Below are 56,746 nucleotides of genomic sequence, written 5' to 3'. Positions count from 1 at the left end.
ACCTGCAAACGCTTCTTTCACCGGGGACGGCCCCATTGTTCTGGAGCCTGATATGTCCTGGATCGTTTTATTAATTGCAGGTTTGCTCGAAGTCGTTTGGGCGATTGGCCTGAAATATACCCACGGTTTTACGCGTCTTACGCCAAGCATTATCACTATTGCGGCGATGATCGTCAGTGTTGCCATGCTCTCCTGGGCAATGCGCACATTACCTGTAGGAACCGCTTATGCGGTCTGGACCGGCATTGGCGCCGTCGGGGCGGCCATTACAGGGATTTTGCTGCTGGGTGAATCTGCCAGCCCGGCACGTTTGCTGAGCCTTGGGCTGATCGTTGCTGGCATTATTGGTCTGAAGCTGAGCACTCACTAAGCGCCAGGTTGTTTCACCCAAATCAGCTTATTCACCTCAAACCCCTCCCGGGTCGCGATGGCTAACATTTGCTGTTTCATTTCATCTGAAATAGTTGGGGTCCGTGAAAGGATCCACAGGTAGTCGCGATCCGGACCGCAAACCAGCGCGTGACGATATTCCCGGTCGAGTGCAATTACGTTATACCCACCATAGAAGGGGCCGAAGAATGATACTTTAAGCGCGGCCGTGCTTGGGTCGCCGGTGAAATAGGCTTTCCCTTCCGTTTTCTGCCACATCTCCCTGTCAGGGTTATAGCCCTTGTTAATAACGTTGATGCCGCCGTCGTCGCGCAAGCTGTACGTTGCGGTCACTTTATCCAACCCGCGCTCGAAACGATGGTCGAAGCGCGCAATTTCATACCATGTTCCCAGATAGCGTTTGGCATCAAAGTTATTCACCACGGTAACGCCTTTCGGCGGTGTTGGGGAGCTGCAAGCGACAACCAGGAATGCAGCCGTAACTGCAGCAACGACGGGCAGAATGCGCATAGTGTTTTCCTTACTGTTTTTTGTTAAGTGTAGATGACAGCAGGAAAAAAAGAGCAAGAAAGGAGGTCCGATTTACCGGACCCCTCTGTCAGTTATTGCAGTTTTTCAAGAATGCGCCAGGCCGCCTCGACGCGGACAGGGTTAGGATAGCTTTTGTTTGCCAGCATCACTATGCCAAGGTTTTTTTCTGGAACGAAGGCAACGTAGCTGCCAAATCCACCTGTGGATCCCGTTTTATGCACCCATGAGGCTTTCACGGCAGGTACTGGCGGGTTTACCTCAACGGCGGGAAGCGCTGCCAATGCCACTTTGCTGTCGCTGCCGTTGATGATCGAATCAGCTTTCAGCGGCCAGTTCAGCATCTCCCAGCCTAATCCCTGGTACATATCACCAATACGCCAGTAGCGAGACTGCGCAAGCTCAATGCCCTGCTGGAGCGTTTTCTCCTGAACGTGGCTGGCGTCCATGTTGGCCTGAACCCAGCGGGCCATATCGATAACGCTGGATTTCACGCCATAGGCTTCGGCGTCAAGTTGTCCCGGAGAAACGTGCACAGGCTTCCCTTCGCGATAGCCCCAGGCATAGTTTTTTTGTTCGCTTTGCGGAACCGTAATCCAGGTATGCGCCAGTTTTAATGGTTGCAGGACGCGTCTGGTCATTGCCTCTTCGTAGCTCATACCTGAAGGTTTCACCGCCAGCGCACCAAACAGACCAATGCTGGAGTTAGCGTAAAGACGCTTAGCGCCCGGAGTCCATTGTGGTTGCCAGTTTTGATAAAAGCGCAGTAATGCGGCTTTATCCGTAATGTCATCGGGGATCTGCAGCGGCAGGCCACCCGCTGTATAGGTGGCTAAGTGCAGCAGGCTGATACCCCGCCACTGTTTGCCTGTCAGTTCTGGCCAGTATTTCGTGACCGGATCGCTGAGCTTAATTTCGCCGCGGGCGATAGCGTCGCCGCCCAACACGCCGTTAAACGTCTTACTGACCGACCCTAGCTCAAACAGCGTTTGCTGCGTGACTGGGTGGTTATTGGCGATATCGGCTTTACCCCAGGTAAAGTAATAAGGTTTCCCCTCGTAGATAATCGCCACGGCCATACCCGGAATAGCCTGCTCCTGCATCAGTGGTGTGATGGTGCGGTTAACGATATCGGCAATTTGTTGTTCTGTTTTTGCGGCAGCAAACGTGGAGAAAGAGGCTGTCAGCAGCAGTGCGCAGCATATCGATTTTTTCATCATGAAATCAGTTCCGTAATTAAAAGCAAAAGGGTGTCCGGGCCCGTCAGACGCAATCAGTGTGTTTGATTTGCACCGTGTTGACAAACGGTTAAATTTAGCAGCAGATATAAGTTTTTCTAACAGGCCGGATGATGACGCGTAGCTATATCCCTCTTAACTCGCTGCGGGCTTTTGAAGCCGCGGCCAGACATCTCAGCTTTACCCGCGCTGCGATTGAGCTCAACGTGACGCATTCTGCCATCAGCCAGCATGTCAAATCGCTGGAGCAGCAGCTGAATTGTCAGCTTTTTGTGCGCGGTTCTCGTGGATTAATGTTGACGACTGAAGGGGAAAGTCTGTTACCTGTACTTAATGACTCCTTCGATCGTATGGCGGGGATGTTGGATCGTTTTGCCACTAAACAGACCCAGGAAAAACTTAAAATTGGCGTAGTGGGAACCTTTGCTATCGGCTGTCTTTTCCCGCTGTTGAGCGATTTTAAGCGCAGTTACCCACATATTGATTTGCATATTTCTACCCATAACAATCGCGTGGATCCCGCCGCCGAAGGGCTGGATTATACCATTCGCTACGGTGGGGGAGCCTGGCACGATACCGATGCGCAATATTTATGTAGCGCGCTGATGTCTCCACTGTGTTCGCCAACATTGGCTTCGCAGATTCAAACGCCTGCGGATATCCTGAAATTTCCGTTATTACGATCGTATCGGCGGGATGAATGGGCGCTTTGGATGCAGGCGGCCGGAGAGGCGCCTCCGTCACCGACGCACAATGTGATGGTGTTTGATTCGTCCGTCACCATGCTGGAAGCCGCTCAGGCGGGGATCGGTGTGGCAATTGCGCCAGTCAGAATGTTCACGCATTTACTCAGCAGTGAACGTATCGTTCAGCCGTTTTTAACGCAGATTGATTTGGGAAGCTACTGGATAACGCGTTTGCAATCTCGCCCGGAGACGCCCGCGATGCGTGAATTTTCCCGTTGGTTGACCGGGGTGCTGCACAAATAAAAAAGGCCCGCCAATGGCGGGCCTGATAATTAACGCATGTACTTAGATGGTCAGAATACCAATCGCCGTTACAACGGTCAGGATAGCTGCCAGTCCGTAGAATACCCATTTGCCAGCAGGCACGTGGATTTTCAGGTCATGCATTGCGTGGTGCATACGGTGTAAACCGCACCACAGCGGCAGAACGATCATCAGGAACAGAAACGCACGTCCGATGAAGCTCTGAGCGAATGCCAGTACGCGTTCATAGCTGAAAGCATCAGGAACAAAGCCCAGCGGCAGCATAATGCCTACCAGCAGGATCATTACCGGCGCAATGATTGCGCTCCACATACCGCCTGCACCAAACAGGCCCCAGAATACGGGTTCGTCAGAGCGTTTTGGATTTGGATTAATCATTCCGGACTCCTTACCAGAACAGGGCAACAAACAGTATGACTACTGTAGCAACCACAGTGACTGCCCAGAGACCTTTGATGATCGGCTCTGGCCCCATTTTTTCGTCTTTTACGATGATGTTGGCTGCTTTTGGTGCCAGCTCAAACCAGGTTTTGGTATGCAGCAGCGCTGCTGCCAGGGCGATAATGTTAAGGATTACCACCACCGGGTTTTGTAAAAAGGCGACAAAGCCCATCCAGGACTCTGCACCATGCTTGAGTGCAAACAGGCCGATAATCAGTTCAATGCTGAACCAGACTGCCGGGACTGCCGTGCCTTCACGCAGCATGTAAAAACGATAAAATGGCAGCTTTTTCCACCAGGTGGACGTCATTGGCCGCACATAGGCTTTACGTTTAGTCGTCATCGTGCACTCCTTAGCGTGGTTTCAGGGTAGCGATAAGAAAGTCTTTTGAACTTTCAACTTTACCCTGCTGAATGGCCGCAGCCGGATCGACGTGTTTCGGGCAGACTTCGGAGCAGTAGCCCACGAAAGTACAGGTCCAGACGCCGTTCGGGCTGTTCAATTGAGCCATACGCTCCTTCTTACCGTGGTCGCGGCTATCTTCGTTGTAACGATGCGCCAGCGTAATCGCAGCCGGTCCAATGAACTCAGGGTTCAGGCCGAACTGCGGGCACGCGGCGTAGCACAGACCACAGTTGATGCAACCAGAGAACTGATGATACTTCGCCATCTGCGCCGGAGTCTGGGTGTTTGGCCCCTGATCCGGTGTACGCGGGTTACCGATGATGTACGGTTTGATCGCTTCCAGGCTTTCGATAAAGTGCGTCATGTCGACGACCAGATCGCGCTCAATCGGGAAGTTACCCAGCGCTTCAACCTTCATGCCGTTTGTGTAATCACGCAGGAAGGTTTTGCACGCCAGTTTCGGTACATTATTGACCATCATGCCGCAGGAGCCGCAGATTGCCATACGGCAGGACCAGCGGTAGCTCAGGTCCGGTGCCAGGTTATCCTTGATGTAGCCCAGCGCATCCAGCAGTGACGTGGTTTCATCATAAGGAACTTCGTAGAAAGCACTGTGCGGCGCGGTATCGGTTTCCGGGTTATAGCGCACCACCTCAACTTTCAGGTTTTTCATCTCAGCCATTCGCCTTCTCCTTCTTATCGGCTGCTTCCGCTTCGCCACCGTAAACACGTTTAGCCGGTGGCAGAGTGGTGATTTTCACGTCGCTGTATTCCAGGCGAGTCGTGCCGTCAGCATCGCGGAAGGCGAGGGTGTGTTTGAGGAAGTTCACGTCGTCACGCTCGGTACAGCCTTCATCCAGACGCTGATGCGCGCCGCGGGATTCTTTACGCGCCAGCGCGGAGTGCGCCATACATTCAGCAACGTTCAGACCGTGACCCAGTTCGATGGTATACAGCAGGTCGGTGTTGAAGACGCTGGAGGTATCAGTGATACGTACGCGCTTGAAGCGTTCCTGCAGTTCAGCCAGCTTATCAACGGTTTTCTGCATCAGTTCCGGCGTACGGTAGATACCGCAACCTTCTTCCATGGAGATACCCATTTCATCACGGATCTTAGACCAGTTTTCGTTACCTTCCTGGTTAACCAGATCTTTCAGACGTTTTTCAACGCCAGCAACCTGTGCATCCAGAGCGGCACTGTTTGCAGCGCCAGCCGTTGCAGCGCGTTCCGCAGCTTGTTCACCGGCCATACGACCGAAGACCACCAGTTCCGCCAGGGAGTTAGAGCCCAGACGGTTAGCGCCATGCAGACCAACAGAGGAACATTCGCCGACAGCGAACAGACCTTTAATGCGGGTTTCACAGTGCTGATCAGTTTCGATACCGCCCATGGTGTAGTGCGCGGTCGGACGTACCGGGATCGGTTCTTTAACCGGATCGACACCCACGTAAGCTTTCGCCAGTTCGCAGATGAACGGTAAACGTTCGAGCAGTTTTTTCTCACCGAGGTGACGCAGGTCGAGGTGAACCACATCGCCACGCGGAGTGGAAATGGTGTTGCCTTTGCGCCATTCGTGCCAGAAAGCCTGAGAAACTTTGTCGCGCGGACCGAGTTCCATGTATTTGTTTTTCGGCTCGCCCAGCGGGGTTTCCGGACCCATGCCGTAGTCTTGCAGATAACGGTAGCCGTTTTTGTTGACCAGGATACCGCCTTCACCACGGCAACCTTCTGTCATCAGGATACCGGAGCCTGGCAGACCCGTCGGGTGATATTGAACGAATTCCATATCACGCAGCGGAACGCCGTGGCTCAGCGCCATGCCCATACCGTCGCCAGTTACGATGCCGCCGTTGGTATTGTAACGGTAAACACGACCAGCGCCGCCCGTTGCCATTACGACTGCGTTAGCACGGATCTGCACCAGCGTGCCTTCCATCATGTTCATGGCAACCAGGCCGCGGGCATGACCCTCGTCCACCAGGATATCCAGAACGAAGTGTTCGTCAAAGCGCTGAATCTGCGGGAACTGCAAAGATGTTTGGAACAGCGTATGCAACATGTGGAAGCCGGTTTTATCTGCGGCAAACCAGGTACGCTCGATTTTCATGCCGCCGAAGCGACGTACGTTGACGCTACCGTCTTCACGACGGCTCCATGGGCAGCCCCATTGTTCCAGTTGCGTCATTTCAGTTGGGCAGTGGTGGACAAAGTAATCCACGACATCCTGCTCACATAGCCAGTCTCCGCCTGCTACCGTATCGTGAAAATGGTAGTCAAAGCTGTCATGATCCTGCGCGACAGCAGCAGAGCCGCCTTCGGCAGCAACGGTATGGCTGCGCATTGGGTACACTTTTGAGATCAGTGCGATTTTAGCGTTGGGATTTGCTTGTGCGGCAGCAATTGCAGCACGTAATCCCGCGCCACCGGCGCCTATAATGGCAAGATCGGCTTGAAAGGTTTGCACGACATTCCTCCAGATTGTTGTTATTTCATCCCCGCCTGAAATCAGATGCTTCATCGGCTTCAAACAGGTTATGAACGCGTTTCCACTGCTCCTTTATAGGTACAATAGTATAGTCTTAGGGATGTGCGGGAAATTTGACGTGTTCGATTTTTTTAGCGTGTCACAGGGGGGAATTATCATTGAATTTGATTAATTTAATTACTAAACCACCCTATGTCGCTTTTTTTATCCAATTGCTGGTGCTGATTACTGCTGCCTGAAATTTGTCTCGTTAACGCGATACGAGTAGACTTCGTGCCCTTGTCTTAAATCGGAGAAACAACCATGAGCGAAACGGCAACCTGGCAGCCGAGCGCGTCCATCCCCAATCTGTTAAAACGTGCAGCAATTATAGCGGAGATTCGCCGCTTTTTTGCCGATCGTGGCGTGCTGGAGGTTGAGACCCCTTGTATGAGTCAGGCAACGGTAACGGACATCCATCTGTTCCCGTTCGAAACACGTTTCGTTGGCCCTGGACACTCTCAGGGGATGAATCTCTATTTAATGACCAGCCCTGAATACCATATGAAGCGCCTGCTGGTGGCAGGGTGCGGCCCGGTGTATCAACTGTGCCGCAGCTTCCGTAATGAAGAGATGGGGCGCCATCATAACCCTGAATTCACCATGCTTGAGTGGTATCGTCCGCACTACGATATGTATCGGCTGATGAATGAGGTGGACGATTTGCTTCAGCAGGTGCTGGACTGTTCGCCTGCGGAAAGCCTCTCTTACCAGCAAGCCTTCCAGCGTCATCTGGAGATAGACCCGCTGTCTGCGGATAAAACCCAACTGCGGGAAGTGGCGGCGAAATTGGATCTCAGCAATATCGCCGATACCGAAGAAGACCGGGACACCTTACTGCAACTGCTGTTTACGATGGGCGTTGAGCCGCATATTGGTAAAGACAAACCGACGTTTGTGTATCATTTCCCGGCCAGCCAGGCATCACTGGCGCAAATCAGTACCGAAGATCACCGAGTGGCTGAACGTTTTGAGGTTTATTACAAAGGTATTGAACTGGCAAATGGTTTCCATGAATTGACCGACGCGCGCGAGCAGCAGCAACGATTTGAACAGGATAACCGCAAACGTGCCGCACGTGGTCTGCCGCAGCAGCCTATCGACACCAACCTGCTTGAAGCGCTGAAAGTAGGCATGCCGGATTGCTCAGGCGTGGCTCTGGGTGTTGACCGTCTGGTGATGCTGGCGCTGGGCGCAGAGAGCCTGGCCGAGGTTATCGCATTTACCGTCGATCGCGCATAACTTACTCTTCCGCAATACAAAGTGGCGGCTTAATCGCCACTTTGTAGCATATTTTTTCATTTCCCCTCTAATAGCCACAATTTACACCTGGATATTTGATATCGTTTAGGTATCAATTCTGTGTTGATTTTTTTATCGCTGAACTCTGCAAAGAGAGCAGTGCCAACCGGTGAGCGGCGTTTGCTAAACGCTTGCCAGAGTAAGGGATGGTTTAATGACCCAAACAATAAAAAAGATGAGCCTGCCAGGTCTCATTCTCATGATATTTACGTCAGTTTTCGGTTTTGCTAATAGCCCCTCCGCATTCTATTTAATGGGGTATAGTGCAATACCGTGGTATATATTTTCTGCATTATTATTCTTTATTCCATTTGCTTTAATGATGGCGGAAATGGGTTCTGCCTATCGGAAAGAAGAGGGTGGAATCTATTCGTGGATGAATAATAGCGTTGGACCGCGCTATGCCTTTATCGGCACGTTTATGTGGTTTTCTTCTTATGTGATATGGATGGTAAGTACTGCGGCGAAAGTCTGGGTACCTTTTTCAACCTTCTTGTTTGGCGCAGACATGACGCAGCACTGGCGTATTGCAGGGCTTGAGCCTACGCAGGTTGTCGGGCTGCTCGCCGTCGGCTGGATGATTCTGGTGACCTGCGTGGCATCCCGGGGTATTAATAAGATTGCGCGTATTACGGCAGTAGGCGGAATTGCCGTAATGTGTCTTAATTTAGTTCTGTTGTTAGTGAGTGTCGCTATTTTGTTATTAACTGGTGGCCACTTTGCACAGGATATTAATTTTATCTCCTCACCTAATCCCGGATATCAGTCCGGGCTGGCAATGTTGTCATTTGTTGTGTTTGCCATTTTTGCTTATGGCGGAATTGAAGCTGTAGGGGGACTGGTTGATAAAACAGAAAAACCAGAAAAGAACTTTGCTAAAGGCATTGTTTTTGCCGCTATTGTCATTTCTGTTGGTTATTCACTGGCCATCTTTTTATGGGGCGTTAGCACCAACTGGCAGCAGGTATTAAGCAATAGCTCGGTCAACCTCGGCAATATTACTTATATCCTGATGAAGAGCCTCGGGATGACGTTGGGTAATGCGCTGCATCTTTCCCCTGAGACCGCGATGGTGATGGGCGTATGGTTTGCACGTATTACCGGGCTTTCCATGTTCCTTGCCTATACCGGCGCTTTTTTCACCCTCAGCTACTCACCGCTGAAAGCGATTATTCAGGGCACGCCGAAAGCGTTGTGGCCCGCGCCGATGACCAAACTGAATGCCGTAGGGATGCCGACGACGGCAATGTGGTTACAGTGCCTGCTGGTGAGCCTGTTTATCCTGTTGGTTTCATTTGGTGGCGATACGGCTTCAGCGTTCTATAACAAACTGACGCTGATGGCGAACGTATCCATGACGTTGCCGTATCTGTTCCTGGCGCTGGCGTTTCCGTTCTTTAAAGCCCGTCCGGGTCTGGAAAGACCGTTTGTTGTCTTTAAAACCCGAGCGGCGACGCTGCTGGCAACGGGTGTGGTCGTTCTGGTGGTGACGTTTGCCAACGTGTTCACCATCATCCAGCCGGTAATTGAAGCCGGGGACTGGAACAGTGCCTTGTGGATGACCGGCGGCCCGATCTTCTTCTCGCTGCTGGCGATGGCGATTTATCAGAACTACAGCCGTCGCGCGGCCAACGAACCTGAGTGGGCGGTGGAATAAACGACCTGCCCAATCCGGCCTACAAAGATGCATCTTAGTAGGCCGGATACAGTGAAGCCTTCCGCTTACAAACTTCCCGCCGGGCGGCTGCCTCTTCCTGCAGAACTTAATGTTCTCCCTGTTTGCTTACCGCCGAGGCTCTCCAGACGCATCTGGAACGGTGGGAATGGCATATCAATACCATGCTCGCGGAAGCCTGCCAGAATCAGCTGGTGGATTTCATGGCGCAGCGGCATGCGATGCCCCATTTCAGCGGCATAAATACGCAGTTCGAAGATTTGAATTCCTTGTTGCAGGTCAACCAGGAAGACTTCTGGCGCCGGGTTATCGATAACCAGCGAGCAACGATGTGCGGCAGTCAGCAGGATCTGCGTAACCTCCTCGCTGTTAGCCTCCGACGGTGCCGGGATGGTTAACACCACACGGGTAACCGAATCGGATAGCGACCAGTTGATAAACTGTTCGGTGATAAAGGCTTTGTTGGGTACGATGATCTCTTTGCGGTCCCAGTCGCTGATAGTGGTGGCACGGGTATTAATTTTCGTCACGCTTCCGGTGAGATCGCGAATTGTAACCGTGTCGCCAATGCGGATTGGCTTTTCAAACAGGATAATCAGGCCGGAAATAAAGTTGGCGAAGATCTCCTGCAAACCAAAGCCCAGACCGACACCGAGAGCCGCCACCAGCCATTGCAGTTTGGACCACTCAATACCGATCATCGAGAAGCCCACCAGGCCGCCAATTAGCATCAGAAGATACTTAGTGATAGTGGTGATGGCGTAACCGGTGCCGGGGGTTAAATCCAGATGTTGCAGTAGCGCCAGCTCCAGCAACGCGGGTAGGTTGCGCACTAGCTGGGTGGTGATGATAAACACCAGAATAGCAATGAGCACCGCGCCCAGCGTTATCGGTTCTAAGCTTTCCACGCCCTGCACCGTGGAGGTGACATCCCACAACGAGATGTTTTCCAGGAAGCCGAAAGCGGAATGAATTTCTGACCACAGCACAATGACCGAGAGCAGGGCGATAAGCATCAGGATAGAACGTACCAGGCGCAGCGATTGCGCGCTGATTGCATCCAGATCCACTTCGCTTTCATCTACATCGATCGTACCTTCAAGGCTGGTTGAATGAAGTGGTTCCTCTTCGCCCCGCGCACGTTGCGCCAGCATTTCGGCGCGTCGATGTTTGGCGCGGTCAAACGCAAGGCGGCGGCGCTGAATTAGCATCCAGCGGCGGATGACGTGATACACCACCAGTAATAAGAACCAAATCGCCACGGATGTTTCCAGACGTGCCAGCAGGGCTTGCGATGTGGCGAGATAACCCACTGCCGCAGCGAGAATGGCAATCAGCGGCGCGCCCATCAGCATATTCCACAGCATACTATTGACCATGTTATCGCTGTTGCCCTCTTTATCGAGGTACAGCGGTATCCCGGCGCGTTTCAGGCTCAGGGTCACGACCGCCAGCGCACCGCAAATCAGAATAAAGCACAGACGTCCCAGTGAGGCGGAGAATTCACGGTCATTGAGATTATCAAACATAATCACCGCCATGATCAGCGGAACAATCAGTCCGATGCTCATCAGGTAGTAGTGCATGGCTTTCGCGACGCGGTTACGTGGCCAGCCAAAGTGGGCAATGAACAGACCGTTGGGACGCGCAAAGGTGGCGCAAATCATTACCGCCCATAGCATAGGCACCGTGGCGGTAACGCCATCGCCGATAGCAACAGCCAGCGGGTAAGGCCAGGCTTCCTGCAACCCGTAACCGAGCGTTGCCCATAACACCGGCAACGGAGAAGCGACGAGTATTGACCAGAATACCGTGCGTATTGTCAGCCAGAAATGGTCCTGGGTGACTTTCCCGACTCGCGCGGACGAGCGTTCAAGGAAACGGGTGAAGTGCTTGCGCGAAGAGAGGCTAAAGCCAACCAGCACCAACGCCGCGAACAGCGGCAATAGTGTTTCTTTGCTGGTCAGCATCATGATGCTGGCTTTACCCAACTGATTAAACGTATCTAATGAGATCAAACGCCGCAGATCCTGAACGATGTCGACAGGCCAGGAGAGCGAGATGGGACTGACGTCTGACGTCCAGAACAGATAGCGGTGCGTTGCTTCGTTGACCTCTTTTAGCGCATCTTCCAGTTGGCTGTTGGAGACTTTGAGCTTGGTCAGCTCAAGGATCAGCGTATCGCCGCCCTGTAACAATGAGTTCAGCAGCTCGCGCTGGGTGCGTAGCTGGGCGTTGAGAATACTGCTCTGTTCAGCGGTCAGCGGTTGTCCATCGGCCTGATGAATCTGACGCAGCTGCGGCTGTTTGTTGAGGAGATCCTCATAGCGCATACGGTGCACGCGAAGCTGCGCCATTTCGGTATCCAACTGCTGGGGCTTGGGCATTTCCGGCAGACGGGATACCTGCGCGCGCAGCGCTTCTCCCAGCATATTTGAAACCCCAAGCCACTGAGACTGCTCTCGCAGCGTATTCAAGGCCTGGCGGACCTGCAGCGTTTGGCTGGCAGCCTGACGCTGCTGCGAGGCGACCAGGTCCATACGTTGCGCCTGTTGGTTCAAGGCCTGAGACAGCTCGCGGTTAACCTTGAACTGATCGACAATACCTTCCGGCAGTCCCGCGCTGTTTTCCGCCAGCAGTTCGGTACTTTCCAGCGCTCGCTCTGCTTCGCGCTGACGCTGACTGTTGAGTTGATTGCGCAAAGCCTGCAGGTAAGTGTCGAGTTGTTGACTCTGCTTTTCTGCCAGTTCGGAGCGCATACGCGCCAGTTCCTGACGGTTATTGGCGGAAAGCTGTGCCAGCTCCAGTTCATCGACCAGGGCTTTAAGTTTGGCGGATTCAGCTTGCATCGCCTGATTCTGCGCGGAATTGCCGTTGGCGGTACCAATGCGCCGCTCAAGCTCATTGAGCTGGCGGCGGGCATCGGTTTGCTGTTGAGGAAGCTGGCTTAACGAGTCGGCGATTTCCCGGGCGCGATCCTGCTCCTGCTGGGCCTGACGACTCTTTTCCAGCAGTTGGCTGCTAACCTGGAGGATCTCCTGGTTTAACGCATCGGTAGAGAGTCCGGTTGGTACATTGCGCGGTTCATCGCGCAGGTTACTAAGCTGTGCGCGTAACGTTGCGGACAGCTTGGGGAAGTTATCAATAACCTGCTGATATTGCTGTGCGCGCTCGAGAGAGCCTTTCCGCTCCTCAAGGGCATTCAGCGCGGACTGGAGCGCCTCGACGGTTTCTGGCTGAGCGGGTTTTGCCGCTTTTGCCTGCTCCAGTTCCTGTGTGAGTTGTTTGGCATCGGGGGCCGTCGCAGCGTACGCCCCCAGGCTGAGGCACCAGGCCATCAGAAAAGTGATAATCAGGCGCACAGCAGCGATTCCTATGTTTAACTTTCGTCTTTTTTGTCGTCAACCAGCGGGCTGGCGTCGTGTTCTGCTTCGATCTCTTCTTTCGCCAGCGGGGCCGGTTCTGTCTCTGGCGTCACGAAAGTCTCGGTCGAGATGGCCATTGGTTGGCCGATTTTGGTCACGGAAAGATCCTGCAACTGCTCAACCAGGTTAACTTTGCCAGGTGCGAACAGGTTGATGACGGTGGAACCGAGCTTAAAGCGGCCCATTTCCTGACCTTTCAACAGCGCCACCGACCCTTCGCTTTCGCCTTCCGGCCAGGTCCAGCGCTTGATGACGCCTTCACGCGGTGGAGTAATGGTGCCAGCCCATGTGGTTTCAATGCTGCCGACGATAGTCGCGCCGACCAGAATCTGCACCATCGGACCAAATTCGGTATCAAACAAACAGATTACGCGTTCGTTGCGGGCAAACAGGTTCGGTACGTTTTGCGCAGTCAGGATGTTTACAGAGAAGAGATCGCCCGGTACATACATCATTTCACGCAGGATACCGTTACACGGCATGTGTACACGGTGGTAATCGCGTGGAGACAAGTAAGTGGTTACAAACGTACCGTTGCGGAATTTGTCCGCCATCTGGTAGTTGCCAGCCAGCAGCGCTTCAAGGGTATAGCTGTGCCCTTTAGCCTGCAGCAATTTGTCTTCTTCGATGTTGCCTAACTGGTTGATCACGCCGTCAGCGGGCATGACCAGTACGTTTGGATCGGTATTAATCGGGCGAGCATCGTCGCGCAGCGGGCGAACAAAGAAGTCGTTAAAGGTGCGATAGCTGGCGGTGTCCGGCTTTTGCGCCTCTTTCATATCGACCTTGTAATATTTCACGAACAGATCGATAACCAATTTGGTCAGCCATCCCGCTCGTTTGCTCGCACCCCAACCCGCCAGGCGAGTGAGCCATAGTTTCGGCAGAATGTATTGTAGCGAAAGCTTAAATGAGTTTAACAAGGTAGCCTCCAGGCCATAATTTGTTCCCGATCCGGCATGTGGACCGGATCCTGAAAAAAGGGGGACGATTCTAGCGATGCTTAGCTTAGTTGTCAGTTGTCTGTATCAGAAAAGTTTTTACGCGTTTTTACCTGCGCCATGCTTTCCAGGATGCGGTGATAATTTTCAAACCGGGTTTCGGCTATGGCCCCTTTTTCTACAGCCTCACGGATAGCGCAGCCTGGATCGGTATCATGCTTGCAGTCGCGGTATTTGCAATGGCCCAGGTAGTCATGAAATTCGACAAAGCCATGCGTGATTTGTTCCGGCTCCAGATGCCACAGTCCGAACTCACGTACGCCAGGGGAGTCGATAACGTCGCCGCCGTGCGGGAAGTGATACAGGCGAGAGGCCGTGGTAGTGTGCTGTCCAAGACCGGAGTTGTCGGAGACATCGTTGGTCAGGATCTCTTCCTGCAGGCCGAGAAGATTATTGAGCAGGCTGGATTTACCTACGCCCGACTGACCGGCAAAAATGCTGATGCGATCGGTTAATGCTTCTTCAAGTGGTTTCAGGCCGTCTTTAGTACGGCTGGATACCATCAACACCCGATAGCCAATGTCGCGATAGATATCCATCTGTTCGTTAACGAAGGCCATGCCTTCATCATCAAGCAGATCGATCTTATTCAGTACGATAATTGGTTCAACATGTAGCGTTTCGCAGGCTACCAGATATCGGTCGATAATATTGAGTGACAGCTCGGGTAAGATGGCTGAGACAATAACGATCTGGTCGATGTTGGCGGCAATAGGTTTTACCCCGTCGTAAAAGTCGGGACGTGTCAGTACCGAGGTACGATCGTGTACCGCTTCAACGATACCTTTGACATTCACGCCTTCAGCCGCCGCTTTACCCGGGCGCCAGACTACGCGATCGCCAGTAACCAGCGAGCGAATTGTACGGCGGATGTTGCAGCGGTGAATTTCACCGTCAGCAGACTCTACGTCGGCATGCATGCCAAAACGGCTGATAACGATGCCTTCAGCGGTTTCGCCAAACAGGTTGTCGTCGTAGTCGGGCTTCTCCGTGGACGTTTTAAGACGACGCTGGTGATTGGCGTTCACACGGCGCTGTTGGCCTTTGGAGAGTTTATTCTTACTCAATCGGACTGGCTCCTGGTCGCCCATGATGGGCAAAACATTTATGATACACACAATTTTAGATCAATGTAGTCACACTGAATGTGACGCTGAAGGGTGGAAAATAGCATGAGTGCCAATGAAAACAACCTGATTTGGATCGATCTGGAGATGACAGGTCTGGATCCCGAGCGCGATCGCATTATTGAGATCGCCACGCTGGTGACGGATGCCAACCTGAATATTCTGGCAGAAGGACCGACAATTGCGGTGCACCAGTCCGACGAACAACTGGCATTAATGGATGACTGGAACGTACGTACGCACACCGGTAGCGGGCTGGTGGAACGCGTGAAGGCGAGCACCATGGGCGATCGTGAAGCAGAACTGGCCACGCTGGCTTTTTTGAAAGAGTGGGTTCCGGAAGGGAAATCACCTATCTGTGGCAACAGCATCGGCCAGGATCGTCGTTTCCTGTTTAAATACATGCCGGAGCTGGAGGCGTATTTCCATTATCGCTATCTTGACGTTAGTACGCTCAAAGAACTGGCGCGTCGTTGGAAGCCGGAGATCCTGACTGGCTTCACCAAGCAGGGAACGCATCAGGCGATGGACGACATTCGTGAATCTGTTGCTGAGCTTGCTTACTATCGCGAACATTTTATTAAGCTTTGATTTTGTTCTCCGGTGGCTTGCGTCACCGGCTTTTTGACGCTAAATTGTTCAGCTTGATTGCAAAGTAATCACTTGAACGAATTTTCGAAAAAAACGTATTCAAGGGGGTTGCAGCTAAACGGATTTCTCGTATAATGCGCCTCCCGTAACGACGCAGAAATGCGAATTACGACAGCAACAAATTTGCGGGAATAGCTCAGTTGGTAGAGCACGACCTTGCCAAGGTCGGGGTCGCGAGTTCGAGTCTCGTTTCCCGCTCCAAAATTTGAAAGTGCTTATTAAGCACAGACGCACCCAAGCGGGAATAGCTCAGTTGGTAGAGCACGACCTTGCCAAGGTCGGGGTCGCGAGTTCGAGTCTCGTTTCCCGCTCCAAAATTTGAAAGTGCTTATAAGCACAGACCACCAATCGCAGGATTTCGAATTGCGACAAGGCGGCAACTGAATGAGTCCTTAGGAGCTTACTGAAGTAAGTGACTCAGGCGAATGAAGGCAGCCAACGCAGTAGCGGTTCGAAAGACGAAGATTATGCGGGAATAGCTCAGTTGGTAGAGCACGACCTTGCCAAGGTCGGGGTCGCGAGTTCGAGTCTCGTTTCCCGCTCCAAATTCTTACCTCAATAAAAATATCCACAACGAATAATCGCGTTGGGGACGTTTTGTTTCGTCATTGACATACTCTTGTAAACAGACTTATCCACAGGTTCGGGTATTATTCCTGGAATGCAAAAAGCTTCGCCGGGTAAATAGTATCATTTTAACTAATTGAAATTATTGACTTAATTATCATTTCAAATTGTTAATGCGATCACTTGACGATTTTTTCCTTCTTGAATATCAATGTGTTTTTATTTTTATACACAAGCTGTGGATGACTTAAGCGTCGCGCGGCAGACCCTTCTCAATGACCCTGACCAAACGTTGTTTCTTCGGTAGCTGCACCTCAACTACGCAGGCATTTCGCTTCTCGATTTGCTGAGCAACCGCCCAGTCTATGTGTTCGTCGAGAAGTGGGTGCTCACCTCTGCGACTTTCCAGCGCGAGAATAACAGCGTCATTCCAGGGAGCATTACCCAATGCAACGGCGATATTTCGCAGCCAGCGCAGGTGGCCAATACGACGAATGGCAGACCCCTCCGTGACTTTTAAAAACCACGCTTCGCTCCAGCTAAACAGCTCTATTAACTCCGGAGCATGAAGCTGCTTGCGCGGGTTGAAGTCATCCTCTGTCGTCAACTGTGAATAGCGGTTCCACGGGCAAATGAGCTGGCAATCATCGCAGCCGTAAATTCGATTCCCCAACAATGGACGAAACTCTTCCGGTATCGGGCCTTCCAGTTCGATAGTGAGATAAGAGATACAGCGGCGCGCATCTACGGTGTAGGGTTCAACGATGGCCCCGGTGGGACAGATTGTCATGCAGGCGACGCATTTCCCGCATCCTTCTTCTGCTGGTTGGTCGACCGGCAAGGGCAAATCGATCAGTAATTCCCCGAGGAAGAAAAATGAACCGGCTTCGCGATTGAGGATTAGTGAGTGCTTACCTGTCCAGCCAAGCCCGGCTTTTTCCGCCAAAGGACGCTCAAGAATGGGCGCAGAATCGACAAAAGGTCTAAAATTCAGCGAAACGCAGTGCTGTTGAATCATCTCTCCCAGCTTTTTTAAGCGGTTACGTAGCAGCTTATGGTAGTCGCGGCCAAGCGCGTAACGGCTGACGTAACCCAGAGAAGGGTTCTTCAACGTGCTGGCAAAGGCCGCTTTGGCAGGAAGATAGTTCATACGTACGCTGATGACACGTAGCGTACCGGGCAATAATTCGTGGGGGCGGGCGCGCATCATGCCGTGACGGGCCATCCAGTCCATCTCGCCGTGGTATTGTTTATCCAGCCAGGCCTGCAGTTTGGGCTCTGCTTCGCTGAGGTCGGTATCGGCAATACCGACCTGCTGAAAGCCAAGCTCCAGCCCCCACTGCTTAATATTTTGCGCTAACTGATTGAGATCGAGGGGCTCTGACATGACGGACCATACAATGAAGAAAAACCCCGCAAGTATACCACACTCCATCTGGCACGCCGATGATATCAGGCGGATGGAGCGAGAGGCGGCAGACAGTTTAGGGCTGACGTTGTATGAGCTGATGCAACGGGCGGGAGAGGCGGCGTTTCAGGTCACCCGTGAGGCCTACCCGAACGCCCAACACTGGCTGGTGCTATGTGGTCACGGCAACAACGGCGGTGATGGTTACGTGGTGGCAAGACTTGCCAAAGCGCAGGGTTTTAATGTTACGTTGCTGGCGCACGAGAGTGATAAACCGCTCCCCGAGGAAGCGCAGCAGGCGCACGACGCCTGGCTTAACGCCGGTGGCGTTATTCATGCTGCTGATATTAACTGGCCAGACAGCGTGGACGTCATTATCGACGCGCTGTCAGGTACTGGCTTAAAAAACGCGCCGCGTGAACCTCTCCCGGCGTTGATCGAACGGGCCAATAGCCACCCAGCCCCTACAATTGCAATCGACATTCCCTCCGGCCTGCTTGCGCAGACGGGGGCGACGCCGGGGGCAGTCATCAACGCTGCGCATACCGTTACCTTTATTGCGCTCAAGCCAGGTCTGCTCACCGGTAAAGCACGCGATGTCACCGGACGTCTGCATGTTAACGCACTCGGGCTGGACGACTGGCTGGCGGTGCAGAACGCGCCGCTGCAACGTTTTGATGCTCAACAGCTTGCGCACTGGCTAACGCCGCGTCGGCCCACCTCACACAAAGGCTCTCACGGTCGGCTGGTGATTATCGGCGGCGACCACGGCACGGCAGGTGCAATACGTATGGCCGGTGAAGCGGCGTTGCGTGCGGGGGCTGGGCTGGTCAAAGTATTGACGCGCAGGGAGAACATTGCGCCTGTTCTGACTGCCAGACCAGAACTGATGGTCGATGCGCTGACGCCGCAGACTCTGGAAGAGAGCCTGGCATGGGCGGATGTTGTGGTGATAGGACCTGGGCTTGGTCAGCAGGAGTGGGGTAAAAAAGCGCTGCAAAAAGTAGAGAATTTTCGCAAACCGATGCTCTGGGATGCGGATGCGCTGAACCTGCTGGCAATCAACCCCGATAAACGTCACAATCGCGTGATCACGCCGCATCCAGGTGAAGCCGCGCGACTGCTGGGCTGTTCCATTGCAGAAATTGAAGACGATCGCTTACTTTGCGCACAACGTCTGGTAAAACGGTACGGAGGCGTGGTAGTGCTGAAAGGCGCGGGTACGGTTGTTGCTGCTGAACAAGCTGAGTTAGGTATTATTGATACAGGCAATGCAGGGATGGCCAGCGGCGGAATGGGAGATGTGCTTTCCGGTATTATTGGCGCATTGCTCGGACAGAAGCTTACCCCGTATGATGCAGCATGTGCGGGATGTGTTGCGCACGGAGCGGCGGCGGATGTGCTGGCGGCGCGTTTTGGTACGCGCGGCATGCTGGCGACAGATCTCTTTACCACGCTACAGCGTATTGTTAACCCTGATATGATTGACGTTTATCATGATGAATCGAGTAATTCCACTACCTGATGAGCAGGCAACTTTAGACCTGGGACTGCGGGTAGCCAAAGCCTGTGACGGCGCGACGGTTATATATTTGTACGGCGACCTGGGGGCGGGTAAAACCACTTTCAGCCGGGGATTTCTGCAGGCGTTAGGTCATAAAGGTAATGTAAAAAGCCCCACCTACACGCTGGTTGAACCCTATTCACTCGATAACTTGATGGTATATCACTTCGATTTATACCGACTTGCGGACCCGGAGGAGCTGGAATTTATGGGGATCCGCGATTATTTTGCCAATGATGCCATCTGCCTGGTGGAATGGCCGCAACAAGGTAAAGGTGTACTGCCAGACCCGGACGTCGAAATACACATTGAATATCAGGCGCAAGGTCGAGAGGCGCGCGTAAGCGCAGTCTCCTCATCGGGTGAATTATTGCTGGCGCGTTTAGCCGAATAACCTTAAGGGTGGCGGGATGATTTATCGCATCAGAAACTGGCTGATGGCAACCCTGGTCCTGCTGTGCGCGCAGGCAGGGGCCGCCAGCCTCTCCGATCTTCAGGTTTCCAATGGCAATCAACAGGCGCGGATTACGCTGAGCTTTATTGGCGAGCCTGAATACGCCGTGAGCCAGGACGGGAAACGCACCGTCGCGCTGGATATAAAACAAACCGGAGTGATTCAGGGATTACCGCTGCTGTTTAGCGGCAATAATCTGGTGAAATCTATCCGCTCCGGCACGCCAAAAGATGCGCAGTCCTTGCGTCTGGTGGTGGATTTAACCGAGAACGGCAAGGCCGAAGCCGTTAAACGCCAGAACGGCGGCAATTATACCGTTGTGTTTACCATCAAAGCGGATGCGCCACCGCCGCCGCCTCCACCTCCAGTGGTTGTTAAGCGTGTTGAAACGCCGGTTGTCGCCCCTCGTCCTGCCGAGCCTGCGCGTAACCCGTTTAAAGCAGAGAACGATCGCACCACGATGGTGACCAACACTAATACCTCCACACGACCTGCGGCGCGCGCCAGCACCGGCAGCGGTGAAAAAGTGGTTATTGCCATTGATGCCGGACACGGCGGGCAGGATCCGGGGGCGATTGGCCCTGGCGGCACGCGTGAGAAAAACGTCACGATTGCCGTGGCGCGTAAACTGCGCAGCTTGCTCAATGATGACCCAATGTTTAAAGGCGTACTCACCCGTGATGGCGATTACTTTATCTCGGTGATGGGGCGTTCAGACGTCGCACGTAAACAAAACGCCAATTTCCTGGTTTCTATTCACGCGGATGCCGCGCCAAACCGTGATGCCACAGGTGCTTCCGTTTGGGTGTTGTCGAACCGTCGGGCGAACAGTGAGATGGCCGGCTGGCTGGAACAGCATGAAAAACAATCGGAGCTGTTGGGCGGCGCGGGCGATGTGCTGGCAAACAGCCAGTCCGATCCTTATCTCAGCCAGGCCGTACTGGATCTGCAATTCGGTCATTCGCAGCGCGTCGGGTATGATGTGGCGACCAGCATGATCGGCCAGTTAGAACGTATTGGTTCGATGCATAAGCGCCGTCCGGAACACGCCAGTCTTGGCGTACTGCGTTCGCCTGATATCCCATCTGTGCTGGTTGAAACCGGCTTTATCAGTAACAACAGCGAAGAACGTCTGTTGGCGAGCGATGATTACCAGCAGCAACTGGCTGAGGCGATATACAAAGGATTGCGTAACTATTTCCAGGCGCACCCGATGCAAACCGGACCGCAGGGCGCGCCGGCGCAAACCGCCAGCGCCATATCGCCGGGTAACACGTTAACAAATTAAGGATTAGCCATGCCGATTCAGGTTCTACCGCCACAGCTGGCGAACCAGATTGCCGCGGGCGAGGTGGTAGAACGGCCTGCGTCAGTGGTGAAAGAGCTGGTGGAAAACAGCATCGATGCCGGTGCGACGCGAATTGATATCGATATTGAGCGCGGCGGTGCGAAGCTTATCCGTATTCGTGACAACGGCTGCGGGATTAAAAAAGACGAGCTGGCGCTGGCGCTGGCGCGTCATGCCACCAGTAAAATAGCCTCGCTTGACGATCTTGAGGCCATCGTGAGCCTCGGATTTCGTGGCGAAGCGCTGGCAAGTATCAGCTCCGTGTCTCGTTTAACCCTGACGTCGCGCACACAAGAGCAGCCTGAGGCCTGGCAAGCCTATGCTGAAGGGCGCGACATGGATGTGACGGTAAAACCTGCTGCGCATCCAGTGGGAACCACACTGGAGGTGTTAGATCTGTTCTACAACACCCCGGCGCGGCGCAAATTTATGCGCACCGAGAAAACTGAATTTAATCATATCGACGAGATTATTCGCCGCATTGCGCTGGCGCGTTTTGATGTGACGATTAATTTGTCTCACAACGGCAAAGTGGTGCGTCAGTACCGGGCAGTGGCCGCGGATGGGCAGAAAGAGCGCCGGCTGGGCGCGATTTGCGGCACGCCGTTTCTGGAGAATGCGCTGGCGATTGAATGGCAGCATGGTGATTTGACGCTGCGCGGCTGGGTGGCCGATCCTAACCACACAACGGCGGCGCTGGCAGAAATACAGTACTGTTATGTGAATGGTCGGATGATGCGAGATCGGCTGATCAACCATGCTATCCGCCAGGCCTGTGAAGATAAGCTGGGAGCCGATCAACAACCCGCTTTTGTGCTGTATCTGGAAATCGATCCGCATCAAGTTGATGTCAACGTACACCCAGCTAAACATGAGGTCCGTTTCCATCAATCCCGCCTGGTGCACGATTTTATTTACCAGGGCGTGTTGAGCGTCCTGCAACAGCAGCTTGAAACGCCGCTGCCGTTGGCTGATGACGACGAACCCGCTCCAAGGCACATCCCGGAAAACCGCGTTGCTGCCGGACGTAACCATTTTGCCGAGCCGGCTCCCGCGCGTGAACCTGCGACACCGCAGTACTCAGCTGTCGCTGGAAACGGCAGTAGTAGCGCAGGCCGTCAGGCGAGGGCCAGTTGGCCTTATGCCCAACCCGGATACCAAAAGCAGCAGGGCGAAATTTATCAGAAACTGATGCAGACACCGGCTCCAACGCGTAAAACGCCGGTCTCTGAAACATCATCGGTACCTCTGAGTGGCAGTAGTCAGGGCTTTGGCCGGGTGCTAACGATTGTCGGTGCAGACTGCGCGTTACTCGAGTGCGATGGCCATATTCGGTTGCTGGCATTACCGGTGGCTGAGCGTTGGCTGCGTCAGGCGCAATTAACGCCGGACCAGGGGACCGTTTGCGCCCAGCCGTTGCTGATCCCTTTACGTTTAAAAGTCAACGCCGATGAAAAAGCGGCGCTGCAAAAAGGACAGAGCCAACTGGCTGAGCTGGGCATTGAATTTCAACTGGATGCGCAGCATGTGACCATCCGGGCGGTGCCTTTACCCTTACGCCAACAAAATTTACAAATCTTGATTCCTGAACTGATAGGCTACCTGGCGCAGCAATCCGTATTCGAGCCGGGTAATATTGCGCAGTGGATCGCACGTAACCTGATTAGCGAGCATCCACAGTGGAGTATGGCACAGGCGATTACGCTGTTAGCGGATGTTGAGCGGCTCTGCCCACAACTCGTGAAGGCACCGCCGGGTGGTCTGTTACAACCTGTTGATTTACATTCGGTAATGAATGCCCTGAAACATGAGTGATACCCGTAAGGCGAGCCTGCCAAAGGCGATTTTTTTGATGGGGCCAACGGCCTCCGGTAAAACGGCACTCGCAATTGAATTGCGTAAAGTTTTGCCCATAGAGTTGATAAGCGTTGATTCCGCCCTTATTTACAAGGGAATGGATATCGGTACAGCAAAGCCCGATGCAGATGAATTACAGGCCGCGCCGCACCGATTACTGGATATTCGCGATCCGTCGCAAGCGTACTCCGCTGCGGATTTTCGTCGCGATGCGTTAGCCGAGATGGCCGACATCACCGCCGCGGGGCGTATCCCGTTGCTGGTGGGCGGCACAATGTTATATTTCAAAGCCTTGCTTGAAGGGCTGTCGCCGTTACCGTCGGCGGACCCGGAAGTCAGGGCCAGAATTGAGCAGCAGGCGGCAGAGCAGGGTTGGGACGCGTTACACCGACAGCTTCAGGACATCGATCCGGTGGCTGCGGCGCGTATTCATCCAAATGATCCGCAAAGACTTTCCCGGGCACTGGAAGTTTTTTTCATTTCGGGTAAAACTTTAACGGAGCTGACACAAACGTCAGGAGATGCTTTGCCGTATCAGGTGCATCAGTTTGCAATCGCCCCGGCGAGCCGTGAACTGCTCCATCAGCGAATTGAGCAGCGTTTTCATCAGATGTTAGCTTCAGGTTTTGAAGCAGAAGTCCGGGCGCTTTTTGCCCGTGGAGATTTGCATACGGATTTGCCTTCCATTCGTTGTGTAGGGTATCGCCAGATGTGGTCATACATTGAAGGTGAAATTTCATACGATGAAATGGTTTATAGAGGTGTTTGCGCCACGAGGCAGTTGGCGAAGCGACAGGTAACCTGGTTGCGTGGTTGGGAAGGGGTGCACTGGCTTGACAGTGAAAAGCCTGACCTAGCGCGAAACGAAGTATTACAGGTTGTTGGTGCTATCGCGAACTGAATGTGTACAATTGAAACGTATCGTGCGCAATTTTTCAGAATCGAAAGGTTCAAAGTACAAATAAGCATATAAGGAAAAGAGAGAATGGCTAAGGGGCAATCTTTACAAGATCCGTTCCTGAACGCATTGCGTCGGGAACGTGTTCCAGTTTCTATTTATTTGGTGAATGGTATTAAGCTGCAAGGTCAAATCGAGTCTTTTGATCAGTTCGTGATCCTGTTGAAAAACACGGTCAGCCAGATGGTTTATAAGCACGCGATTTCTACTGTTGTCCCGTCTCGTCCGGTTTCTCATCACAGCAATAATGCCACCGGCGGCACTGGCAGCAACTACCATCACGGTAGCAACGCGCAAGGTTCATCTGCGCAACAGGACAGCGAAGAAACCGAATAAGGTTATTAGCTGTTTTACATACGGGGAGCCAGCGATCCTGCGTTCCCCGTTGATTTATATTAAGGGGTTGACGCTTGTTTGACCGTTATGATGCCGGTGAGCAGGCGGTACTGGTACACATCTATTTTTCGCAAGACAAAGATATGGAAGACCTCCAGGAGTTTGAATCTCTGGTTTCTTCCGCCGGTGTCGAAGCAATGCAGGTGATTACCGGGAGCCGTAAAGCACCGCACCCGAAGTATTTTGTTGGTGAAGGTAAGGCAATCGAAATTGCCGAAGCCGTAAAAGCGACTGGCGCTGCGGTGGTGATTTTTGATCATGCTCTGAGCCCCGCCCAGGAACGTAACCTGGAACAGTTGTGCCAGTGTCTTGTTATCGACAGGACCGGTCTTATTTTAGATATTTTTGCCCAGCGTGCGCGCACCCATGAGGGTAAGTTGCAGGTTGAGCTGGCGCAGTTGCGCCATATGGCTACGCGTCTGGTCCGTGGCTGGACCCACCTTGAAAGGCAAAAGGGCGGGATTGGTTTGCGCGGTCCGGGTGAAACCCAGCTCGAAACCGACCGTCGTTTGCTGCGTAATCGCATTTTGCAAATACAGTCGCGCCTGGAAAAAGTTGAAAAGCAACGTGAGCAGGGGCGGCAGTCGCGCAAGAAAGCGGATGTCCCAACCGTATCACTGGTGGGATATACCAACGCCGGAAAATCCACCCTGTTCAACCAGATCACCGAAGCCCGGGTTTATGCAGCGGACCAGCTGTTTGCGACCCTGGACCCAACGTTGCGCCGCATAGACGTGGCGGACGTGGGGGAGACCGTGCTGGCGGATACCGTAGGGTTTATCCGCCATTTGCCGCACGACCTGGTGGCGGCATTTAAAGCCACCTTGCAGGAAACACGTCAGGCGACATTGCTGCTGCACGTTATTGATGCTGCAGATTTTCGTGTGCAGGAAAACATCGAGGCAGTCGACACGGTGCTCGAAGAGATCGATGCGCATGAGATCCCGACCCTGCTGGTGATGAATAAAATCGATATGTTGGATGACTTTGAGCCGCGTATCGATAGAGATGAAGAGAATAAACCCATTCGCGTTTGGGTATCAGCGCAAACGGGGATTGGTATACCACAACTTTTTCAGGCTTTGACTGAGCGACTTTCCGGTGAGGTGGCGCAGCATACGTTGCGTTTGCCGCCGCAGGAAGGGCGTTTGAGAAGCCGGTTTTATCAACTTCAGGCAATAGAAAAAGAGTGGATGGAGGAAGACGGCAGCGTAGGTCTGCAGGTTCGTATGCCGATCGTAGACTGGCGTCGCCTCTGTAAACAAGAACCGGCACTGGAAGACTATGTTGTCTGATCTGACGGATATGGCCTGAAGATTTTTTCGCCTCTACACCTTGTGGATTTTGTGCGGCAGGAAGGCGGCAAGTCCTGAAATCTCCAGGAGCATAGTCAACTATGTGACTGGAGTTGAGGGACGCAGCCAACGCATCGGCAGCGCAAAAGACGCAGGTATAGCATCGCATAACAAATATGGAGCACAAAAATGGCGTGGAATCAGCCCGGTAATAACGGACAAGACCGCGACCCCTGGGGAAGCAGCAAACCTGGCGGCAACCCTGAGGGAAATGGAAACAAAGGTGGTCGCGAGCAGGGACCTCCCGATCTGGACGATATCTTCCGCAAACTGAGTAAAAAGCTCGGTGGTCTGGGTGGCGGTAAAGGTACTGGTTCTGGCGGCGGTAGTTCATCGCAAGGCCCACGTCCGCAACTTGGCGGTCGAGTCTTTACTATCGCAGCGGCCGCCATCGTCATTATCTGGGCGGCTAGCGGTTTCTATACCATTAAAGAAGCGGAACGTGGCGTGGTGACACGCTTCGGTAAATTCAGCCATTTGGTTGAACCGGGTCTGAACTGGAAACCGACCTTTATCGATGAAGTGACACCGGTCAACGTTGAAGCCGTGCGTGAACTTGCCGCATCCGGCGTTATGCTGACCTCTGACGAAAACGTCGTGCGCGTCGAAATGAACGTACAGTACCGCGTGACCGATCCGCAGCGTTACCTGTTTAGCGTAACCAGTGCGGATGACAGTCTGCGTCAGGCAACTGACAGCGCCCTGCGTGGGGTTATCGGTAAATACACCATGGACCGTATCCTGACCGAAGGGCGTACCGTTATTCGTAGCGATACCCAGCGTGAACTGGAAGAAACGATCCGTCCGTACAACATGGGTATCACCTTACTGGACGTCAACTTCCAGGCAGCACGTCCGCCGGAAGAAGTAAAAGCCGCGTTTGACGATGCTATCGCAGCACGTGAAAACGAACAGCAGTACATCCGTGAAGCAGAAGCGTACACCAACGAAGTTCAGCCGCGTGCAAACGGTCAGGCTCAGCGTATTCTGGAAGAAGCGCGTGCGTATAAGACTCAGACCATCCTGGAAGCACAGGGTGAAGTGGCTCGCTTCGCAAAAATTCTGCCGGAATATAAAGCCGCACCGCAAATTACCCGCGAGCGTCTGTATATCGAAACCATGGAAAAAGTGCTGAGCAATACCCGCAAAGTCCTGGTTAACGATAAAGGCAGCAATCTGATGGTTCTGCCGCTGGATCAAATGCTGAAAGGTGGTAGTGCGCCAGCAGCAAAGACTGACAGCAGTTCAAACCTGTTGCGTCTGCCGCCAGCAACGACTTCCAGCACTGGAGCAAGCAATACATCGTCCACCAGTCAGGGCGATATTATGGACCAACGCCGCGCGAATGCGCAGCGTAACGACTACCAGCGTCAGGGGGAATAACGATGCGTAAGTCAGTTATTGCGATTATCATCATCGTTCTGGTAGTTCTGTTCATGTCTGTCTTTGTGGTCAAAGAAGGCGAGCGCGGTATTACTCTGCGCTTTGGTAAAGTTCTGCGTGACGATGAAAACAAGCCGCTGGTCGTTGCACCAGGCCTGCACTTCAAGATTCCGTTTATTGAATCTGTGAAGATGCTCGATGCGCGTATTCAGACCATGGACAACCAGGCCGATCGCTTTGTTACCAAAGAGAAGAAAGACCTGATTGTTGACTCCTACATCAAGTGGCGCATCAGTGACTTTAGCCGTTACTACCTGGCAACGGGCGGTGGCGATGTTTCTCAGGCGGAAGTCCTGCTGAAACGTAAGTTCTCTGACCGTCTGCGTTCTGAAATTGGTCGTCTGGACGTGAAGGACATCGTTACCGATTCCCGCGGTCGTCTGACTCTGGAAGTTCGTGACGCGCTGAACTCCGGTTCTGCTGGCACGGAAGATGAAGTGGCGACTCCGGCAGCAGATAGCGCGATTGCCGAAGCGGCTGAACGTGTTCAGGCTGAAACGAACGGTAAAGTACCGGTCATCAACCCGAACAGTATGGCGGCATTGGGCATCGAAGTGGTTGACGTGCGTATTAAGCAAATCAACCTGCCTGCTGAAGTGTCCGAGGCTATCTACAACCGTATGCGCGCTGAGCGTGAAGCCGTAGCGCGTCGCCATCGTTCACAAGGCCAGGAAGAGGCGGAAAAACTGCGTGCAACGGCGGACTATGAAGTCACTAAAACGCTGGCAGAATCTGAGCGTCAGGGCCGTATCATGCGCGGTGAAGGCGATGCAGAAGCCGCTAAGCTGTTTGCCGATGCGTTTAGTCAGGATCCTGACTTCTACGCCTTCATCCGTAGCCTGCGTGCTTACGAGAAGAGCTTCGAAGGCAACCAGGACGTGATGGTCATGAGTCCGGACAGCGATTTCTTCCGCTACATGAAGACACCGAGTTCCGCGACACGCTAATCGCGTTCCAGCGGTTTTAAAGCAGCAAAACCACCGGCATCTCCAGGGATGCGGTGGTTTTCTTTTTATATAAGGGCGATGGATGAATTCAACAATTTTGCTGGCGCTCGCGCTGGTTTTGGTGCTGGAAGGGCTGGGTCCGATGCTTTATCCCAGCGCATGGAAGAAAATGATCTCTGCAATGGCGCAACTTCCCGAAAATATTTTGCGTCGTTTTGGTGGCGGTCTTGTGGTTGCGGGCGTTGTGGTCTACTACATGTTGAGGAAAACGATTGGCTGATTAATTAGTAGACTAATTTGCGGATTTTCGCATGCAAAAAGTGCTGTATATCTGAAAAAGCGGTGGTAGAATCCATTTTTAAGCAAACGGTGATTTTGAAAAATGGGTAACAACGTCGTCGTACTGGGCACCCAATGGGGTGACGAAGGTAAAGGGAAGATCGTCGATCTTCTGACTGAACGGGCTAAATATGTTGTGCGCTACCAGGGTGGTCACAACGCAGGCCATACTCTCGTAATCAACGGTGAAAAAACCGTCCTCCATCTTATTCCATCAGGTATTCTTCGCGAGAATGTCATCAGCATCATCGGTAACGGTGTTGTTCTGTCTCCGTCCGCGCTGATGAAAGAAATGAAAGGACTGGAAGATCGTGGTATCCCGGTTCGCGAGCGCCTGCTGCTGTCTGAAGCTTGTCCGCTGATCCTTGATTATCACGTTGCGTTGGATAACGCTCGTGAGAAAGCGCGTGGCGAGAAAGCGATCGGTACTACCGGTCGTGGTATCGGTCCGGCTTATGAAGACAAAGTAGCTCGTCGCGGTCTGCGTGTTGGCGATCTGTTTGATAAAGCAACCTTCGCTGAAAAACTGAAAGAAGTGATGGAATATCACAACTTCCAGCTGGTGAATTTCTATAAAGTTGAAGCAGTTGACTACCAGAAAGTGCTGGATGATGTGATGGCTATCGCCGACATCCTGACCTCTATGGTTGTTGATGTTTCCGATCTGCTGGACCAGGCGCGTAAGCGTGGCGATTTCGTCATGTTTGAAGGTGCGCAGGGTACGTTGCTGGATATCGACCACGGTACCTATCCGTACGTAACGTCCTCCAACACTACCGCAGGTGGCGTGGCAACCGGCTCTGGCCTGGGCCCACGTTATGTGGACTACGTTCTGGGTATCATCAAAGCTTACTCTACTCGTGTAGGTGCGGGTCCGTTCCCGACTGAACTGTTTGATGACGTTGGCGAGTTTCTATGCAAACAAGGTAACGAGTATGGCGCGACCACCGGTCGTCGTCGTCGTACCGGCTGGCTGGACTCCGTTGCTGTACGCCGTGCAGTACAGATTAACTCCCTGTCTGGCTTCTGCCTGACCAAACTGGACGTACTGGACGGTTTGAAAGAGGTGAAAATCTGTGTCGCTTACCGTATGCCGGATGGCCGTGAAGTAACGACTACTCCGCTGGCAGCAGACGACTGGAAAGGTATCGAGCCGATTTACGAAACCATGCCGGGCTGGTCTGAATCTACCTTCGGCGTGAAGGAACGTAGCGGTCTGCCGCAGGCTGCACTGAACTACATCAAGCGTATTGAAGAACTGACCGGTGTGCCGATTGATATTATCTCAACTGGCCCAGACCGTACTGAAACCATGATCCTGCGCGACCCGTTCGACGCATAATTCTGGTTATAGCGTGGCGTCGAATGGCGCTGCGCTTGCAATATCTCAAGCCGGATAAGGTGCTTTGCATCAGAATCCGGCTTAAAATCACGTAAGTTCCTCGCTTTTTTCCTTCCCGAACTGAAATAAATTAGCGACCTGGCTGGTGGCTGGTTTATCATCAATATAATTAATACCACCAGGTTTATCCGTTTTATCCCTTTTCCTGAGGTTGATGTGCAGTTAACAAGTTTCACCGATTACGGATTACGTGCGCTAATCTACATGGCGTCACTTCCCGAAGGACGTATGACCAGTATTTCTGAGGTGACAGAAGTCTACGGCGTGTCCCGTAATCATATGGTCAAAATAATCAATCAACTTAGCCGGGCGGGCTTTGTTACTGCTATTCGAGGAAAAAATGGCGGTATCCGCTTGGGTAAACCCGCTAAGGATATTGGTATTGGTGATGTGGTTCGCGAGCTGGAACCCTTATCGTTGGTCAACTGTAGCAGCGAGTTTTGCCACATTACCCCGGCCTGTCGACTCAAACAGGCGCTTTCTAAGGCAGTGCAAAGTTTTCTCACGGAGCTGGACAACTACACACTTGCTGATTTGGTTGAAGAGAATCAACCGCTTTATAAATTATTGCTGGTGGAGTAATGAAGTCTAAAGTACTTCGCGTCGCATCGCGGCGGCAACTGAGCGAGTCGCCAGGAGCTTACAAAAGTAAGTGACTGGTGGGAGCAAAGGCAGCCAACAAAGAGGCGTCGTGAAAGACGAAGGAATTCCATCAGAGCTGACAATGGAGGAACCTCAATGTCACAAGATCCTTTCCAGGAACGCGAAGCTGAAAAATACGCGAATCCTATCCCAAGTCGGGAATTTATCCTCGAACATTTAACTAAACGTGAAAAACCGGCCAACCGCGATGAGCTGGCCGCTGAACTCAACATTGAAGGTGAAGAGCAGCAGGAAGCACTGCGCCGCCGTCTGCGCGCGATGGAGCGTGACGGACAACTGGTCTTCACCCGTCGTCAGTGCTATGCGCTGCCGGAGCGTCTCGACCTGCTGAAAGGTACCGTTATTGGCCACCGTGATGGCTACGGCTTTCTGCGCGTTGAAGGCCGCAAAGATGACCTGTACCTGTCCAGCGAGCAGATGAAAACCTGCATTCATGGCGATCAGGTGCTGGCGCAGCCGCTGGGCGCGGACCGTAAAGGTCGTCGCGAAGCGCGTATTGTGCGCGTACTGGTGCCAAAAACCAGCCAAATTGTCGGTCGCTACTTCACCGATGCTGGCGTTGGGTTTGTCGTCCCTGACGACAGCCGTCTGAGTTTCGATATCCTGATCCCGCCGGAAGAGGTGATGGGCGCTCGTATGGGCTTTGTGGTCGTCGTTGAACTGACCCAACGTCCGACTCGCCGCACCAAAGCGGTGGGTAAAATTGTTGAAGTGCTGGGTGACAACATGGGAACCAGCATGGCCGTTGATATGGCCCTGCGTACTCATGAAATCCCATATATCTGGCCGCAGGCTGTTGAGAAACAGGTCGCCGGACTGAAAGAAGAAGTGCCGGAAGAGGCGAAAATAGGACGTGTCGATCTGCGCGACCTGCCGCTGGTGACTATCGATGGCGAAGATGCGCGTGACTTCGACGATGCGGTTTACTGCGAGAAGAAACGCGGCGGCGGCTGGCGTTTATGGGTGGCAATTGCCGACGTAAGCTATTACGTTCGCCCGCCGACTCCGCTGGACCAGGAAGCCCGCAGCCGTGGCACATCCGTTTACTTCCCGTCGCAGGTTGTTCCGATGCTGCCGGAAGTGCTGTCTAACGGATTGTGTTCGCTCAACCCGCAGGTGGACAGGTTGTGTATGGTCTGTGAAATGACCATTTCGTCGAAAGGCCGTTTAACCGGCTTTAAATTCTACGAAGCGGTCATGAGTTCCCATGCACGTCTGACCTACACCAAGGTCTGGCACATGCTGCAGGGCGACCAGGAGCTGCGTGAGCAGTACGCACCGCTGGTCAAACACATTGAAGAGCTGCATAACCTCTACAAAGTGCTGGATAAAGCCCGCGAAGAGCGCGGCGGTATCTCGTTTGAAAGTGAAGAGGCGAAGTTTATCTTCAATGCTGAACGCCGTATTGAGCGTATTGAGCAGACGCAGCGTAACGACGCGCACAAGCTGATTGAAGAGTGCATGATCATGGCGAACATCTCAGCGGCGCGATTCGTTGAGAAAGCCAAAGAGCCAGCGCTGTTCCGTATTCACGATAAGCCGACGACCGAAGCGATTAACTCGTTCCGTTCCGTCCTGGCAGAGCTGGGACTGGAGCTGCCAGGTGGCAACAAACCTGAGCCGCGCGATTACGCTGAACTGCTGGAGTCGATTGCTGACCGTCCTGACGCAGAAATGCTGCAAACCATGCTGCTGCGTTCGATGAAGCAGGCGATTTACGATCCGGAAAACCGTGGTCACTTCGGCCTGGCGCTGCAATCTTATGCACACTTTACTTCACCGATCCGTCGTTACCCGGACCTCTCCTTGCACCGGGCGATTAAGTATCTGCTGGCGCAGGAGCAGGGTCATAAAGGCAACACCACGGAAACGGGTGGCTACCATTATTCGATGGAAGAGATGCTGCAACTGGGTCAGCATTGTTCGATGGCCGAGCGCCGTGCTGACGAAGCCACACGCGATGTCTCTGACTGGCTGAAGTGCGACTTCATGCTGGATCAGGTGGGGAATGTCTTCAAAGGCGTGATTGCCAGCGTCACCGGATTTGGTTTCTTTGTCCGTCTTGATGAGCTGTTTATCGACGGTCTGGTGCATGTCTCCTCCCTGGATAACGACTACTATCGTTTCGACCAGGTTGGGCAGCGCCTGACGGGGGAATCCAGCGGTCAGATGTATCGCCTGGGCGATCGCGTGGAAGTTCGCGTGGAAGCAGTCAACATGGACGAGCGTAAGATCGACTTTAGCTTGATCTCCAGCGAACGTGCGCCGCGTAATGAAGGTAAAACTGCGCGCGAAAAAGCCAAAAAAAGCGATGCGGGTAAAAATACCGGTAAACGTCGTCAGATGGGCAAAAAGGTGAATTTCGAGCCGGATAGCGCTTTCCGCGGTGAGAAAAAAGGCAGAGCCAAACCTCAGGCGGAAAAGAATGCGGCTGAGAAGAAAGGCGACAAAAAAGCGAAAAAGCCATCGGCAAAAACGCTTAAAATTGCTGCCGCCACCAAAGCTAAACGTGCGGCGAAAAAGAAAGTCGCACAATAACTGCCATAAACAGTAAGCCGGGCAATCTCGTGTTGCCCGCGTTATGCATAAACTATTAACGAGTACATTCATGAGTGAAATGATTTACGGCATCCATGCGGTGCAGGCTCTGCTGGAACGTGCGCCTGAGCGCTTCCAGGACGTCTTTATTCTCAAAGGTCGTGAAGATAAACGCCTGCTGCCGCTGATCCACGCACTGGAAGCACAGGGTGTTGTCATTCAACTGGCTAACCGTCAGTTTCTGGATGAGAAAAGCGAGGGTGCGGTACATCAGGGGATTATTGCTCGTGTGAAGCCGGGCCGTCAGTATCAGGAAAACGATCTGCCGGATCTGATTGCTACGCTCGATCAGCCGTTCTTTTTGATCCTCGATGGCGTCACCGACCCGCATAACCTGGGGGCATGCCTGCGTAGCGCCGATGCCGCTGGCGTACATGCTGTAATCGTACCGAAGGATCGTTCCGCTCAGTTGAATGCTACGGCGAAAAAAGTGGCCTGCGGTGCGGCAGAAAGCGTACCGCTGATCCGCGTGACCAACCTGGCGCGCACCATGCGTATGCTGCAGGAAGAGAATATCTGGATCGTCGGAACCGCTGGCGAAGCCGACCATACTCTCTACCAGAGCAAAATGACCGGACGTCTGGCGCTGGTGATGGGAGCAGAAGGTGAAGGTATGCGCCGTCTGACCCGTGAACACTGTGACGAACTGATCAGTATCCCGATGGCAGGTAGCGTTTCGTCGCTGAACGTTTCAGTTGCGACGGGCATCTGCCTGTTTGAAGCAGTCCGTCAGCGCAGCTAAACTATCTCCCTGATTTCTCTCTTCTCTCAAGCCATCTTTCGGGATGGCTTTTTTGTGACCGTTGTCCCATGCGTTCTCTCTGCTGCCTGACCATACTTAAAGCGACGGCCATTGACGGAGGGAGACACAATGCACTGGCAAACGCACACCGTTTTTAACCAACCTGTACCGCTCAATAACAGTAACTTATATTTGTCCGACGGCGCGCTGTGCGAAGCGGTTATCCGTGAAGGCGCTGGCTGGGATAGCGATCTTCTCGCCAGTATTGGTCAGCAGCTAGGGACTGCCGAGTCGCTCGAACTGGGTCGTCTGGCCAATGCTTTTCCACCTGAACTATTGCGCTACGACCCGCAGGGGCAGCGGCTGGATGATGTGCGTTTTCATCCTGCCTGGCATTTGCTGATGCAGGGATTGTGCGCCAACCGCGTACATAATCTGGCCTGGGAAGAAGACGCGAGGCAAGGAACATTTGTTGCCCGGGCGGCGCGTTTCATGCTGCATGCGCAGGTTGAAGCAGGCACGTTGTGTCCGGTGACCATGACGTTTGCCGCCACACCGCTGTTACTTCAAATGTTACCCGCCCCCTTTCACGACTGGCTGACGCCGCTGCTAAGCGACCGTTATGACTCGCATTTACTGCCCGGAGGGCAAAAGCGCGGGCTACTGATTGGTATGGGTATGACCGAAAAACAGGGTGGTTCAGATGTGCTGAGCAATACCACTCAGGCAGAACGTCTTGTCGACGGCTCGTATCGGCTGGTGGGACATAAGTGGTTTTTCTCCGTGCCGCAAAGCGATGCCCATTTGGTGCTGGCCCAGGCAAAGGGCGGCTTATCCTGCTTTTTTGTACCGCAATTTTTACCTGACGGGCAGCGTAATGCCATCCGTCTTGAACGACTGAAAGATAAGTTAGGCAACCGCTCCAACGCCAGCTGCGAGGTTGAATTCCACGATGCGATTGGCTGGCTATTGGGCGAAGAAGGGGAAGGTATCCGCCATATCCTGAAGATGGGCGGGATGACGCGTTTTGACTGCGCGCTCGGCAGTCACGGCATGATGCGACGTGCTTTTTCCGTCGCGATTTATCATGCGCACCAGCGACAGGTTTTTGGCAAGTCATTGATTGAACAGCCGATGATGCGTCAGGTATTAGGTCGGATGGCGCTCCAACTGGAAGGTCAAACGGCGCTACTGTTTCGACTGGCGCGGGCCTGGGACCGTCGTGCTGATGCCAAAGAAGCGCTGTGGGCCAGGTTGTTCACGCCAGCAGCGAAATTCTCCGTTTGCAAGGTCGGTATGCCGTTTGTGGCTGAGGCGATGGAAGTGCTGGGCGGGATTGGCTATTGCGAGGAGAGTGAGCTGCCGCGCCTGTATCGTGAGATGCCGGTAAACAGTATCTGGGAAGGCTCCGGCAACATTATGTGCCTTGATGTATTGCGGGTACTGACAAAACAACCCGGCATCTACGATATGCTCAGCGAAGCCTTTGCGGAGGTAAAGGGGCAGGATCGACATTACGATCGGATGGTGCGTCAGCTACAGCAGCGTTTACGTAAACCCAGTGAGGCATTGGGACGAGAGATTACGCAGCAGCTTTTCCTGCTCGGTTGCGGGGCGCAGATGTTGCGTTATTCTTCTCCGCCAGTGGCGCAGGCCTGGTGCCAAATGATGCTTGATACGCGGGGTGGACTACGATTGTCTGAACAGGTGCTGAACGATTTGCTCCTGCGGGCAACGGGGGGGTTACGGTAATAACTTGCCTGATGGCGACGCGGGTGCGTCTTATCATGCCTACGCTCAGTCCAGGTCAGATAAGTTTACGCCATCCGGCAATCTGTTACGCATAAAGTATGGCCTGTACGCGCCAGTTGTCGGGCTGCTGGTCTTCGTACATCTGAATGATCCGATACCATGAGGCACCTTGTTCATCCGCTTTTAACGCGATTACACGTTCTACATCCTGCGGATTCCCTGCAATGTTACTGACAGAGATCAGGCCAATTTCGTTCAGGCCAGTAACGCAGTCAGCACTGGCGAATTCGGCAGACTGCGCCGTAGTGTCTGCCAGTCCAGCAGAAAGCAGCAGTGAGGATAAGGCAAGAGATTGTTTCATCGTCAGCTCCATTATTCGTACCCCTACACACGGCAGGGCATTCCATCGCGATAATAAACCTCAAGCTTCCTGCTGTTGGTTTATTGTGCACAGGTAAACGCATAGAGGCGCAAAGCAATGTAAAGCTGACTAAATTTCAACCCAATGTTATTTACGATACAAAATTGCCTGTGAATACCATTGGCCTGTCACGATGGTTTCATCTACTAATAAAACCACGTAGTAATCAGCTTTAGCCGCGACGGCTTTGGCACGGATCTCTGCCAGCGCATCATCCGGAGAGCCTCTTACCAGCGCGCTAACCGTCCCTAATCGCTGTAACCCATTACTCTGGTCACGGCGGATCTCCTGCGGGTGGTCGGCAACGGGCGGTGCGGGTTGCGGCGTTCCCTGTAGCACGCTACAGGCGCTTAAAAACATAACCAGCAACAAAGAGGCAAACCGACGCATAACTCTATCTCGTTTCCTGATAGCCATAGTGTAGTGCCTTATTAATTTCCCTTTAGGGGAATGTTCCCGAATTGTTATCTCTCACGCGATTTTCGAATGAAAATGTTGCGAAAGCGTAACCCAGTTCTCAACATTATGAATCATTGCCGAACACATTCGCTTGCGTTAAGCATTGCTGCATGGCATACCAGAAAAAAAGGGGCAACAAATGATAGAAATTGAGACACGACAGTTAGCTGGTATCCCTGTCCTGCACGCCGTTCCGGCTGGTAAACGCGAATGTTCACTCCCTTGTATTCTCTTTTATCACGGGTTTACATCTTCAAGTCTGGTCTACAGTTATTTTGCTGTTGCGCTGGCTCAGGCCGGATTTCGCGTCGTCATGCCAGATGCGCCCGAACATGGCGCCCGCTTTAAAGGTAATGCTCAGGAGCGAATGTTCCGCTTCTGGCATATATTGCAGCAAAACATGCAGGAGTTTACGACGTTACGTGCGGCTCTGGTGGCAGAAAATTGGCTTTCAGATGAGCGGCTTGCCGTCGGTGGGGCATCGATGGGGGGAATGACTGCATTGGGCATAATGGCGCGCCATCCTGAGGTTAAATGTGTAGCCAGCCTGATGGGCTCAGGCTATTTTACCCGGCTTGCGCAGACGCTTTTTCCTCCTTTACAGGTTCAGACCCCAGAGCAACAGGCGGAGTTTGATGCCGTTATCGCCCCGCTTGCCGAATGGGATGTTACGCATCAGTTGCCACGCCTTGCCGACAGGCCGTTGCTGCTGTGGCATGGACAGGATGATGATGTTGTACCGGCTGTTGAAACCTTCCGCTTACAGCAAGCGCTGATTCAGGCAGGTTTGGACAACAATCTGACCTGCCTGTGGGAAGCGGGCGTACGGCATCGCATCACGCCAGAAGCGTTGGCCGCAACAGTGACGTTTTTCCGCCAGCACCTTTAAACGCGCATAATGCTCACGCCCTGAGCTTCAAGCTGTTGCAGAATCTCAGGGTTTGCATTTTTGCCGGTAATGAGCATATCGATTTGATCGGCGCGACTGAACAGCATTCCCGCACGTTCACCGACTTTACTGCTATCGACCAGCACCACCAGTTTACCCACCACGTTAAGCATCTTCTGCTCGGCCATCGCGGTCAGCATATCGGTTTTATACAGTCCGTCCGCGGTCAACCCTTTGCCGCTGGTAAACATCCAGTGTCCGGCATACAGGCTATTTTCACTGCCTTGCGGGCTAAGCGTGATGGATTGGCTTTTGTTATATTGCCCTCCCATGATGATCACGCTGTCATGCTCCTGGTCGATCAGATAGTTCGCCAGGGGCAAATAATTGGTGATGATCTGCACCGGCTTGCCGCACATTTCGCGACCCAGCAGGAAAGCGGTCGATCCGCAGTTGATCACTACGCTTTCACCCGCATTCACAAGCTGGGATGCTGCCTTGGCAATACGAACTTTTTCATCGTGGTTCTGCGCCTGGTGAAGATTCATTGGCGTCCAGCGCGGCCGCTGCTGGGTAATAGCTTCTGCGCCGTTGCGTACTTTCTTGAGTTTGCCGCTTTCGTCGAGCTTGTTGATGTCCCGGCGCGCAGTGGCGGGTGAAATCCCCAGACGCTCAACTACGTTCTCAACGGTAACAAAGCCCAACTGCGCCAGCATATCCAGCAATATTTGATGTCTTTGTGCTTCAGTCATGAGCTATTCCGATACAAATTGATTTGAAAAGATGATATTTGAAATAGCCTGGAAATACTAAAGTAAATGGGAAAAAAATGCCGGGATGGCCCGGCATTTTGTGTGGATCACAAGAACGATTTAAACGGTAAATCCGGTTCAATGGTGAAGCAGTCATCAAAGCCGCGCGGATAGTGATATTCAAAGTTATCTTTGTCCAGCGGCCAGGTGAACTTGCCACCTACCTGCCAGATGAATGGCTTAAAGCCATACTTAAGGCGATCTTTTTTCATCTCCCACAGTACGCGGATCTCCTGCGGATCGGCCTGAAAGTTTGACCAGATATCATGATGGAAAGGGATCACCACTTTTGTATTCAGGGCCTCCGCCATACGCAGCATGTCAGAACTGGTCATTTTGTCCGTAATACCCCGTGGGTTCTCGCCGTAGGATCCGAGTGCGACGTCGATCTGGTGCTCGTTGCCATGCTTTGCATAGTAGTTGGAGTAGTGTGAGTCGCCGCTATGATAAAGCGTACCGCCCGGCGTTTTGAACAGATAGTTTACTGCGCGGGCATCCATACCATCCGGCAGTACGCCAGCGGCTTTCTGATCGGCGGGCAGGGTGATTAACGCAGTACGATCGAACGCATCAAGCGCATGAATTTCAATATCTTTCACTTTTACCACATCGCCTGGTTTTACCACGATGCAGCGCTCTTTTGGTACACCCCAACCGATCCACAGATCCACACAAGTCTGCGGTCCAATAAACGGCACGTCGTCGGCACAGTTCTGCATGACGGCTGCCGCAACATTTACGTCGATGTGATCGTTATGATCGTGCGTGGCCAGCACCGCATCGATCTGACGAATGGCAAACGGATCAAGAACAAACGGCGTGGTGCGCAGGTTTGGCTGCAGCTTCTTCACCCCTGCCATGCGTTGCATCTGGTGACCGGTTTTCATCAGCGGGTTACCGTGACTCTGTTTGCCCGTGCCGCACCAGAAATCGACGCAGACGTTAGTCCCGCCTTCCGACTTCAGCCAAATTCCGGTACAGCCGAGCCACCACATCGCGAAAGTACCTGGTGCGACCTGTTCCTGCTCGATCTCTTCATTCAGCCAGCTTCCCCACTCCGGGAATGTGCTCAGGATCCATGATTCACGCGTGATGCTTTTTACTTTACTCATCGCAATTACCTTCATGTTTATTCAAGTTGAATCAAATTGTGATTTGTTTTGATTGATACTGACATCATTTTCTCAAGAAGGCAATGCGTTGATTTTTGATGTTGAATGAAAAATTGTTAACAAATTACAACGTGACAAGATGGTTTATATGAAATGTATTTTTTTATTTTATTGTTTTAAATGGATTTATTTTGAAGTGAATGAATTCGGAGCAAATCCACTCTGCAAGTGAGAGAATTATTTGCGTACTGCATCACATTTAATCAAATTCAATCTTGTTGTGATTACTTTTGAAAATTAGAGTGAGGGCACAACATCCTGGGCATCTGTAATGAATGTTCAGCAACTTCGTCTACTGGAGATCGTTATGGAGATCCTCTACAACATCTTTACCGTCTTTTTTAATCAGGTCATGACCAATGCACCGTTGCTGTTGGGTATTGTGACCTGCCTCGGCTACATCCTGTTGCGTAAAAGTGTCAGCGTCATTATCAAAGGCACGATCAAAACGATTATCGGTTTTATGTTATTGCAGGCAGGGTCGGGCATTCTGACCAGCACGTTTAAACCGGTAGTGGCGAAGATGTCCGAGGTTTACGGTATCAACGGTGCGATTTCCGATACCTATGCCTCCATGATGGCAACCATCGAACGTATGGGGGATGCCTATAGCTGGGTAGGGTACGCGGTACTGTTGGCGCTGGCGCTAAACATTTGTTATGTACTGCTACGGCGGATTACCGGTATTCGTACCATCATGCTGACCGGGCACATCATGTTCCAGCAGGCGGGCCTGATCGCCGTCTCTTTCTACATCTTTGGCTATTCCATGTGGACCACCATCATCTGTACCGCGGTGCTGGTGTCGCTCTACTGGGGCATTACCTCCAATATGATGTACAAGCCGACCCAGGAAGTGACCGACGGCTGTGGTTTTTCCATCGGTCACCAGCAGCAGTTCGCCTCCTGGATTGCTTACAAAGTCGCGCCGTATCTGGGTAAGAAAGAGGAGAGCGTAGAAGATCTCAAGCTGCCAGGCTGGCTGAATATCTTCCACGACAACATCGTTTCTACCGCGATTGTGATGACCATCTTCTTCGGGGCGATCCTGCTCTCTTTCGGCATTGATGTGGTTCAGGCGATGGCGGGTAAAACCCACTGGACGGTGTATATCCTGCAAACCGGTTTTTCGTTTGCTGTCGCTATCTTCATCATCACCCAGGGCGTACGTATGTTCGTTGCTGAACTTTCAGAAGCGTTCAACGGTATCTCTCAACGCCTGATCCCGGGCGCGGTACTGGCCATCGACTGCGCGGCGATTTATAGCTTTGCTCCTAACGCGGTGGTCTGGGGCTTTATGTGGGGGACCATCGGCCAACTGATTGCGGTGGGCATCCTTGTGGCCTGCGGCTCTTCCATTCTGATTATCCCAGGCTTTATCCCGATGTTCTTCTCGAACGCCACTATCGGCGTATTTGCTAACCACTTTGGCGGCTGGCGCGCAGCGCTCAAGATTTGCCTGGTGATGGGGATGATCGAAATCTTCGGCTGCGTCTGGGCGGTGAAGCTCACCGGTATGAGCGCCTGGATGGGCATGGCGGACTGGTCAATTCTGGCACCGCCGATGATGCAAGGCTTTGCCTCCATCGGCATCGTGTTTATGGCCGTCATTATTCTGATTGCACTGGCTTATATGTTTTTCGCAGGACGCACGTTGCGTGCTGAGGAAGACGCAGAAAAACAACTGGCAGAACACTCTGCTTAATAAGGAGTTCCGATTATGACCGTACGTATTCTGGCTGTGTGTGGCAATGGGCAGGGCAGTTCCATGATCATGAAAATGAAGGTGGACCAGTTTTTAACCCAGTCAAATATTGACCATACGGTAAACAGCTGCGCCGTGGGCGAATACAAAAGTGAACTGAGCGGAGCGGATATTATCATCGCCTCTACGCATATCGCCGGTGAGATTACCGTTTCTGGCAATAAATATGTCGTTGGCGTACGCAACATGCTGTCTCCTGCCGATTTTGGACCAAAACTGCTGGAAGTGATCAAAGCGCATTTTCCGCAGGACGTGAAGTAAGGGGCGGCATATGAAATTACGTGACTCGCTGGCAGACAATAGTTCCATCCTTTTGCAAGCCGAGGCCAGTACCTGGCAGGAAGCGGTAAAGCTTGGCGTGGATCTGCTGGCTAAGGCTGATGTGGTTGAACCACGCTACTACCAGGCCATCCTTGATGGCGTTGAGCAGTTTGGCCCGTACTTTGTGATTGCGCCAGGACTGGCGATGCCGCACGGCCGTCCGGAGGAAGGGGTCAAGAAAACCGGTTTTGCGCTGGTGACGCTGAAAACGCCGCTGGTGTTTAACCACGAGGATAACGACCCGGTCGACATTCTGATCACGATGGCGGCAGTTGACGCCAACACGCATCAGGAAGTGGGCATCATGCAGATCGTGAATCTCTTTGATGACGAAGCCAATTTCGACCGTTTACGCGCCTGCCGCACCGCGCAGGAAGTGTTGGATTTAATTGATAACGCCACTGCGGCGGCTGTTTAAAAGGATACCAAAATGTCATTACCTATGTTGCAGGTTGCGCTGGATAACCAATCAATGTCTTCCGCGTATGAAACGACGCGTCTGATTGCCGAAGAGGTCGATATCATTGAGGTGGGCACTATTCTTTGCGTGGCAGAAGGCGTGCGCGCCGTTCGCGATCTGAAAGCGCTTTACCCACATAAAATTGTACTGGCGGACGCCAAAATTGCCGATGCGGGAAAAATCCTCTCCCGCATGTGTTTCGAAGCCAACGCTGACTGGGTTACCGTCATCTGCTGTGCCGATATCAACACCACCAAGGGTGCGCTGGAGGTGGCGAAAGAATTTAACGGTGATGTACAGATTGAACTGACTGGTTACTGGACCTGGGAGCAGGCGCAAGAGTGGCGTGACGCAGGGATTGGGCAAGTTGTATATCACCGCAGTCGTGATGCGCAGGCGGCGGGCGTGGCGTGGGGAGAAGCGGATATCAGCGCGATCAAGCGTCTGTCCGAGATGGGCTTTAAAGTCACCGTCACCGGCGGTCTGGCGCTGGAAGATCTGCCGCTGTTCCAGGGAATTCCGATTCACGTCTTTATTGCCGGCCGCAGTATTCGCGATGCCGCCTCTCCGGTGGAAGCGGCCCGTCAGTTCAAACGTTCTATCGCCCAACTGTGGGGATAAGGAGCGACTATGTTGTCGAAACAGGTCCCGCTCGGTATTTATGAAAAAGCACTCCCCGGCGGGGAGTGCTGGCTGGAACGCTTGCAACTGGCGAAGGAACTGGGCTTTGACTTTGTCGAAATGTCGGTTGATGAAACCGACGCTCGCCTGGCGCGTCTTGACTGGAACCGCGAGCAGCGACTGGCGCTGGTGGCCGCTATCGCCGACACCGGGATACGGGTACCGTCCATGTGCCTGAGCGCTCATCGTCGTTTTCCGCTTGGTAGTGAAGATGATGCGGTACGCGAACAGGGGCTGGAGATCATGCGTAAAGCCATTCAGTTTGCGCAGGATATCGGTATTCGCGTTATTCAAATGGCGGGTTACGACGTTTATTACCAGCAGGCCAATAACGAAACGCGTCGTCGGTTCCGCGATGGGCTGAAAGAGAGCGTAGAGATGGCGAGCCGTGCACAGGTGACGCTGGCGATGGAAATCATGGATTATCCACTGATGAATTCGATCAGTAAGGCACTGGGATACGCCCACTATCTCAACAATCCGTGGTTCCAGCTGTATCCCGATATTGGCAATTTATCGGCGTGGGATAACGACGTGCAGATGGAGCTGCAGGCGGGAATGGGCCATATAGTTGCCGTACACGTGAAAGATACCAAACCCGGCGTATTCAAAAATGTGCCGTTTGGTGAAGGGGTTGTCGATTTCGAACGTTGTTTTGCGACGCTCAAACAGAGTGGGTATTGCGGGCCATACCTGATTGAGATGTGGAGCGAAACGTCGGACGACCCGGCACGTGAAGTGGCGAAGGCGCGCGACTGGGTGAAAGCGCGTATGGCCAACGCGGGCCTGGTGGAGGCAGTGTAATGCAAAAACGTAAACAGCAGGTTTTTGAGGCCAACATGGATCTGCCGCGCTACGGGCTGGTGACGTTTACCTGGGGTAACGTCAGCGCCATCGACCGCGAACGCGGGCTGGTGGTGATCAAGCCCAGCGGCGTCGACTACCAAACAATGACAGTGGATGACATGGTGGTTGTGGATCTGCACGGTAATGTGGTGGAGGGACGCTATCGTCCTTCTTCCGACACCGCCACCCATCTGGCGCTGTATCGCCGTTATTCCTCTCTCGGCGGCGTGGTGCATACCCACTCAACCCACGCGACGGCATGGGCGCAGGCAGGTCTGGCAATTCCTGCGCTCGGCACGACGCATGCTGACTACTTCTTTGGCGATATTCCCTGTACCCGGGCTTTAACTGAAGCTGAAGTTCAGGAGGAGTATGAACTTAATACCGGTAGGGTGATTATTGAAACGCTCGGGGAGGTGGAACCTTTACATACGCCTGGCGTAGTGGTGTACCAACATGGCCCGTTTGCCTGGGGCAAAGATGCTCACGACGCGGTACATAACGCTGTGGTGATGGAAGAGGTGGCAAAAATGGCATGGATTGCGCGTGGCATTAATCCGGCGCTCAGCCCCATCGACAGTTACCTGATGAATAAGCACTTCATGCGTAAGCACGGCCCAAATGCCTATTACGGCCAGAAGTAAGAAAAAACGTTCCGGAGCCAACTCTTCATGGGGATGAGATCGGTCTGGCTTCGGGATTGTTTTGCAAAAAAAAGCCCCCAGTGAAGGGGGCAAGTCAAACTGTGGCAATGTTCTCGTTGGTTGTTTCTGGTGCTAGCGATAAATATCTGCACTGGCGTGCATATTTCCGTTACTACCGGGTTCCCTGGTGAGGATCACGTGATAGTAGGTTGCGCCTTGCGCATCGGTTTCTTCATTCAGGGCCTGAGTGGCTTCACTTTCAGTGGCGAAGTTATGATTTATGTAAATAACGCCTAAGCTCTGCACATCATCCATATTCCTGGCCTGATGATTGTCAATTTTGATGGCTGCCGTTGCATTTGCACTGAGCAAAAGTACAGCCAGAAGGGTCAAAACACGGGCTCGCATATGTACCTCCTCGACTGCGGTCTCTGGTTAGCTCTCTCCTGTGAGTGGATAACTTCTGATTTAATTTTAACCGCTGCCGGCGCAGTCGATAGCGACCATTTCTGATGCAGTTGTTCAAAAAATTACCGCAAAGCCATCTTTTCTTTAATTAACAATCAGCTGATGCCTTCCGCTACGGTTAAAAATACCTGCCTTACGCGCATAAGCTCTTACCAAATAGTCAATTTAATCGGGTGAGTACGCCGTTTATAGTGAGCCAGATAATTAATATAACTTTATGATAATTAGGCAAAAACTTATGGATACTTCATTCATGGATTTCAGCTATTTCGTGATTATGTTTATGGTCGCGCTGGTGGCTGGCTTTATTAACGTGGTGTCGGGCGGCGGTGGTTTTCTCTCTATTGGCGCTCTCTTAATTTCTGGTTTACCCCCGGCTAATGCGCTGGCAACCAATAAAATTCAGGCACTGGGTAGCTCGCTAACCTCCGGAATTTACTTTTTACGCCGGGGACATATTAATGTGCAGGAGCACAAATATGTCTTTTTATCTGCCTTTATCGGTTCTGCGATGGGCACAACGCTTATCCAGTTTATTGAACCGGACGTGTTGAAGAAACTGCTGCCGATCCTGATTATCGCGGTCGCTATCTACTTTATTTCTGCGCCTAATCTTAGCGAACCGAAAAGGAAGCAGCAGGTATCCCTGTTTCTCTTCTCGTTGATCTGCGGGGGAGGTATTGGGTTTTATGATGGTTTTCTCGGTGCCGGGGCCGGCTCCTTTTATACGCTCTGCTATATCCTGCTGTGGGGGTACAGTATCGATAAAGCGCAAATCCACTCGAATTTTATCAACCTGGCGTCGAACATTGCCTCGATTCTGTTCTTCATTTTCGGCGGTAAAATGATCTGGTCGCTGGGGCTGGTGATGTTTGCCGGGCAATCCCTTGGCGCACGTCTGGGTGCGACAGTCGTACTGACGCGCGGCAAGAAAGTCATCCGACCCATGATTGTCATCGTCTCTATTTGTATCAGCGTCAAAATGCTGCTGGATATGTATTAATGGCGACATGATAAATAATCGTACAAGCACCTTGAGTTTAACTGCTGACCCCAGTATTATGACGCGTCATTTTTCAGCCGACCTTTAACACGTTCCTTGCCTCCATGGGCCTCGGCTGACCCAGACAGGAGGCTGAATAATCCGTAAGGAGCAATTCGATGCGTCATTACGAAATCGTTTTTATGGTCCATCCTGACCAGAGCGAACAGGTTCCGGGTATGATCGAACGCTACACTGCTGCCATCACTGGTGCAGAAGGCACGATCCACCGTCTGGAAGACTGGGGCCGCCGTCAGCTGGCTTACCCGATCAACAAACTGCACAAAGCTCACTACGTTCTGATGAACGTTGAAGCGCCGCAGGAAGTGATCGATGAGCTGGAAACTACCTTCCGCTTCAACGATGCCGTTATCCGCAGCATGGTTATGCGTACTAAACACGCTGTTACCGAAGCATCTCCGATGGTTAAAGCGAAAGACGAGCGCCGTGAGCGTCGCGATGATTTCGCTAACGAAACCGCAGATGATGCTGAAGCTGGGGATTCTGAAGAGTAATTTCTGATGACCAACCGTCTGGCGTTGTCCGGCACCGTGTGCAGGGCTCCCCTTCGAAAGGTCAGTCCATCAGGAATTCCTCATTGCCAGTTCGTGCTTGAGCATCGTTCTGTGCAGGAGGAAGCCGGGTTTCACCGGCAGGCGTGGTGCCAAATGCCCGTTATTATTAGCGGACACGAAAACCAGGCCATTACTCACAGTATAACGGTCGGTAGCGCAGTGACCGTTCAGGGGTTCATCTCTTGCCACAAGGCAAAGAACGGCCTGAGCAAAATGGTTCTGCATGCCGAGCAGATTGAATTGATAGATTCTGGAGACTAGCCATATGGCACGTTATTTCCGTCGTCGCAAGTTCTGCCGTTTCACCGCGGAAGGCGTTCAAGAGATCGACTATAAAGATATCGCTACGCTGAAAAACTACATCACCGAAAGCGGTAAGATTGTCCCAAGCCGTATCACCGGTACCCGTGCAAAATACCAGCGTCAGCTGGCTCGCGCTATCAAACGCGCTCGCTACCTGTCTCTGCTGCCGTACACTGATCGTCATCAGTAATCGGTCACGGTCCATTAATACGACTTTGAGAGGATAAGGTAATGCAAGTTATTCTGCTTGATAAAGTAGCAAACCTGGGTAGCCTGGGTGATCAGGTTAACGTTAAAGCGGGCTATGCTCGTAACTTCCTGGTACCACAGGGTAAAGCTGTTCCTGCTACCAAGAAAAACGTTGAATTTTTCGAAGCGCGTCGCGCTGAGCTGGAAGCTAAACTGGCTGACGTTCTGTCCGCTGCTGAAGCTCGTGCTGAGAAAATCAACGCACTGGAAACCGTAACCATCGCGTCTAAAGCTGGCGACGAAGGTAAACTGTTCGGTTCCATCGGTACTCGCGACATCGCTGACGCTGTAACTGCAGCTGGCGTTGAAGTAGCTAAGAGCGAAGTTCGTCTGCCGAACGGCGTTCTGCGTACCACTGGTGAGCACGAAGTGAGCTTCCAGGTTCACAGCGAAGTGTTTGCTAAGCTGACTGTAAACGTAGTTGCAGAATAAGTTTTTATTCTGATGACCGCGTAAAAGCGCCGGCCCTGTGCCGGCGTTTTGCTTTTCTGTTCTCCCCGCTTTTCTCTCTGGCTATTCTTTATCCTTTTCGGGATAATTACAAAAATAAAACATTATTTCAAAGTGGTGATGGAATGGAACCAACGCACCAACCTCTGTTTGCGCGTAAAAATGTTGTCTATCTGAGTGCGGCGTTCTGCTGCCTGCTGTGGGGGAGCGCCTATCCGGCGATCAAAAGTGGATATGAGATCTTCCAGATTGCCACGGATGACATTCCCTCAAAGATTGTCTTTGCCGGATATCGCTTTCTGTTTGCGGGAATATTGCTGCTAATGCTGGCGATGGCGCAGCGAAAACCGATTGGCCGGTTAAGCCCGCGTCAGTACGGCCAACTCACGCTGTTGGGGCTGACGCAAACCTCACTGCAATACATCTTCTTCTATATTGGCCTGGCTTTCACGACGGGGGTGAAAGGGTCCATCATGAATGCGACCGGGACCTTCTTCAGCGTGCTACTGGCCCATTTTATCTACCATAATGACAAACTGAGCTACAACAAAGCGCTGGGCTGTATCCTCGGCTTTGCTGGGGTGATGGTAGTGAACTTTAGCAGCGGAATGGATTTTAGTTTCAGCCTGTTAGGAGACGGCTCAGTAGTGATGGCGGCCTTTATTCTTTCTGCTGCCACGCTATATGGAAAACGTATTTCTCAGACGGTGGACCCGACGGTAATGACAGGGTACCAGTTGGGCGGTGGCGGTCTGGCGTTGGTTATCGGTGGCTACGCTTTTGGCGGCACGCTGACCGTACACGGTGCGTCTTCGGTAGCAATTCTGGGCTACCTGACGTTACTCTCTTCGGTCGCCTTTGCCTTGTGGAGTATTCTGCTCAAGCATAATCGTGTGGGGATGATTGCGCCGTTTAACTTCCTGATCCCGGTTTCGGGGGCGGTGCTGTCGGCGATATTCCTCGGCGAAAACATTCTCGAATGGAAATATGCACTGGCGCTGGTGCTGGTCTGTTCGGGGATCTGGTGGGTGAATAAGGTGAAGCGCTGACGCTTCACCTTGATGCCTGATGGCGCCGCTTAACGGGCGCGAATAAAACTGCCGTTAGGCTGGCGGGTGAACAGAACCTGCTGGCCATTCCCGGTATCAATGGTTAATCCCGTCACCACGCCATTGGCATTCTGCCTGATCTGCACCATCTGACCGTCTTTCAGGTTGCTTAGCGGTTTTCCCGCGCCTTCAACCTGCGCCATTGCATACACATCGGTTGGCGGGAGGTTATGGTCACGGAAGACCTGGGCCAGCGTTTTGCCCGAGTCTACGCGATAAGAGCGCCACTGTTGCTCAATTCCGCTATCCTGTTGGAAAGGTTGCGTCTGCGGCTGAGATTGCTGCGCCTGCGGCTGCGCATCAGGTTCTCCTTCCTGGATTGGCTCTGGAGCAACCGGAGCGACCTGGCCGGGATCGTTTTGCGGGGCGACTAACTGTGCCTGTAGCTGAGCCTCGGTTGGTGGCTGCGACTGTGACTGTAAATCCAGCTGGGCAGTACGCGTCACCACAGGGGCATCGCTGGTGTCACTGGAAGGAAGCAGGAAACCTATCACCAGCACGAGAGCAGCAATAATAATGCCGCGGCGGTGCATAGGCGGTAGCGGATCCATAATGCGAAAATTGTCCGGTGCATGCCAGATTTTCGCCAGGGTTGGTTTTAATTCAAAGCGCCCGGGCATGGCTTTCCTCCTGCTCCGCGTCTCGTTCCTCGATCATAGAGTATAGATGGCTAACGCTATGATGTTCGTCATATTACCCGCTTTCGTGACGTCAACGCGGGATATTCCTATTGTTTATGTTTCCTCGCGATTTGTCATCTGTTCCCGAGACAAAGTTTTACCGGATGCGGCATGGCTGATATGCTGCCCGCTACTTTACATCCGATGAAAGGAAATATGATGGCTAACCCGACTTTTGACACTATCGAAGCGCAAGCAAGCTACGGCATTGGTTTGCAGGTAGGACAACAGCTGAGCGAATCCGGACTGGAAGGACTGTTGCCTGAAGCGCTGGTAGCGGGTATCGCTGACGCGCTGGAAGGTAAGCACCCGGCAGTGCCGGTTGATGTTGTGCATCGCGCGCTGCGTGAAATCCATGAACGCGCTGATGCAGTACGTCGCGAACGCTTCCAGGCTATGGCGGCTGATGGCGTCAAATATCTGGAAGAAAACCGTGAGAAAGAGGGTGTGAACAGCACTGAATCCGGTTTGCAGTTCCGTGTTCTGACTCAGGGCGAAGGGGCTATTCCGGCGCGTACTGACCGCGTTCGCGTGCATTATACCGGTAAACTGATCGACGGTACCGTGTTTGACAGCTCTGTCGCACGTGGCGAACCGGCTGAATTCCCGGTTAACGGCGTAATCCCTGGCTGGATTGAAGCACTGACCCTGATGCCGGTAGGTTCGAAATGGGAACTGACTATTCCTCAGGAACTGGCTTACGGCGAGCGTGGTGCTGGCGCGTCCATTCCTCCGTTCAGCACGCTGGTGTTCGACGTTGAGCTGCTTGAGATCCTGTAAGCAGTGACTTCTGTTCCCCCCGAGGCCGGGGGGAACAAATAAATAGCGTGAAAAGCTATAGTTACGTCGTTGTCGATATTTTATCTTGCAAATGCCGCATCAGCGTGTATTTTTGTGAGATGATTCGCGCTATCAGAGTGATATGACACTCACTTTAAACATTAAATTAACATTATATCTAAATCTTAGTATTCATCCCGCCAATTCTTACCTAATATCGATGAGTCCTGATAACAGGATCGTCGTATCATAGACACACTAAAGGCCGTAGAGCCTGAACAACACAGACAGGTACAGGAAGAAAAAAACATGGTAGATCAGGTAAAAGTCGACACCGCTGAAGAGGCGTCGTCTGAACAGTCGCTACGGCGCAATCTCACAAACCGTCATATTCAACTTATTGCTATTGGTGGTGCTATCGGTACTGGCCTGTTTATGGGCTCCGGTAAAACCATCAGTCTCGCCGGACCGTCGATCATCTTTGTATATATGATCATCGGTTTTATGCTGTTTTTCGTGATGCGGGCAATGGGTGAATTGCTGCTCTCGAATCTGGAGTACAAATCGTTTAGTGATTTCGCCTCCGACCTGCTCGGGCCATGGGCCGGGTATTTTACCGGCTGGACCTACTGGTTCTGCTGGGTCGTTACTGGGATGGCAGACGTTGTCGCGATTACCGCGTATGCGCAATTCTGGTTCCCCGAACTGTCAGATTGGGTCGCCTCGCTGGCGGTGATTGTGCTGCTGCTAAGCCTCAACCTCGCCACCGTAAAAATGTTCGGTGAGATGGAGTTCTGGTTTGCGATGATCAAAATCGTCGCCATCATCGGCCTGATTGTCGTCGGTCTGGTGATGGTGCTGACGCACTTCCAGTCGCCAACCGGCGTTCAGGCATCGTTCACGCATCTGTGGAATGACGGTGGCTGGTTCCCGAAAGGTCTGAGCGGCTTCTTTGCCGGCTTCCAGATAGCGGTGTTCGCGTTTGTGGGTATTGAGCTGGTGGGAACGACCGCCGCGGAAACCAAGGATCCTGAGAAATCTCTGCCGCGCGCCATTAACTCGATTCCAATCCGTATTATCATGTTCTACGTGTTCGCGCTGATCGTGATTATGTCCGTAACGCCGTGGAGCTCGGTAGTACCAACCAAGAGCCCATTCGTTGAACTGTTTGTGCTGGTTGGTCTGCCTGCTGCGGCGAGCCTGATCAACTTTGTGGTTCTGACTTCAGCTGCCTCTTCCGCAAACAGCGGCGTGTTCTCTACCAGCCGTATGCTGTTCGGCCTGGCGCAGGAAGGCGTTGCGCCTAAAGCATTTGCCAAGCTGTCTAAACGCGCAGTTCCGGCGAAGGGGTTAACCTTCTCCTGTATCTGTCTGTTGGGCGGCGTGGTGATGCTGTACGTGAACCCGAGCGTGATTGGCGCGTTCACCATGATCACCACCGTGTCGGCGATTCTGTTCATGTTCGTCTGGACCATCATTCTTTGCTCGTACCTGGTGTACCGCAAGCAACGTCCTCACCTGCATGAAAAATCAATTTACAAGATGCCGTTAGGCAAGCTGATGTGCTGGGTATGTATGGCGTTCTTCGTCTTCGTACTGGTACTGCTGACGCTGGAAGATGATACCCGTCAGGCGTTGATGGTGACGCCGCTGTGGTTCATCGCGCTGGGTCTGGGCTGGTTGTTTATCGGTAAGAAACGTATGGCGGGTATGCGTTAAGCGTTGTCATATCGGACACAAAAAAGGCCACATAAGCAGTGGCCGAATTCGGACTTCAGGAAGGCGCTCTCGGGCGCCTTTTTTTATTCACCTGCGAGGGCACGCGGGAACAACACATTGTTTTCCAGGCTGATGTGTTCCATCAGGTCATCGATCATTTCGTTAATGCCGTTATACATGGCTTTCCAGGTGGTGCAGGCTTCTGGCGGCGGCGTCACGTTGTGGGTGATGTGTTTGATCACTTCCACCAGTTCACCCGCATCGTCATGTTCGCTTTCCATCACGCTGATTGGCCCCATCGCCTGGCTACCCATGCCCTGTTTGATCATCGGGAACAGGATCTGCTCTTCTTTCATCATGTGGCTGGACAGCTCTTCATGCAGCATGGTCAGGTTTTTCGCCAGACCGCGCGGTACGTTCGGTTTGTCTGCGTGAACGCGTTCAACTTTTGTGGCCTGCAGGATCAGCTCCGGCAGCTGTTCGCGGTGTCTGTCGTGATAACGCACGATGATATGGTCGATGATTTCAGCCAGAGCCACGGTACGCCAGTCTTTCTCCAGCGGCTGTTCAGCCAGCTGCGCAAGCTGCGCCTCAATAACGTCTAAATCCAGCTCTTTACGCGCGGCAGCGCGTGCCAGCGTTTGCTTACCGCCGCAGCAGTAATCCATATCGTATTTACGAAACAGGGCCGAAGCGCGAGGAATAGAGAGCGCCAGTTCACCTAAAGGTTGATCGCGATAAGACATTGCCGTTACCTCATTCTCAATAATATAAGATGTATTTTAAATACAACTTATGGCGAAGGATATAACCCTTTCGGGGTGGGGTGTTTTGTGATGAACGTCACGAAAATTTCTTATTTCGTTAAGGTGCTGAATCTTATTGGAAAGGTGAGGGGCGGCGAAAAAAGCGGCTCGACAGGATTAAATAAGCGCACGCCGCTGCCGATAGTTAGACCTCAGACAATACCTGCATAATAAAAAGGCTACAGATGTTCAAACGAATCAAAGTGATAACCTTACTTATCACCGTGTTACTCGCCCTGGGCGCAATGCAGCTCATCTCCGCGGGCGTCTTTATTGGCGCGCTCAATAACGATAAGCAGAACTTTAACGTGTCTCAACTTTCCAGCCAGAATGTGGCCGAGTTTACCGATGCGTGGATTAGCCTGAACCAGGCTCGCGTCACGCTCAACCGGGGCATGCTGCGTTTACAGGGAACGATGGCTAGCGAGATTAACGGCGGTCAGTTGAAGGAGCTGGTGAACACAGCAAATCGCCTGTTGGCCGAATCGAAAGAGCATTACGATAAATATTACGCTCTACCGGAAACGCCGGGGTTGGATGAGCATCTGGCCGATCGACTGGAAGAACAGTACGGCATCTATTCTGCGACGCTGGCAAAAATGAACGCGCTGCTGGCTGAAGGAAAGCTGGAAGAGATGTTCAAGCAGAACGCCGAGCAAAAGCAAACGGCCATGCAGGAAGTTTATCGGGAATGGCGTAGCGCGCAAACGGCGCTGGCCACTGCCGGGGTACAGGACAATGAGAGTGACTACCAGAAGATAATCTGGCTGCTGTCCGCGGTGATGCTGATTGTCGTCACCGTGATTATCGCCAGTTGGCTGGCGATGCAGCGAGTGCTGCTCAAGCCGCTCCACGAGGTGATGGGACATATTCGCCATATTGCCGCAGGTGATTTGACTCACCGCATCAATGCCGATGGCAGTAATGAAATGGCGCTGCTGGCAGGCAACGTCCGCGACATGCAGCAGGCGCTGGCGAACACGGTCAGCGTGGTGCGTGACGGGGCTGACACCATCTATACCGGCGCGGGTGAAATTGCCGCTGGCAGTAACGATCTCTCTTCACGTACCGAACAGCAGGCCGCCTCTCTGGAGGAGACCGCAGCCAGCATGGAACAACTTACTGCAACCGTGAGACAGAATGCAGATAACGCGCGTCAGGCGACCAGCCTGGCAAAAAATGCTTCGCAGACGGCGCAGAAAGGCGGAACCGTGGTTGATGGCGTGGTGCGTACGATGGATGAAATCGCCACCAGTTCCAGCAAAATTGCGCAAATTACTACTGTTATCGACGGTATTGCTTTCCAGACCAACATCCTGGCGCTGAACGCGGCGGTAGAAGCGGCGCGAGCGGGCGAACAGGGGCGTGGCTTTGCTGTAGTCGCAGGCGAGGTGCGCACGCTGGCGCAGCGTAGCGCTCAGGCGGCAAAAGAAATTAAGGCGTTGATTGATGACTCAGGGAATCGGGTCAATGCCGGTACGGCGCTGGTGCATGAGGCGGGTGAGACGATGGCGGAAATTGTCAGTGCCGTCACCCAGGTTACCGATATTATGGGAGAAATTGCGTCGGCCTCTGATGAACAGAGTCGGGGTATCGATCAGGTCGGTCAGGCGGTGGCTGAGATGGATCGCGTCACGCAGCAAAACGCCTCGCTGGTGGAGGAATCCGCTTCCGCCGCAGCCGCGCTCGAAGAGCAGGCCGCACGGTTGAACCAGACGGTGGCGGTGTTTAAAGTTTAACGTCTGCTCCGGCCTACAAGATATTATCCAGTAGGCCGGATAAGCGGAGCACCATCCGGCACATTATGATTGTGGTACCACGACGACGCTCGGTTTCTGCGGCTTGGCTCTGACGGCTATCACTACCCCAACCATCAGCAGCGTAATACCGCTTACCGTCAGCAGCGGCGGAAATTCCTGGCGCAGTATAAAGGTGTACAGCAAACCAGCCAGCGTTTCGAAGACAATCAACGGGCCGAGGATCACCGTCGGCAGCTTCTGGCTGGCGACGTTCCAGCACAGTGCGCCAACCCAAGAACACAATACCGCAATGGCTATCATCAGGCCGATAAACACGGCTGGACGCGGACCGAAGGGCAGAGCGAAGTCCGGCGTTTGCCCGTTCAACCACAGGCAGGCGGCAATATAGCCGAACAGAGAAACAGGCAGCGTCACCAGTGCCTGGGCCGTCGCCCACATCATCGGGTGCTTATCCGGATTCTCGCGCAGCCAGCGGGCATTACGCAGCGCATACCACGCCCAACACACCACCGAAATCAGCGCCAGTGCGATGCCAGAGCCATATCGCCAGCCGCTAAAGTCAGGGAGTCCCTGATTCAGCTCCGAGATATTCACGCACAGCAGGCCTATACCAATCAACACCAGCGCAGGCGACAAACGCCACCATGATAATTTGCCGTCACGCTGGCTGTAGAGCAGGTTAGCGAAGACCGGGATCACCACCGGCAATGTACCAATAATCATCGTGGAGACCGGTGCGCCGGTGCGCTGGATAGCGCTTGCCAGGCAAACGTAATAAATCAGATTCCCCATCATTGTTAGCGTCAGCGCAGTTACCCAGTCTTTCCGCCCGAGTTGACGCAGGCGCACACGTCCCAGCCAGGCAATCGGCAATGCGATCAGCCCCAGCGCCAGATAGCGCCCCATCGACTGCAATACCGCCGGGTATTCCGGTATGATCAGCGGTCCAACAAAAATTAATCCCCACATCAGCCCGGCCAGCAGGGCATACAACACACCGCTAATCATTTTTGATATCCACATCGCTTAACAATACGTCGAGTGTAGGCAGGAAAAATGCCGCCGTATTGTATGAGATTGCTGATCAACGCCGGACGACTTGTTTCTGATAACGCACTGGCGTAATGCCGTAGCGATGGGTAAACGCGCGGGTGAGATGCGACTGGTCGGTGAGGCCGGTTGCGGCGGCGACCTCTGCGGCGGGCATACCGCAAGTGAGAAAACCTTTGGCTCGCCACAGGCGGATCGCCATCAACATCTGGTGCGGCGTGACGTGGAAATGAGATTTAAACTGGCGCTGAAAATGCCAGGGACTCAGCGATGCAACCCGCGCCAGCTCGTCGAGCGTGACCGGATGCATATAATTATCGTGCAGATACTCGCGTACTCGTTCAAAGCGATGCGCCCCCTCCGGCAATACCGGTGCATGGCGGGCCAGCGGCTGGAACGTGTCGATCAGATCGAGCAATAGTCCTTTTTGCGCCAACGGATCTTCCGTGTTCCACAGGCCGTGGATCAGCGAGCAGATCTGGCGCGAGCGCAGCGGATCGTGACGCGTTACGTCATGAAACCACCAGTGGCGGATCCCAGTGACCTCTTCCAGAAGATCGGGCTCAAGATAAATCATCCGATAGCGCCAGCCATCGGCGGTTTCGGCCTCGCCGGTGTGCAGCTCATCGGGATTCATGGTTACGACGGAATGGGCGGGGGCCACGTACTGCGTGCCGCGATAACGAAAACGTTCGGCTCCGGCTTCTATCGCGCCAATGCCGAATGCTTCATGTGTGTGCGGCTCAAAGGCGTAACGTGAGATGTGCGCATGATACAGCTCTACGCCCGGCACCTGCGCCAGATGGCGAAAGCGGGCGCTGTCTTTCTCATCAATAAACTGCTCAGGTACACCTTGCACGTTTTCTCTCCCCACGCATCATCCTGTCATTATCAGAGAGGATGCGCGGGGATGTCACCACAATTAACTAATTTTTAACACTTACACGATGCCTTTGACGCTGTCAGCCAGCGAGGTGGTCGGGCGACCAATCAGTTTGCTCAGCGTATGGCTGTCGTCAAACAGACCGCCTTTGGAGGCGCCAGTGTCTGAGTCAGCCAGCATGTCCGCTAGTCCGGCAGGCAGACCTACACCTTTTAGCGCGGCGGCAAAATCAGCTTCGCTCAGGTTCTGATACACCACTTTTTTACCACTCTGTTTTGCCAGCTCGGCAGCCAACTGGCTCAGGGTCCAGCCTGCGTCGCCCGCCAGCTCATAGGTTTTACCGGCGTGACCGTCTTCACTGATGACGCGCGCGGCGGCAGCGGCATAGTCGGCGCGGGTCGCTGAGGCAATTTTGCCTTCACCTGCAGCCCCGATAAACACGCCATGTTCCAGAGCAGCCGGTGCGCTGGCGAGATAGTTTTCGGTGTACCAGCCGTTACGCAGTAGCGCGTAGGCGATACCGGATTCAGCCAGCATCTGCTCGGTTGCCACATGCTCATCAGCCAGCCCCAGCGGGGAGGTGTCAGCGTGCAGCAGGCTGGTGTAGGCGATAAATTTCACGTGAGCGGCTTTCGCTGCATTAATCACGTTGCGATGCTGCGGGGCACGTTGTCCCACTTCGCTGGAGGAGATCAGCAGTAGCTTGTCGATACCCTGTAAGGCAGTTGTAAAGGCGGCTTCATCGCTGTAATCCGCCTGACGAACGGTAATGCCCTGCTGACTAAGCGCCGTCGCTTTAGCGGGATTACGTACGATTGCCACAATCTGGCTGGCAGGAACGGTTTTCAGCAGAGATTCAATAACGTGTTGGCCCAGTTGGCCGGTGGCGC

Annotated in this window: 56 protein-coding genes and 3 tRNA genes (1 of these 59 only partly in view); 39 read left to right on the top strand and 20 right to left on the bottom strand. The window is 53.0% G+C overall.

The genetic code is table 11. The features are described 5' to 3' along the window. Positions 1-52: 52 nt before the first annotated feature. Entirely contained in the window at positions 53-370 is a 318-nt protein-coding gene (gene sugE / locus GUC46_RS21640; protein WP_130715225.1) for a quaternary ammonium compound efflux SMR transporter SugE, read from the top strand. On the opposite strand, the gene GUC46_RS21635 is transcribed toward sugE, so the two are convergent. Further along, positions 367-900 carry a lipocalin family protein gene (locus GUC46_RS21635; protein ID WP_003025522.1) on the bottom strand — a complete coding sequence of 178 codons (534 nt, stop codon included), beginning with the start codon at positions 898-900 and terminating at the stop codon, positions 367-369. The genes sugE and GUC46_RS21635 overlap by 4 nt on opposite strands. A 92-nt stretch (positions 901-992) precedes the next feature. Then, positions 993-2,138: a class C beta-lactamase CMY-189 gene (locus GUC46_RS21630; protein ID WP_046670810.1), complete on the bottom strand. Its 1,146-nt coding sequence runs from the start codon at positions 2,136-2,138 to the stop codon at positions 993-995. A 131-nt stretch (positions 2,139-2,269) separates the two neighbouring features. On the opposite strand from GUC46_RS21630, the gene ampR reads away from it, so the two are divergent. Further along, positions 2,270-3,145: a LysR family transcriptional regulator AmpR gene (ampR, locus tag GUC46_RS21625; protein ID WP_003025533.1), complete on the top strand. Its 876-nt coding sequence runs from the start codon at positions 2,270-2,272 to the stop codon at positions 3,143-3,145. Positions 3,146-3,187: 42 nt separating this feature from the next. Here ampR and frdD read toward each other — a convergent pair whose 3' ends face one another. From frdD to frdA, 4 genes are read right to left on the bottom strand one after another with little or no spacing between them, the layout of a single operon-like run. Beyond that, the gene (gene frdD, locus GUC46_RS21620) at positions 3,188-3,544 is read right to left on the bottom strand and encodes a fumarate reductase subunit FrdD (protein WP_003025535.1); all 357 of its coding nucleotides are present in this window, start codon (positions 3,542-3,544) and stop codon (positions 3,188-3,190) included. A gap of 10 nt (positions 3,545-3,554) precedes the next feature. Next, entirely contained in the window at positions 3,555-3,950 is a 396-nt protein-coding gene (gene frdC, locus GUC46_RS21615) for a fumarate reductase subunit FrdC (RefSeq protein ID WP_003025537.1), read from the bottom strand. A 10-nt stretch (positions 3,951-3,960) separates the two neighbouring features. Beyond that, positions 3,961-4,695, bottom strand: coding sequence for a fumarate reductase iron-sulfur protein (gene frdB, locus GUC46_RS21610; RefSeq protein ID WP_003025540.1), 735 nt, complete (start codon positions 4,693-4,695; stop codon positions 3,961-3,963). Continuing rightward, the gene (gene frdA, locus GUC46_RS21605; RefSeq protein WP_003025543.1) at positions 4,688-6,478 is read right to left on the bottom strand and encodes a fumarate reductase (quinol) flavoprotein subunit; all 1,791 of its coding nucleotides are present in this window, start codon (positions 6,476-6,478) and stop codon (positions 4,688-4,690) included. Before frdA ends, frdB begins: the two co-directional genes overlap by 8 nt. A 324-nt stretch (positions 6,479-6,802) precedes the next feature. On the opposite strand from frdA, the gene epmA reads away from it, so the two are divergent. Together epmA and yjeM are read left to right on the top strand one after the other, a co-directional pair. After that, positions 6,803-7,780, top strand: coding sequence for an elongation factor P--(R)-beta-lysine ligase (gene epmA / locus GUC46_RS21600; RefSeq protein WP_003830517.1), 978 nt, complete (start codon positions 6,803-6,805; stop codon positions 7,778-7,780). 214 nt (positions 7,781-7,994) lie between these two features. Beyond that, positions 7,995-9,497, top strand: coding sequence for a glutamate/gamma-aminobutyrate family transporter YjeM (gene yjeM / locus GUC46_RS21595; protein ID WP_106902712.1), 1,503 nt, complete (start codon positions 7,995-7,997; stop codon positions 9,495-9,497). A 65-nt stretch (positions 9,498-9,562) separates the two neighbouring features. On the opposite strand, the gene mscM is transcribed toward yjeM, so the two are convergent. The 3 genes from mscM to rsgA form a co-directional block, all read right to left on the bottom strand. Further along, on the bottom strand, positions 9,563-12,877 hold the full coding sequence (mscM, locus tag GUC46_RS21590; RefSeq protein WP_130715224.1) for a miniconductance mechanosensitive channel MscM: 3,315 nt from the start codon (positions 12,875-12,877) through the stop codon (positions 9,563-9,565). A gap of 17 nt (positions 12,878-12,894) precedes the next feature. Further along, positions 12,895-13,863 (bottom strand): archaetidylserine decarboxylase, encoded by a 969-nt coding sequence (gene asd, locus GUC46_RS21585; protein ID WP_003844975.1) that lies wholly within the window; start codon positions 13,861-13,863, stop codon positions 12,895-12,897. 92 nt (positions 13,864-13,955) lie between these two features. Further along, positions 13,956-15,008 carry a small ribosomal subunit biogenesis GTPase RsgA gene (gene rsgA / locus GUC46_RS21580; RefSeq protein WP_003025561.1) on the bottom strand — a complete coding sequence of 351 codons (1,053 nt, stop codon included), beginning with the start codon at positions 15,006-15,008 and terminating at the stop codon, positions 13,956-13,958. A 105-nt stretch (positions 15,009-15,113) separates the two neighbouring features. Here rsgA and orn point away from each other — a divergent pair, with 105 nt between their 5' ends. The 4 genes from orn (at position 15,114) to GUC46_RS21560 (ending at position 16,264) form a co-directional block, all read left to right on the top strand. Next, on the top strand, positions 15,114-15,659 hold the full coding sequence (orn, locus tag GUC46_RS21575; RefSeq protein WP_160180716.1) for an oligoribonuclease: 546 nt from the start codon (positions 15,114-15,116) through the stop codon (positions 15,657-15,659). Between the two features lie 185 nt (positions 15,660-15,844). Next, a tRNA-Gly gene (locus tag GUC46_RS21570) sits at positions 15,845-15,920 on the top strand. A gap of 37 nt (positions 15,921-15,957) precedes the next feature. After that, positions 15,958-16,033: transfer RNA gene (locus GUC46_RS21565), tRNA-Gly, on the top strand. A gap of 155 nt (positions 16,034-16,188) precedes the next feature. Beyond that, positions 16,189-16,264: transfer RNA gene (locus GUC46_RS21560), tRNA-Gly, on the top strand. A gap of 269 nt (positions 16,265-16,533) precedes the next feature. Here the strand turns inward: GUC46_RS21560 and queG are convergent. Beyond that, positions 16,534-17,673, bottom strand: a complete 1,140-nt coding sequence (gene queG, locus GUC46_RS21555) for a tRNA epoxyqueuosine(34) reductase QueG (protein ID WP_003844973.1) — start codon at positions 17,671-17,673, stop codon at positions 16,534-16,536. Here queG and nnr point away from each other — a divergent pair. The 15 genes from nnr (at position 17,672) to GUC46_RS21480 (ending at position 35,512) form a co-directional block, all read left to right on the top strand. Then, complete coding sequence (gene nnr / locus GUC46_RS21550; RefSeq protein ID WP_130715222.1) at positions 17,672-19,219, top strand: bifunctional ADP-dependent NAD(P)H-hydrate dehydratase/NAD(P)H-hydrate epimerase; 1,548 nt, start codon at positions 17,672-17,674, stop codon at positions 19,217-19,219. The two genes, queG and nnr, sit on opposite strands and share 2 nt — an antisense overlap. Beyond that, complete coding sequence (gene tsaE, locus GUC46_RS21545) at positions 19,191-19,652, top strand: tRNA (adenosine(37)-N6)-threonylcarbamoyltransferase complex ATPase subunit type 1 TsaE (protein WP_003025570.1); 462 nt, start codon at positions 19,191-19,193, stop codon at positions 19,650-19,652. Before nnr ends, tsaE begins: the two co-directional genes overlap by 29 nt. A 16-nt stretch (positions 19,653-19,668) precedes the next feature. Further along, complete coding sequence (gene amiB / locus GUC46_RS21540; protein ID WP_121572190.1) at positions 19,669-21,000, top strand: N-acetylmuramoyl-L-alanine amidase AmiB; 1,332 nt, start codon at positions 19,669-19,671, stop codon at positions 20,998-21,000. Between the two features lie 9 nt (positions 21,001-21,009). Next, entirely contained in the window at positions 21,010-22,875 is a 1,866-nt protein-coding gene (mutL, locus tag GUC46_RS21535; protein WP_130715220.1) for a DNA mismatch repair endonuclease MutL, read from the top strand. Further along, positions 22,868-23,818: a tRNA (adenosine(37)-N6)-dimethylallyltransferase MiaA gene (gene miaA / locus GUC46_RS21530; protein ID WP_016149447.1), complete on the top strand. Its 951-nt coding sequence runs from the start codon at positions 22,868-22,870 to the stop codon at positions 23,816-23,818. The genes mutL and miaA overlap by 8 nt, the downstream gene beginning before the upstream one ends. Positions 23,819-23,902: 84 nt before the next feature. Continuing rightward, a complete protein-coding gene (hfq, locus tag GUC46_RS21525) occupies positions 23,903-24,211 on the top strand; it encodes an RNA chaperone Hfq (RefSeq protein WP_003025584.1) in 309 nt (102 codons plus the stop codon). Positions 24,212-24,285: 74 nt separating this feature from the next. Next, complete coding sequence (gene hflX / locus GUC46_RS21520) at positions 24,286-25,566, top strand: ribosome rescue GTPase HflX (protein ID WP_003025589.1); 1,281 nt, start codon at positions 24,286-24,288, stop codon at positions 25,564-25,566. A 189-nt stretch (positions 25,567-25,755) separates the two neighbouring features. Further along, complete coding sequence (gene hflK, locus GUC46_RS21515; protein WP_003025593.1) at positions 25,756-27,009, top strand: FtsH protease activity modulator HflK; 1,254 nt, start codon at positions 25,756-25,758, stop codon at positions 27,007-27,009. Positions 27,010-27,011: 2 nt separating this feature from the next. After that, positions 27,012-28,016 (top strand): protease modulator HflC, encoded by a 1,005-nt coding sequence (gene hflC / locus GUC46_RS21510; RefSeq protein WP_003025595.1) that lies wholly within the window; start codon positions 27,012-27,014, stop codon positions 28,014-28,016. Between the two features lie 82 nt (positions 28,017-28,098). Further along, the gene (locus tag GUC46_RS21505; protein ID WP_003025602.1) at positions 28,099-28,296 is read left to right on the top strand and encodes a DUF2065 family protein; all 198 of its coding nucleotides are present in this window, start codon (positions 28,099-28,101) and stop codon (positions 28,294-28,296) included. Positions 28,297-28,398: 102 nt separating this feature from the next. Further along, positions 28,399-29,697, top strand: a complete 1,299-nt coding sequence (purA, locus tag GUC46_RS21500) for an adenylosuccinate synthase (RefSeq protein ID WP_003025606.1) — start codon at positions 28,399-28,401, stop codon at positions 29,695-29,697. A 216-nt stretch (positions 29,698-29,913) separates the two neighbouring features. Further along, positions 29,914-30,339: a nitric oxide-sensing transcriptional repressor NsrR gene (gene nsrR, locus GUC46_RS21495; RefSeq protein ID WP_003025609.1), complete on the top strand. Its 426-nt coding sequence runs from the start codon at positions 29,914-29,916 to the stop codon at positions 30,337-30,339. Between the two features lie 156 nt (positions 30,340-30,495). Then, on the top strand, positions 30,496-32,958 hold the full coding sequence (rnr, locus tag GUC46_RS21490; protein ID WP_003025612.1) for a ribonuclease R: 2,463 nt from the start codon (positions 30,496-30,498) through the stop codon (positions 32,956-32,958). 70 nt (positions 32,959-33,028) lie between these two features. Continuing rightward, positions 33,029-33,760 (top strand): 23S rRNA (guanosine(2251)-2'-O)-methyltransferase RlmB, encoded by a 732-nt coding sequence (gene rlmB / locus GUC46_RS21485; protein WP_003025615.1) that lies wholly within the window; start codon positions 33,029-33,031, stop codon positions 33,758-33,760. A gap of 129 nt (positions 33,761-33,889) precedes the next feature. After that, positions 33,890-35,512 carry an isovaleryl-CoA dehydrogenase gene (locus GUC46_RS21480; RefSeq protein ID WP_160180713.1) on the top strand — a complete coding sequence of 541 codons (1,623 nt, stop codon included), beginning with the start codon at positions 33,890-33,892 and terminating at the stop codon, positions 35,510-35,512. A gap of 85 nt (positions 35,513-35,597) precedes the next feature. On the opposite strand, the gene yjfN is transcribed toward GUC46_RS21480, so the two are convergent. Together yjfN and bsmA are read right to left on the bottom strand one after the other, a co-directional pair. Then, positions 35,598-35,873, bottom strand: a complete 276-nt coding sequence (gene yjfN / locus GUC46_RS21475) for a DUF1471 family protease activator YjfN (RefSeq protein ID WP_080953289.1) — start codon at positions 35,871-35,873, stop codon at positions 35,598-35,600. A 147-nt stretch (positions 35,874-36,020) separates the two neighbouring features. Next, positions 36,021-36,350 (bottom strand): biofilm peroxide resistance protein BsmA, encoded by a 330-nt coding sequence (gene bsmA / locus GUC46_RS21470; RefSeq protein ID WP_003025640.1) that lies wholly within the window; start codon positions 36,348-36,350, stop codon positions 36,021-36,023. A 181-nt stretch (positions 36,351-36,531) separates the two neighbouring features. Here bsmA and yjfP point away from each other — a divergent pair, with 181 nt between their 5' ends. Further along, a complete protein-coding gene (gene yjfP / locus GUC46_RS21465; RefSeq protein ID WP_016149449.1) occupies positions 36,532-37,281 on the top strand; it encodes an esterase in 750 nt (249 codons plus the stop codon). Here yjfP and ulaR read toward each other — a convergent pair. Both ulaR and ulaG read right to left on the bottom strand, forming a co-directional pair. Beyond that, positions 37,278-38,033, bottom strand: a complete 756-nt coding sequence (ulaR, locus tag GUC46_RS21460; protein WP_003839504.1) for an HTH-type transcriptional regulator UlaR — start codon at positions 38,031-38,033, stop codon at positions 37,278-37,280. The genes yjfP and ulaR overlap by 4 nt on opposite strands. A 107-nt stretch (positions 38,034-38,140) precedes the next feature. Continuing rightward, the gene (gene ulaG, locus GUC46_RS21455) at positions 38,141-39,205 is read right to left on the bottom strand and encodes an L-ascorbate 6-phosphate lactonase (RefSeq protein ID WP_003025649.1); all 1,065 of its coding nucleotides are present in this window, start codon (positions 39,203-39,205) and stop codon (positions 38,141-38,143) included. A 367-nt stretch (positions 39,206-39,572) separates the two neighbouring features. On the opposite strand from ulaG, the gene ulaA reads away from it, so the two are divergent. Genes ulaA through GUC46_RS21425 form a run of 6 tightly spaced genes read left to right on the top strand, consistent with a single transcriptional unit; the run spans position 39,573 to position 43,982 of the window. Beyond that, the gene (gene ulaA / locus GUC46_RS21450; protein ID WP_003025652.1) at positions 39,573-40,970 is read left to right on the top strand and encodes a PTS ascorbate transporter subunit IIC; all 1,398 of its coding nucleotides are present in this window, start codon (positions 39,573-39,575) and stop codon (positions 40,968-40,970) included. A gap of 15 nt (positions 40,971-40,985) precedes the next feature. Further along, positions 40,986-41,291 carry a PTS ascorbate transporter subunit IIB gene (gene ulaB, locus GUC46_RS21445; protein WP_003025655.1) on the top strand — a complete coding sequence of 102 codons (306 nt, stop codon included), beginning with the start codon at positions 40,986-40,988 and terminating at the stop codon, positions 41,289-41,291. A 10-nt stretch (positions 41,292-41,301) separates the two neighbouring features. Then, the gene (gene ulaC / locus GUC46_RS21440; protein ID WP_121572192.1) at positions 41,302-41,769 is read left to right on the top strand and encodes a PTS ascorbate transporter subunit IIA; all 468 of its coding nucleotides are present in this window, start codon (positions 41,302-41,304) and stop codon (positions 41,767-41,769) included. A gap of 12 nt (positions 41,770-41,781) precedes the next feature. Continuing rightward, the gene (gene ulaD, locus GUC46_RS21435; protein WP_003025660.1) at positions 41,782-42,432 is read left to right on the top strand and encodes a 3-keto-L-gulonate-6-phosphate decarboxylase UlaD; all 651 of its coding nucleotides are present in this window, start codon (positions 41,782-41,784) and stop codon (positions 42,430-42,432) included. Between the two features lie 9 nt (positions 42,433-42,441). Continuing rightward, positions 42,442-43,296 carry an L-ribulose-5-phosphate 3-epimerase gene (locus GUC46_RS21430; RefSeq protein ID WP_032937760.1) on the top strand — a complete coding sequence of 285 codons (855 nt, stop codon included), beginning with the start codon at positions 42,442-42,444 and terminating at the stop codon, positions 43,294-43,296. Next, complete coding sequence (locus GUC46_RS21425; RefSeq protein ID WP_003839510.1) at positions 43,296-43,982, top strand: L-ribulose-5-phosphate 4-epimerase; 687 nt, start codon at positions 43,296-43,298, stop codon at positions 43,980-43,982. The genes GUC46_RS21430 and GUC46_RS21425 overlap by 1 nt, the downstream gene beginning before the upstream one ends. Positions 43,983-44,114: 132 nt before the next feature. On the opposite strand, the gene yjfY is transcribed toward GUC46_RS21425, so the two are convergent. Next, a complete protein-coding gene (gene yjfY / locus GUC46_RS21420) occupies positions 44,115-44,390 on the bottom strand; it encodes a DUF1471 family protein YjfY (RefSeq protein WP_003025668.1) in 276 nt (91 codons plus the stop codon). Between the two features lie 298 nt (positions 44,391-44,688). On the opposite strand from yjfY, the gene GUC46_RS21415 reads away from it, so the two are divergent. The 6 genes from GUC46_RS21415 (at position 44,689) to GUC46_RS21390 (ending at position 48,118) form a co-directional block, all read left to right on the top strand. Further along, the gene (locus GUC46_RS21415; RefSeq protein WP_003025670.1) at positions 44,689-45,453 is read left to right on the top strand and encodes a TSUP family transporter; all 765 of its coding nucleotides are present in this window, start codon (positions 44,689-44,691) and stop codon (positions 45,451-45,453) included. 158 nt (positions 45,454-45,611) lie between these two features. Next, positions 45,612-46,007 carry a 30S ribosomal protein S6 gene (rpsF, locus tag GUC46_RS21410; RefSeq protein ID WP_003025672.1) on the top strand — a complete coding sequence of 132 codons (396 nt, stop codon included), beginning with the start codon at positions 45,612-45,614 and terminating at the stop codon, positions 46,005-46,007. A 6-nt stretch (positions 46,008-46,013) separates the two neighbouring features. After that, a complete protein-coding gene (priB, locus tag GUC46_RS21405) occupies positions 46,014-46,328 on the top strand; it encodes a primosomal replication protein N (RefSeq protein WP_003025674.1) in 315 nt (104 codons plus the stop codon). Between the two features lie 4 nt (positions 46,329-46,332). Then, positions 46,333-46,560 carry a 30S ribosomal protein S18 gene (gene rpsR, locus GUC46_RS21400; RefSeq protein ID WP_000135199.1) on the top strand — a complete coding sequence of 76 codons (228 nt, stop codon included), beginning with the start codon at positions 46,333-46,335 and terminating at the stop codon, positions 46,558-46,560. A 41-nt stretch (positions 46,561-46,601) separates the two neighbouring features. Continuing rightward, complete coding sequence (gene rplI, locus GUC46_RS21395) at positions 46,602-47,051, top strand: 50S ribosomal protein L9 (RefSeq protein WP_003025676.1); 450 nt, start codon at positions 46,602-46,604, stop codon at positions 47,049-47,051. A gap of 143 nt (positions 47,052-47,194) precedes the next feature. After that, positions 47,195-48,118 carry a DMT family transporter gene (locus GUC46_RS21390; protein WP_003844954.1) on the top strand — a complete coding sequence of 308 codons (924 nt, stop codon included), beginning with the start codon at positions 47,195-47,197 and terminating at the stop codon, positions 48,116-48,118. 29 nt (positions 48,119-48,147) lie between these two features. On the opposite strand, the gene GUC46_RS21385 is transcribed toward GUC46_RS21390, so the two are convergent. Next, positions 48,148-48,798, bottom strand: coding sequence for an OapA family protein (locus GUC46_RS21385; RefSeq protein ID WP_048234100.1), 651 nt, complete (start codon positions 48,796-48,798; stop codon positions 48,148-48,150). Between the two features lie 219 nt (positions 48,799-49,017). Between GUC46_RS21385 and fklB the strand changes: the two genes are divergently transcribed. Together fklB and cycA are read left to right on the top strand one after the other, a co-directional pair. Next, positions 49,018-49,638, top strand: a complete 621-nt coding sequence (fklB, locus tag GUC46_RS21380; RefSeq protein ID WP_003025685.1) for an FKBP-type peptidyl-prolyl cis-trans isomerase — start codon at positions 49,018-49,020, stop codon at positions 49,636-49,638. 309 nt (positions 49,639-49,947) lie between these two features. Further along, on the top strand, positions 49,948-51,357 hold the full coding sequence (cycA, locus tag GUC46_RS21375; RefSeq protein ID WP_003025688.1) for a D-serine/D-alanine/glycine transporter: 1,410 nt from the start codon (positions 49,948-49,950) through the stop codon (positions 51,355-51,357). An 83-nt stretch (positions 51,358-51,440) separates the two neighbouring features. Here the strand turns inward: cycA and ytfE are convergent, their stop codons facing one another. Next, entirely contained in the window at positions 51,441-52,103 is a 663-nt protein-coding gene (ytfE, locus tag GUC46_RS21370) for an iron-sulfur cluster repair protein YtfE (RefSeq protein WP_003025690.1), read from the bottom strand. A 245-nt stretch (positions 52,104-52,348) separates the two neighbouring features. Between ytfE and GUC46_RS21365 the strand changes: the two genes are divergently transcribed. After that, complete coding sequence (locus GUC46_RS21365; RefSeq protein ID WP_003844953.1) at positions 52,349-53,902, top strand: methyl-accepting chemotaxis protein; 1,554 nt, start codon at positions 52,349-52,351, stop codon at positions 53,900-53,902. 63 nt (positions 53,903-53,965) lie between these two features. On the opposite strand, the gene GUC46_RS21360 is transcribed toward GUC46_RS21365, so the two are convergent. The 3 genes from GUC46_RS21360 to GUC46_RS21350 form a co-directional block, all read right to left on the bottom strand. Continuing rightward, on the bottom strand, positions 53,966-54,931 hold the full coding sequence (locus GUC46_RS21360) for a DMT family transporter (protein ID WP_044713121.1): 966 nt from the start codon (positions 54,929-54,931) through the stop codon (positions 53,966-53,968). Between the two features lie 76 nt (positions 54,932-55,007). Then, positions 55,008-55,832 (bottom strand): AraC family transcriptional regulator, encoded by an 825-nt coding sequence (locus GUC46_RS21355; protein WP_003025695.1) that lies wholly within the window; start codon positions 55,830-55,832, stop codon positions 55,008-55,010. A gap of 81 nt (positions 55,833-55,913) precedes the next feature. Then, a protein-coding gene (locus GUC46_RS21350; RefSeq protein WP_003839523.1) for an SDR family oxidoreductase crosses the window boundary here: on the bottom strand, positions 55,914-56,746 show its 3' portion. Its footprint extends 16 nt past the window's final position; the window shows 833 of its 849 coding nt (coding positions 17-849); the start codon falls outside the window, past its right edge; its stop codon occupies positions 55,914-55,916.

This window comes from Citrobacter sp. LUTT5 (genome assembly GCF_009905315.1).
Classification (GTDB): domain Bacteria; phylum Pseudomonadota; class Gammaproteobacteria; order Enterobacterales; family Enterobacteriaceae; genus Citrobacter; species Citrobacter freundii.
The sequence above is the reverse complement of the archived record's forward strand: the minus strand, read 5'-3'. Positions and strand labels throughout refer to the sequence as shown.

Excerpts from the sequence above, each read along its gene's own strand:
- sugE (WP_130715225.1), top strand. The coding sequence starts at position 53 with ATGTCCTGGATCGTTTTATTAATTGCAGGTTTGCTCGAAGTCGTTTGG.
- GUC46_RS21635 (WP_003025522.1), bottom strand. The coding sequence starts at position 900 with ATGCGCATTCTGCCCGTCGTTGCTGCAGTTACGGCTGCATTCCTGGTT.
- GUC46_RS21630 (WP_046670810.1), bottom strand. The coding sequence starts at position 2,138 with ATGATGAAAAAATCGATATGCTGCGCACTGCTGCTGACAGCCTCTTTC.
- ampR (WP_003025533.1), top strand. The coding sequence starts at position 2,270 with ATGACGCGTAGCTATATCCCTCTTAACTCGCTGCGGGCTTTTGAAGCC.
- frdD (WP_003025535.1), bottom strand. The coding sequence starts at position 3,544 with ATGATTAATCCAAATCCAAAACGCTCTGACGAACCCGTATTCTGGGGC.
- frdC (WP_003025537.1), bottom strand. The coding sequence starts at position 3,950 with ATGACGACTAAACGTAAAGCCTATGTGCGGCCAATGACGTCCACCTGG.
- frdB (WP_003025540.1), bottom strand. The coding sequence starts at position 4,695 with ATGGCTGAGATGAAAAACCTGAAAGTTGAGGTGGTGCGCTATAACCCG.
- epmA (WP_003830517.1), top strand. The coding sequence starts at position 6,803 with ATGAGCGAAACGGCAACCTGGCAGCCGAGCGCGTCCATCCCCAATCTG.
- yjeM (WP_106902712.1), top strand. The coding sequence starts at position 7,995 with ATGACCCAAACAATAAAAAAGATGAGCCTGCCAGGTCTCATTCTCATG.
- orn (WP_160180716.1), top strand. The coding sequence starts at position 15,114 with ATGAGTGCCAATGAAAACAACCTGATTTGGATCGATCTGGAGATGACA.
- nnr (WP_130715222.1), top strand. The coding sequence starts at position 17,672 with ATGACGGACCATACAATGAAGAAAAACCCCGCAAGTATACCACACTCC.
- queG (WP_003844973.1), bottom strand. The coding sequence starts at position 17,673 with ATGTCAGAGCCCCTCGATCTCAATCAGTTAGCGCAAAATATTAAGCAG.
- tsaE (WP_003025570.1), top strand. The coding sequence starts at position 19,191 with ATGATGAATCGAGTAATTCCACTACCTGATGAGCAGGCAACTTTAGAC.
- amiB (WP_121572190.1), top strand. The coding sequence starts at position 19,669 with ATGATTTATCGCATCAGAAACTGGCTGATGGCAACCCTGGTCCTGCTG.
- mutL (WP_130715220.1), top strand. The coding sequence starts at position 21,010 with ATGCCGATTCAGGTTCTACCGCCACAGCTGGCGAACCAGATTGCCGCG.
- miaA (WP_016149447.1), top strand. The coding sequence starts at position 22,868 with ATGAGTGATACCCGTAAGGCGAGCCTGCCAAAGGCGATTTTTTTGATG.
- hfq (WP_003025584.1), top strand. The coding sequence starts at position 23,903 with ATGGCTAAGGGGCAATCTTTACAAGATCCGTTCCTGAACGCATTGCGT.
- hflK (WP_003025593.1), top strand. The coding sequence starts at position 25,756 with ATGGCGTGGAATCAGCCCGGTAATAACGGACAAGACCGCGACCCCTGG.
- hflC (WP_003025595.1), top strand. The coding sequence starts at position 27,012 with ATGCGTAAGTCAGTTATTGCGATTATCATCATCGTTCTGGTAGTTCTG.
- GUC46_RS21505 (WP_003025602.1), top strand. The coding sequence starts at position 28,099 with ATGAATTCAACAATTTTGCTGGCGCTCGCGCTGGTTTTGGTGCTGGAA.
- purA (WP_003025606.1), top strand. The coding sequence starts at position 28,399 with ATGGGTAACAACGTCGTCGTACTGGGCACCCAATGGGGTGACGAAGGT.
- rnr (WP_003025612.1), top strand. The coding sequence starts at position 30,496 with ATGTCACAAGATCCTTTCCAGGAACGCGAAGCTGAAAAATACGCGAAT.
- rlmB (WP_003025615.1), top strand. The coding sequence starts at position 33,029 with ATGAGTGAAATGATTTACGGCATCCATGCGGTGCAGGCTCTGCTGGAA.
- GUC46_RS21480 (WP_160180713.1), top strand. The coding sequence starts at position 33,890 with ATGCACTGGCAAACGCACACCGTTTTTAACCAACCTGTACCGCTCAAT.
- yjfN (WP_080953289.1), bottom strand. The coding sequence starts at position 35,873 with ATGAAACAATCTCTTGCCTTATCCTCACTGCTGCTTTCTGCTGGACTG.
- bsmA (WP_003025640.1), bottom strand. The coding sequence starts at position 36,350 with ATGGCTATCAGGAAACGAGATAGAGTTATGCGTCGGTTTGCCTCTTTG.
- yjfP (WP_016149449.1), top strand. The coding sequence starts at position 36,532 with ATGATAGAAATTGAGACACGACAGTTAGCTGGTATCCCTGTCCTGCAC.
- ulaR (WP_003839504.1), bottom strand. The coding sequence starts at position 38,033 with ATGACTGAAGCACAAAGACATCAAATATTGCTGGATATGCTGGCGCAG.
- ulaG (WP_003025649.1), bottom strand. The coding sequence starts at position 39,205 with ATGAGTAAAGTAAAAAGCATCACGCGTGAATCATGGATCCTGAGCACA.
- ulaA (WP_003025652.1), top strand. The coding sequence starts at position 39,573 with ATGGAGATCCTCTACAACATCTTTACCGTCTTTTTTAATCAGGTCATG.
- ulaB (WP_003025655.1), top strand. The coding sequence starts at position 40,986 with ATGACCGTACGTATTCTGGCTGTGTGTGGCAATGGGCAGGGCAGTTCC.
- ulaC (WP_121572192.1), top strand. The coding sequence starts at position 41,302 with ATGAAATTACGTGACTCGCTGGCAGACAATAGTTCCATCCTTTTGCAA.
- ulaD (WP_003025660.1), top strand. The coding sequence starts at position 41,782 with ATGTCATTACCTATGTTGCAGGTTGCGCTGGATAACCAATCAATGTCT.
- GUC46_RS21430 (WP_032937760.1), top strand. The coding sequence starts at position 42,442 with ATGTTGTCGAAACAGGTCCCGCTCGGTATTTATGAAAAAGCACTCCCC.
- GUC46_RS21425 (WP_003839510.1), top strand. The coding sequence starts at position 43,296 with ATGCAAAAACGTAAACAGCAGGTTTTTGAGGCCAACATGGATCTGCCG.
- yjfY (WP_003025668.1), bottom strand. The coding sequence starts at position 44,390 with ATGCGAGCCCGTGTTTTGACCCTTCTGGCTGTACTTTTGCTCAGTGCA.
- GUC46_RS21415 (WP_003025670.1), top strand. The coding sequence starts at position 44,689 with ATGGATACTTCATTCATGGATTTCAGCTATTTCGTGATTATGTTTATG.
- rpsF (WP_003025672.1), top strand. The coding sequence starts at position 45,612 with ATGCGTCATTACGAAATCGTTTTTATGGTCCATCCTGACCAGAGCGAA.
- priB (WP_003025674.1), top strand. The coding sequence starts at position 46,014 with ATGACCAACCGTCTGGCGTTGTCCGGCACCGTGTGCAGGGCTCCCCTT.
- rpsR (WP_000135199.1), top strand. The coding sequence starts at position 46,333 with ATGGCACGTTATTTCCGTCGTCGCAAGTTCTGCCGTTTCACCGCGGAA.
- rplI (WP_003025676.1), top strand. The coding sequence starts at position 46,602 with ATGCAAGTTATTCTGCTTGATAAAGTAGCAAACCTGGGTAGCCTGGGT.
- GUC46_RS21390 (WP_003844954.1), top strand. The coding sequence starts at position 47,195 with ATGGAACCAACGCACCAACCTCTGTTTGCGCGTAAAAATGTTGTCTAT.
- GUC46_RS21385 (WP_048234100.1), bottom strand. The coding sequence starts at position 48,798 with ATGCCCGGGCGCTTTGAATTAAAACCAACCCTGGCGAAAATCTGGCAT.
- fklB (WP_003025685.1), top strand. The coding sequence starts at position 49,018 with ATGGCTAACCCGACTTTTGACACTATCGAAGCGCAAGCAAGCTACGGC.
- cycA (WP_003025688.1), top strand. The coding sequence starts at position 49,948 with ATGGTAGATCAGGTAAAAGTCGACACCGCTGAAGAGGCGTCGTCTGAA.
- ytfE (WP_003025690.1), bottom strand. The coding sequence starts at position 52,103 with ATGTCTTATCGCGATCAACCTTTAGGTGAACTGGCGCTCTCTATTCCT.
- GUC46_RS21365 (WP_003844953.1), top strand. The coding sequence starts at position 52,349 with ATGTTCAAACGAATCAAAGTGATAACCTTACTTATCACCGTGTTACTC.
- GUC46_RS21360 (WP_044713121.1), bottom strand. The coding sequence starts at position 54,931 with ATGATTAGCGGTGTGTTGTATGCCCTGCTGGCCGGGCTGATGTGGGGA.